The following is a 56,019-nucleotide window of genomic DNA, read 5'->3' on the forward strand; positions in this document are numbered from 1 at the left end:
AAACGAATAGCGCCGCGGTGCCTTCGGACTGCTGACAGCGGAAATGTCATCCAAGAAATTGATGGAAAGGGCCGCTCCCACAGCGGCCCCTTCTCTCACCAAGTGCCAAAGCTGAAACCGACGCTCGGGCCACCGCCGTAATAGCCGCGATCATAATAACCCGGCCCCCGGTAATAGCCGTAGCTGCGGCGCACTGCGTACCCGTCATCACCGCCATAATAGCGCTGAACGTAGCGGGGGCCGCGGGTCCGGTAGCAACGTCCGTACTCGTTACAGACCAAGCGAACCTGGTCGATGGCGGGGGCCTCCCAATATCCGACGGCGGCCGGACTGAGCGGTGCCGCGACTGCTGCCGATCCCAGCAGCGCTGCGGCTACGGCGCCAAGTGCGATTGTCTTCATGTCTTCCTCCTTGATGTGAACTAGTCGATCTCTTCAATAACGCGACGCTCATGGGGTTCGACGACGTAGGTGCGGCTGTCCCGGTGGATGTACCGGTACTCGCGAAGCGTTGGCGCGTCCCGATAGACTTCCTCAGGGAATGCCTCGATCTCCACGTCCGCCGGCACGCGTTCGCCGGTGCGGATTACGGTCCGGACCGAGCTGCCGGTGGTCACCCGCTTCTCGCGTTCGACAGGACGGGCCTTGGCGTGCCGCCGAATGACTTCCCGATCGCGGTCGGTAAACGTAGTCTTGCGCTGCTCCGTGCGCACCGGCGCAGCAGCCGTCGAGCGGCCCGAGTATGGCAAGACCGTCACAATCTTGTATGTAGACGGTTCGATGATCACGATCTCGTCCTTCACCAGCACGAAGTTATATCCGCGGTACTGGGGCACGATCTCGACCACGTCGGCCGGCAGCGGCTGCAGGCGGACGTCGCGCGGGACTACCGTACCCACCGACAGGGAGAAGTTCACGTTGGTCAGCGGTTGCACATTCAGGTGCGAAATCGAGGCACTGATTCGGGTCCGCTGCTGGTCGTTGATGTTCACCGCCGCGTTCACGCTGGTGTTCGACGAACGATCTGCGGTGCTCTGCTGATTGTTCGGTTGCTGGGCCGTGTTAGTGGAATTGTTACCCGACGGTGACTGTGCCTGATTCGTGTTGGAGGATGCGGGGTTGGTGCTCGGCGTCTGGTTGTTCGTGTTCGAATTGGTCTGAGCCTGGTTGGCCGAATTGTTCGATGCCGGCGCTTGGGTGGTGCTGGTGCCCGTACCGGAATTTGACGACTGTCCTGCAGCTGTCTGCCCCGTCGACGACGGCGTCTGGGCAGAATTCGTGGACGGCCTAGTCTGCGCGGATTCGGTCGAGTCGTTCGCCGGTGTCGACGTAGAAGTCGACGGCACCGCGGAATCCTGCTGACGCTGGGTAGAAGTCGGACTAGAGCTCGACGAATTCGGGGAAGATTGCGCCAAAGCCGAAGTCGCGATTGCAACGGCAGCCGCCGTAGCCAAAAATAAATGCTTATTCATCGCTGAAACCTCCTAGGTGCGAACGCCTATCAACCCGCACCGCCGGTCCCTGTTCCCGGGAAAATGTGGCAACTCGGGCTCGATTTTTTGCCGGAAGCTTAGGATTGCTGCTGCACCGAAATAACAGGATGGTTTGAAGCGGGAAAAACTGGAACTTAGGCGGCATGTTCTCGTTTGACGGGAGGACTAACCCTTAGGAGGACATTATGAAGAAGTTGATCGTGTGCAGCGCGTTGGCCGCTTTCGCCCTCGGCACCCAGGGCGCCAGCGCGGCTGAGTTCTACATCGTCCGCGACGCAACCACCAAGAAGTGCACGGTGGTTGACACCAAGCCTACCACCACGACGACCGTCGTCGGCAACGGCGTCTACAAGACCAAAACCGAAGCTGACTCCGCCGTGAAGACCATTAAGGTCTGCACCGAGCAGTAATTGTTCGGCGCTGAATAATTTTAATCAACCACGGGAGGCGCAAATGCCTGTCTTAATTCTCTGGGCCGTTCCTGCCGTTCTGTTCGTTGGTGGTGTCGGCTATTTCCTAATTCACATGCACTAGTTAGAAGCATCCTCCAACGGCCCGTTCGGCATTCCGCTGACGGGCCGTTTTTTTTGCGCGCATCACTGCGTCAGCGCCGCCGATCGCATGTTCGGGAGCTTCTTCATGCGATGTGTCGGTTGCGTGTTGTTGCTTGCCACTGGCTTTGTTGGCCCGGTTACGTTCCCGGAACTCCGAAGCTCTCGGTCCTACCTGCCCGTGGCGTTCCTTTGAAGCGACTCATCTCATCACCGGAACCAGCACCGACGCGACCCGTTTGGTGTTCATGCGATATTCGTTAGGAAGAAAGACAAAGGCTGGATGGTCTGGGACACACTGACCGGCACTTCTGCCCAGCTGCACGGCATCGCTATGGACGAACTTTCTGAGTCCCTGGCCGAACGTTTCGCTGAACGTCTGAACGAAAAAATCTCACGAACGGGCATGGGCGAGAGGACTAAGCGCACATGATCGGCGTCACGAGCGCTCACATGGAAGGGCTCATTCGGCTAGAAATGAAGCCTTTCGAGATTTGCCTTGATCTGACAGACATCAGCATCGAAGGCAGAGGTAAGGACTGGCGCGCTTGCATTGATCGGGAAGTCGCGCGAGATCACCCGGATTGCCTGGCCGCGCTTACGCGGGCGGTCTTGACGCTGAAAAGCAAGTTCTACTTGGACGAGTGATACCGATGCAAACATCGTCCGGAGCATCGAAGGCTGCAAAACACGCTCTGATCGCCGATTCAACGAGTTAGTCGCAAAATCCGTCGCGTCTCAGAAGGGACTTGTTAATCGCAACTCCCGCCTTCGCGCCTTCTCCAATGGCGATACTGACAAGTAAAACGTCACGGGACATACCTACGTCTACTCCGGCCGGGCTTAGCCAGTCGGTAGTCGGGCACGGTCAGCCTTCCGATTTGTTGCAGCCAGCGCTAGGAACCTTCCCGCGCCTCGTTCGTTCGCCCAAGAAATCCATGCAACGGAGGAAATAGAATGTGGAATAAGAACGGTTCTCATAACGAGCCGTACGTTTTGGACCAGAAGAACGATCCGTCCCCAACAAAAGGCACCGACAAGCCGTGGGAGCGTCCGGGACAGAAATCACAAAACCCTGGCGAGCCAGACGCGCCCAAGCCGGACCTAGACCGGTGGAATAAGAGTATCCAAGGCAAATAGAGAAGGGGCTCGTCGCAAGGAAGCGTTGAGCAACGGCTACCCGCATAGTGCAGCCTGCCATGCCATCACAGCCTTCCCCGATCACGGATATGGCGAACACACGTTTGATATCGAGAAGTCATCCAACCCCAGATTTAAGCGAGGTGCCTTCGAGGCAAGGTCAGGCGTCCGCGGCGTGCCAATAACAGAAACGCCCGCTTAGGAGTTTCCCGGCTTCTTTCGAGGATTTCGACGATCCGATCACTTCCAAGCATTCGACCACAAGTCGAACGTAACCAAAATTGTAACTGAGTGGATGGGAGATATTTTTGAGCACCTTCATTTTCATGCTGACTCCGGAAACAGCAACTGCGATCGGCGAGCGCATGCTAACGGAACTGTCTAGCAGGTTTCCGGAGCACGAGTTCGAATTTGCCGAGTCCGAAATGGATGATTTGGAAAACGCGATCTCGCCGATCCTAGACGACGAAGACCGTCCCGGTTGCTACACATGTCCGGAAGATTCCGAAGTTGAACGTGTTCAGGAAGCCTTTGGCCGCTTACTAGCGGACTCGATCGAGTGGAAAGCGTCGTAAAACGGGTGTCGCAAAGGCTTTAGACCTCGGCATGAGCCTCTCAGGCCCTGCTCGGGTAAGGCGGGTAACCGCATTGAACTGAAGCGCTTGCCCTGGCCAAACACAAAAACGCTGAACTCATCATCGCTCGGCTCGACCGTTTCTCGCGTCGCGTTAGCTTCATCGCCCAGATCATGGAGCAAGGGACGAGGGCACATTGTTATCCGGCCCAACGACTGTACTAGTACGCATCCGGCTGGGCGGTTTCGAAACACGGGCACCTTAAAGGCACGCTGAATGATGTCTCTGATCGCCGAGGTGACACCGTCGATTCGCCACAGTAAATGGAAGCCATTCCGCCTACGATTGCCACTCTAGCGATGGTTTCTCTCGACCCCCGACCGGTCAGGGCGCGCTCAATTCACTTACGCACAGCTCGCCGCCGGTTGTCTTTTGCCGCTGTTCGGCTTTGTCACAACAGGTTTAGCCGGGTGGCTAGCAAAGCGCGGTAGGTAGTTTTTCTTCGTGCGTGCAGCGAACATTTCACGATGCGGCTTCCAGCTTTGTCCGAACGGAAAGAGCTAGAGATGATAATACGTAGGCTGCTGATTGTTATTCTTGTTTTCATATGCACAGCTAGTCTTGCGGCGGAAGTAACGGGCATCCCTCGTATCGTTGACGGCGATACCGTGCAGGTTGCGAATACTCGGATCCGGCTTCAAGGCCTGGATGCGCCTGAGACCGACAAGTGTGCCTGAATCAACAGGGTGAACGTTGGAGCTGCGAAGGATTCGCGCGAGATGAACTGACCCGACACGTAGGGGCCGGCAACCTGATCGCGGCTAGGAGGGGCAACGGAGTTGGTGCGAGCGGGGGATCCAAAATTTCGGATCCAAAACGTTAAATACCGTTTGCCGCACAGGCAGCTTGCCGTGCTGATGCGATGGGAAAATGCTCTGCGCACGGATTCCGGAATAAGTGAAAAATGCCTCTGACACCGTCGGCATGTCAACAAGCGGTCAATCGAGGTGTTTCTCCGACGAACCCATGAGATTGGCTCATGCCCGGACAACTAGTTGTCGCCTACTTGCGGTCTCCGCAGCCAACCGGGTAAATCCCTTTGAGTGATGAACGAGAAGAACGTAATGCCCCCCGGGCCGACACAAAGGCTAGCCTGCTCTGAGCGTACATTCTACCCAAGAGCCGCGGATGCCGAATTCTCGAAAAGGGTTTTGTTCGATCGAACACGCTTGTAATCCTGCGAAGTACTGAGCGTCAGCAGGGCTTCGCAAGTGAAATCTCAAGTGTGATGCTGGCAATTGACTTCGCGCGAGCCATATAACGCCAGAGAAAATCTGCACTAAGACATTGGCGTATTCCTCTAAGCCCGCAACTCCGAAGTCAAATTTAGGTGACACCGTAACGAAGCGAGCGCGCAGCATCGGACTCGTATATTTCTTCACGAGCAATCGGCTGACCTGGCAAAAGGCCAGGAATGAATCTTCCTGCCTAAGGCCGAAAAGGCCGCTTTCTCTTGCATCTTTGAAAGCCAGCGGATCTAGGGCGGAAAATGTGCCTACGGCGAACGTTGAAAAATCCTCTCGCAGAGAGGCACTCTCGGTCTCCCATTGGGATTTTAGCTTCGACCATGACCGATCGATTTCTGTGATTGGGACCAGTTGCATGAGACACCTTCAAACCAGCACCCCATGTAGCCATATTTTAGTTACTGGATGGCAAAGCTCAGTTTGTATGGCTCTAAACTTCCCGATTTTGAACCCAGACCAACTCGAATCTGCCGGCATTGGATCGGCTGATCCTGGGCGAAAGAGGGACCACCCGCGCGGTTAGCGTTTACTACAACGGGAACTGCGAACACGCCAGTTCGTTGAATTGTCGATCATGCATCTCGTCGAATTGCTCTTACCTCTTCAGGACAACCGCGGGACGCCCTTTCCGAGAGGCCTCTTTAGGGCTGTTCAGGAACACCTGACCGACGCCTTTGGGGGCGCGACTGCCTTTATCCGCGCTCCGGCCGAAGGGACAGCGCGGGCGGAGGAGGAGCTCGAGAGAGACGAGATCGTGGTATTCGAGGTAATGGCGAAAGAATTGGATCGTGATTGGTGGCGCGAATATCGCGCGCAGCTTGAAAGCACGTTCAAGCAGCGGAAAATCGTTATCCGGACCCACCAAGTGGAGTTGCTCTGAGCTAGGTGCTCACCGGGATCAAGAACGCGCGGACGCCTCGTAAGCTCGCGTATTTGAGCGGGTGGAGCGCGGAAATATGATTTCCTCTTATGAGCTTACGGCGCCGGGGTCTGACCGGTATTTATCAATTGCGAAACAGCTGTGATGAGCTGCGCTGTGGCGAAGGGCTTCGTAAGCACTATGCTATTTGGCACGCCCCTAGAAGCCCAATCGGCGCCCCCGTGGCCGGTTATGTAGACTACTGGAATATCTGCGTTGATCTCGCGAGCTCGACGCGCGACATCCCAACCATCGACCTTTCGGCCAAGATTTACGTCAGTGATCAGAGCCCGATATTTCGGCTCATCCGCGTCAAACAGTTTGATCGCTTCTTCGCCGGTCGAAACAACTTTTCCATCGTATCCACCGTCTTTCAGGGCTTCTTCCAACAACGCCTGAAGTAGCATCTCGTCTTCGACGACAAGGATGAATATTTCACCGGTCACGATGCAGCCTTTCGGCTGCAGCGCAGCCCGTCACCAGCAGAAGAGCCGATGGACATTTTCATACCTTATATGCAGATGGGGTCCGCTCGTTCTCGAGCACTTGGCTAGATCGCGTATGGGCTTTCGAAAACTAAATTTACTCATCGATCAACGAACAAAAAACGCGCCGTGGACCTGGTTTTATAGATAAATCGTCAGCGTCAACGCGGTCGCAAGTCTAAGGAACCAATTTTTGTCGCACTTAAACGAGTTGTTTAATTGCGTTGACGTTGAGCGGTCAGAACGGACTCCATCCGCTTGTGCCGAGTTCCGGCGTCACGGTCTATATTGTCTCTAGTCGACTTGGCGCGATTCGCGGTGAAGCGGTAATGGCTGCACCATTCTCACCTGCGCCCTGAACCATTGCCGATATCCACCACGGAATGCCCCTGATCCTGGGCGAGCACGATTAGGCGAGCGGCTATCGCTGCGCGGTCACGGTATCCATGCCGATTGCGATAGTGGCGTGCCGGTGGCCTTATCTGCGCTCAGGGGGCTGACCGCTTTCAGCAAGTTTTTCACCTGAGGGGACTTGATTGGGTCTGGCCGGTCACAGTGGAGACATTGGTACGTCCGTTGTCCTTTACCACCCGGCGGCAGCATCAACTTCACGGGCCGCCCGCACTTCGGACAAACGCGCTCGTTTATAGGCATCGAGGTCACCCTGCCAAGGATCGCTCCATCCTAGTTCCTGCGCTGAATGAGAATCCAGTCCAATTTGTGGATTAGGCCGCGCCAAAAAAAGCCCGCGCCGGGAAGCGGAGGCAAACCAGCGCGGGGAGATGGGGGATATTCGTCCTACAGAACAATTTTAAAACCCCGGATTGGCAAAGACGTTCCAGCTCAAATTTCGAACTAAGGGTCAAGACAGAGCCAGGCAGAAGAGAGAACCGACCAAGCAGGAACTTGGCGGCGCGGAAGGACTTGAGTCCCAATTCTGTTCAGTTGAGTAACCGGAGTATTGCGTATGGCTCCCCGCGCCAATTGGAGTGGTTCCTTCGTCTGTCCTTGGTGACCTGTCCCGTCGCCTTGTATCCCGCCACTTCCGACGCGGAAAAGGTCAGCTTCAACCAGATCAATCAGAACACGGGGCACCGCATCAAGTACAAAAAAGTGGATGCCGAAACCGGCGATGGAGCTCGGAGCGGGTTCGAAATTTGATTGCTCGCTATTTCTATTTCCATAACGGGTTTTGCAGCTGAAGTGGGTGGCATCGCCCGAATTTGAGGTTTGTTGAGTTGTGGAACTCACTCTGTGGCGGAAAACACAACTGACGGGGCTTCGCGTAATGAGTGGTGGAATTCTGCCGGCGAGCCTGCGGTCGGCATCATCGCCGCCGACGGCAAGGTCAGCGTCGATCCCACTGCGCGCACCCGATGCGCCCGCCGCTCGTAGAGGGTCTTGTGAAAAGCCAAATCAGACTTACACGCAACCGCACTCTGCGGGAAGATATTCACAAGCCTAACAGATCCCAATCGGATGAATGCGTGACGAGCGCCGGCGTCGAACGCCTCTGAGAAGGCGGGGTCTCGGTGACCGGAACGTGTTCCGATTACTCACCCCATTGGGCTGTTGACAGAGGTATTCTTCGTAATGTGAATGATGTATTGACGTGAGACGATTGTCTCATTAATAAAAAAATGTCTCGTTTAGTGGGGGCGCATTTTTCAATTGTCATGTGTCTGACGGATGGCCGGGGCAGGCACGCGTCGATTTTTCAGGGGAAAGTCATGGAAACCAAAATCACCGAAATTGCCGATGGTATTTATCGTCTCTCAACATTCGTGCCGGACATCGCGCCACCGGCAGGTTTCACCTTCAACCAGTTTCTCGTCCTCGGGGATGAGCCTCTGATGTTCCACACCGGCTTGCGAAAGATGTTCACGCTCAATAGCGAGGCGCTTGCTCGGATCGTTTCGCCTGAAAAGCTGCGCTGGATTGCTTACGGCCATTTCGAGGCGGACGAATGTGGAGCCATGAATGAATGGCTTGCGATTGCACCGCACGCGACCGCCGCCCATGGGAACATCGGCTGTATGGTGTCCCTCAACGATTTCGCCGATCGTCTACCTCGCGTCCTCAATGATGGCGACGTAGTTGATATTGGCGGTGGCAAGCGGGTGCGCTTTATTGACACCCCTCATACGCCACATGGCTGGGATGCCGGTGTCATCTATGAGGAATCGACCGGCACGCTTCTGTGTGGGGATCTGTTCACACAGCTTGGCAACAGTTCGGCGCTAACGGATGGTGATATCGTCGGCCCCGCCATCGAAGCCGAAGACTTATTTAAGTATTCAGGACTCAATCCCGAGATGGGGACGACGATACGCGCGTTGTCGAAGCTGATGCCAAAAACGCTTGCGCTCATGCACGGTCCTTCGTTTTCCGGCGACGGCGCCGCAGCGTTGTGCGCGCTGGCAGATGACTACGATCGACGCATGCGGATCGCCGCGCTTTCGAACGTCAAGGCAGCTTGAATTTCGTATCCATAGCCAGAAAGGGTGACTTCTATGGTGCTGACTCCGAAGCAGATGGACGACAAGATGGACCAGCATTTCGCGTTCGAAGGGAATGACGACGTTGACGGCGTGCTTGCCACTCTGACCGATGATGTGGATCATGACATTGTAGGCTGGCCGTTCGGTCCTTCGCGCGGTCGTGAAGGGGCGCGCCGTTTCTATGAAACAATGTTTGTTGACCTTGCCGACAGCACGGTGCGGTGTGTGAAACGACTCTATGGGCCGAATTTTATGGTCGATGAATCGATCTGGTCTGGGAAGGCACCAGGAAGGCCGTTCGGGCTGGAAGGGCGAAACCGGCCACTTGAGTTCAGGTTGCTTCACGTCCTGGAGTTTGCCGAGAGTGGCGATATCAAGCGTGAGAATGTCTGGATCGATCTGGCCGCCATCATGCAGCAATTGCCACAGGATTGAAGTGACACAATCAGAAACATTGGGTCGTCCGAACCAGAAAGCCCGCACACGGAAGGATCTCCTTCAGGCTGCGGCCCGCTTGATTAAGCAGGGCCGCACGCCAACCTTGGAGGAGATCGCCGAGGCTGCCATGGTATCGCGCGCAACAGCATACAGATACTTTCCAAGTGTTGAAGCTCTTATGGTGGAAGCGGCAGTTGACGTGGCCGTGCCTGAGCCTGGGGAGTTCTTCCGAAATGAGACGTCGCGTGATCCTGTGGCGCGGTTGCAGCGTGTTGAAACCACGCTCTACGATATGATCTTGGCGAACGAGTCGTTGCTGCGCAACATGCTCGCTTACACCATCCAGAGGGACTCCCTCACCGATGGCGATGCCAAGTTGCCGAAGCGCCAGGATCGCCGCACGCCGTTGATTGAAGCGGCCCTGGAGCCGGCGCGCGATCAGTTCAAGCTGGCCGATCTACGCATGCTCACGAAGGCGCTTGCGCTGGTCATGGGCCCGGAAGCAACCATCGTTATCAAGGACGTTCTGCGTCTTCCCGATGGGGATGCGCGAAAGGTCAAGCGCTGGGTCATTCGCTCACTTGTCGAAGCGGCAAAAAAGTAAATACTTCTGGTGGGAAAGTTTTCCAGCGTTCCGAACTCACGATCTGTTTTTCATAAATTGGTGGATTAGCCATGATTGACATTATTCATACGTCGTACCGAACCGTCTCCAAGATCGCTGTTCGTCTTACAGCATTGGCTGCGGCGTTGACATTCGTCATGTCCTGTGCGGCCTCTGCCCAAAACGCCCAGATCAAGCGCGGCCAGTATCTGGTTTCCTTCGGAGGCTGCAACGATTGCCACACACCGGGATACTTCTTAGGTAAACCCGACACGGCACGCTATCTCGGCGGTTCGGAAGTTGGATTTGAAATTCCAGGCCTGGGCGTGTTTCACGGTCCCAATCTCACGCCGGATCGCGAGACCGGGCTGGGCCAATGGTCATCGGAGGATATTGCGGCAGCAATCACCAAAGGCCGACGGCCCGATGGCCGGGTGCTGGCGCCGATCATGCCCTGGCATGCATTCGCCAATCTCACGCGCCAGGATACTTTGGCTATTGTCGCCTTTCTCAAGAGTCTGCCACCCGTGAAGAACAAGGTCCCTGGTCCCTTTGGACCCGACGATAAGCCAGTGTCATTTGTGATGAAGATCGTGCCGCCCGCTAGTACTGCAGGCGCGGCAGAACAAAAATAGTATACATATAGTAGGTGAACAGAGCGGCCATGAGCAACCCGGTGGCGAAGTACGCCGCGTACCGAAGCATGAGCTCCTATACTCCGAAAAGGGCTGCGACAACCGCGCCAGCACAATCTTGAAGCGTAGCGGAGCGTCAGTCACTGCGAGGCAAACGCAGTTTGCACCGGTGTCTGCATAGGATGGAGAGTTCCCGCGGGCGCTTCGTTGCGACGGTTTCGACGATCCGATCACTGTCAATGATCTGACCGCAAATCAAGCGCTCATCAGAATGTTACTCATTCCTGTGGAAGTGTATCTTCTGACCTTCGACTTGTGGGTCGGCGCCGAAGTTTGACCATCTCGCCAACAAAGATGCCGCAATGATCATTAGTCGTCCCACTTCACGGCAAACGAACTGGTCGCTACTCCGAAACCTGTCTATCGGCTTGTCAGTTTCGTCCCGCCGTTATGACAGGGGGACTTCAATGTCAAACGCGCGGCGCTTCGGTAATGAGCATCGAAAAAATCCGTCGGTCATTGTCGGCTAAAAGACGGCGGCTTAGCTGAACATCTTGATCGCGACCACGACGATAATAGTTGCCGCGGCCATGTACCCATAAACGATGAGTCTGCGATTGATCTGCATGGTTCAGCGCAGCATAAACAGAAGCAGGCTTGCCCCGAGAAGCGCAACTCCGGAATAGCAGGCACAGAGAAAGCCGTTACAGACGCGCTTAAGCTGGATCGACGACATCGCGCACTCGTGAATATACTGAGGCTATGATGCCCCGGACTAATTAAAAATTTCCGAATCTTGCGAGTTCCATTGCCGGGCTCCGCCCGGCGTTTTCCCGAACAGCTCACACCTTGCAGCGAATGAAATTGGTGGGTCCGGATCACGACTTCCAGCTGGTTGGCGTGCAATGAATGCGTTCAGTGGTTACGCAAGTTCGCGTAATGAGCCGTTATGGAACGTTGGTCATCGCTTGGAGATGCGATCCTGATCCAAACTGAAGTGGAAAGCAGTCTTCTTGCTCGCCGAAGAGTGGACGCCCGGAAGCTAGGATCAGTCGGGACGGTTACGTCGCCTCAAGAACATTTTTCGCTGGACAACTAAGTCGCCAGATCAGCCCTGTTGATGCATAGCTAAGCTCAACTTTTCCGCCCAGACTCATCTCGGTCATTTTCGTGATAACAGTTGTGCCAAAGCCACGGTTGGCTGGGCGCGCAACAGGTGGACCGCCTTTCTCAACCCAGCTCATTGTGAAATTCTCCCTGCCGGCGTCTCCATCAAGGCGCCATGAGATTTCAACGCGACCATTCTCAACTGACAAAGCACCGTGCTTGACCGCGTTTGTCGAGAGCTCGTGGACCACCATACCAACAGACTGAGCAGCTGAAGGCGCCAGGCGAAGCCTGGGGCCTTCAACCGTGATCCTTTGCCCGACCAACTCGGCAAAATGCGCGAGTTGTCCGCGAACGAGATCCGACGCATCGACGCATTTCCACTGACCGACCACCAGCAAGTCGTGGTTCACCGCCAGAGCCTGAATCCGGCTGGAGAAGCGAAGAAGAAAATCACTAGAGTTTGAGGCGACCGTCTGCTGGGCGACGGCCATCACGACGCTGAGGATGTTCTTTGAACGATGATTAACTTCATTCATCAGCAAGCGAACTTGTTCCTCGGAACGCTTGTGAGCCTCGGTGCGCTCCAGCACCCTTTGCTCAAGTGTATTGTTAAGTTCGTAAAGTTGCTGCTGGGCGAGACGCCGCTCGGCGACCTCAGCCATGAGCGCGCGGTTCGCGTTTTCGAGCTCACGCTGTTTCAGATAAAGCTCGACCAGCACCGCAACTTTTGACCGAAGGATAGCCGGGTTGATTGGCTTGTGCAGATAGTCGACGGCTCCGCTATCGTAGCCTTCGATCACATGCTGGTCTTCATTATAATAGGCCGTGAGAAATATGATGGGTATCTCTGCGTTTTTCTTGCGCTCCCTGATCATCTGGGCCAGTTCGAAGCCGGTCAGGCCGGGCAGGCGGACATCGAGAATCAGGACCGCAAATTCGTCGGCCAGCAGCGACAGAAGAGCCTGCTCGGCGGACTCCGCTCGAACCAGCCGATAACGCGGCGCGTCCAATACGCTTTCCAGGACCGTGAGATTTCTCGGTTCGTCGTCGACGATCAATATATTGATGAGGTCACTGGTCTCCGGGCTCGTCGAGGCTGGACGGGCCGTCGTATCGCTGTCAGTCAGCGTTGCTTCTTCCACGTAACCGCTGGTAGCCGATGGCAGGTTCATCTGCGTTTGCTCATGCTTCAACGGTGCAGCCATACACGCATCAACGAAAGAAGCTGATCTGTATTTACTGGTTTTGAAATGTAGTCGCTGGCGCCGGCTTCAAGGCACTTCTCGCGATCGCCTTTCATCGCCTTCGCTGTGAGCGCGAGTATCGGAAGCGTATGAAAGTCAGGAATTTTGCGAATCTCGCGAATCGTCTCGTAGCCGTCCATTTCCGGCATCATGATATCCATCAGGACGAGACTGATGTCGGGAGTCTTCTGTACGATCTCAATGGCGGTTTTACCGTTGGTCGTACTCACGACATCCACGTCGTGATTTTCGAGCAGGGATGTGAGTGCGAAGATGTTTCGGGCATCGTCGTCGACAATGAGCACTTTGCGTTTCTGCAGGATTTCGTTCGACCCGTGAAGCCGGCTGAGCATCGCCTGTTTCTCTGGCGGTAGGTCGGTTATCACCCGATGAAGAAACAACGCGGTTTCATCCAGCAGGCGCTCCGGTGACTGCACATCTTTCAGAACGACGCTCTTTGCCATAGTCTTGAGTTCAAGCTGCTCGTCAATCGTCAAATTCTTGCCGGTGAAAACGACGATCGGCACGGTTGCCAATGCTGGATCGGCATGCAGCTTCTTTAGCAGCTCAAAGCCGGTCATGTCGGGCAGTCGCAGATCGAGCACGACGCAATCGAAGTGCTGCTCCCGCATGGCTTGCAGCGCCTTTTCTCCGCTCGCCGCGGTTACAAGCTCGATGTCGTTATAACCCAGCAGTTCTACAATGGACTGCCGTTCGATGTCGTTGTCTTCAATCACCAGAAGGCGCTTTGTGCGCGTGACCGTGAAGTTCTTGAGGCGGTCGAGCGCCGTCTCCAGTGAGGACGTGGTGGGCTCCTTGATGAGATAGGAAAATGCGCCATGGGAAAGACCATGCTGGCGTTCCTCGTCCAGCGTGACGATCTGCACCGGTATGTGCCGCGTCGTCGGGTCGAGCTTGAGTTGATTGAGCAGCGTCCAGCCCAGCATGTCTGGCAGAAATATATCGAGAGAAATGGCTGCCGGGCGGAATTGCCGGGCCAGGGAAAGCCCGGTCGCGCCTCTGGTCGCAACGATGCCTTTAAAGCCTTTGTCGTGAGCCAGTCCAAGGAGAATGCGAGCGTAGTGAGGGTCGTCCTCGATGATGAGCAGTACGGTATCATCTCTTTCGATGATGTCGCGATCATCGTCGATATGCTCTTCCCGCCCGACCGGCATGACGATGAGTTCGCGGGAAACCGGCGCGCGGACCGCGGATCCGTCAGCAACCACATTTTGGGAGCTGTCGCGGCCCGGGAACTGGACGGGCAGGAACAGCGTAAAGGTGCTTCCCTGGCCGTAGATGCTGGTGAGCTTAATTTCTCCCCCCAGCAGGGTCGCTAGCTCGCGGCTGATCGCGAGGCCAAGTCCGGTGCCACCGTATCTGCGCGAGGTGCCAGCGTCTGCCTGCTGGAACGCTTCAAAGATGAGTCGCTGCTTGTCGGGAGCGATACCGATACCTGTGTCTTCCACGGAAAAGGAGACAACTTTCTCGGCCTTGCTCAGGACGGGATGGTCTGTACTCCAGCCCTGGGTCACGAGTTCAGCACGAACATGGACATGCCCGCGTGCGGTAAATTTCACGGCGTTGGAGAGTAGGTTCTTGAGAATTTGCTGGAGGCGCTTGTCGTCGCTTTCTATCAAACGGGGAAGATCGGCTGCGAAATCAATCTTGAAGGGCAGGCTCTTCGCTTCTGCGACATGACGGAAGTTGCGTTCGATGTTGTCGCGCAGGCGAGCAAACGGAATTTCCTCAACTTCGACGGTAACCGTACCCGATTCGATTTTCGACAGATCGAGAATGTCGTTGATCAGGTTCAGAAGGTCGGAGCCGGACGAATTAATGTTGCGGGAGAACTCGATCTGCTTGTCCGATAGGTTGCCCGGCACGTTCTCAGCAAGCTGTTGACTGAGTATCAGGATCGAATTGAGCGGTGTCCGCAGTTCGTGAGACATATTGGCCAGGAATTCGGACTTGTACTTCGAGGTAAGCGCAAGTTCGATGGCTTTCTCTTCCAGTGCAAAGCGCGCCTGCTCGACCTCCGCGTTCTTTCGCTCGACCTCCGCATTTTGATCTGCGAGCAGCTTTGCCTTCGTCCCCAGTTCCTCGTTGGTCTGCTGCAGCTCGATCTGGCGCGACTGCAGTTCGGCGGTCAGTTGTTGCGATTGGGTCAGTAGCCTTTCGGTGCGCATGGTCGCTTCGATAGTGTTGAAGACTGCGCCAAGGCTTAGGGTCAGTTGTTCCAGGAATGCGAGGTCGACTTCGGTGAACGGCTGCAGCGTTGCCAGTTCGATCACAGCCTTGGTCTGTCCCTCGAACAGAACCGGCAGCACCACCACGCTCACGCGTGTAGCCTTGCCAAGGCTGGACGAGATCGTGAGATAATCCGGTGACACGTCTCCCAGCAGGATCGTCTTCTTTTCGATTGCGGATTGGCCCACCAGGCCCTCGCCGAGGTCGATGGTTTCGCGTGGCCGGACGCCGCCGCGCGCATAACTCGAAAGCAGCTTGAGCTTGGTGTTTTCTTCATCGCTGTCGAGGTGATAGATCGTGCCTTGATAGGCTTTGACCAGCGGACCCAGCTCGCTCAAAAGGATATCTCCCACCGTGCTGAGTTGTCGCTGGCCCTGAAGCATATTGGTAAATTTGGCAAGGTTGGTCTTCAGCCAGTCTTGTTGCCGATTACTTTCGGTCGTATCGCGCAGGTTGGCGATCATCGTGTTGAGGTTGTCTTTCAGCTCGGCGACTTCGCCGCGAGCCTCGACCTGAATCGTGCGCGTGAGATCGCCCTTGGTGACAGCGGTGGCGACCTCGGCAATTGCGCGAACCTGAGTAGTCAGATTTGCCGCGAGCAAGTTGACGTTGCTGGTGAGATCCTTCCATGTGCCTGCGGCGCCAGGGACGTTAGCCTGGCCGCCTAATCTTCCTTCTACGCCGACCTCCCGCGCCACGTTCGTCACCTGGTCTGCAAACGTCGCGAGTGTGTCGGTCATATTGTTGATGGTTTCGCCGAGGGCCGCGACCTCGCCCTTCGCCTGCACGGTGAGCCGCTGGCTCAGGTTGCCGTTGGCGACAGCGGTCACCACCTTCACGATGCCGCGAACCTGGTCCGTCAGGTTGGAGGCCATGAAGTTGACACTGTCGGTCAGATCCTTCCAGGTACCGGCCACGCCGCGGACCTGGGCCTGACCTCCGAGCTTGCCTTCGGTGCCGACCTCACGCGCCACGCGTGTGACCTCGCCGGCGAACAGGTTGAGCTGATCGACCATCGTGTTGATGGTGTTCTTCAGTTCCAGAACCTCGCCCTTCACATCTACCGTGATCTTGCGGTTGAGATCGCCGCGCGCCACTGCCGTAGTGACTTCCGCGATATTGCGCACCTGTGTTGTCAGATTGTTGGCGAGACCGTTGACCGTGTCGGTCAGGTCCTTCCAGGTGCCGGCTACTCCCGGAACGGCGGCCTGACCTCCGAGCCGGCCTTCGGTGCCGACCTCACGGGCCACGCGTGTCACTTCCGATGCAAAAGAACGAAGCTGCTCAACCATCGTGTTGATGGTTTCCTTGAGCTGGAGAATTTCACCGCGCACGTCGACCGTAATCTTCTTCGACAGGTCGCCGCTGGCGACCGCAATGGTGACCTCGGCGATGTTACGGACCTGACCGGTGAGGTTTGAGGCCATGTAGTTGACGTTATCGGTGAGGTCCTTCCAAGTGCCCGCGACGCCGGGCACCGCGGCTTGGCCGCCAAGTTTGCCTTCGGTGCCCACTTCGCGTGCGACGCGGGTAACTTCGGACGCGAAGGCTGAGAGCTGATCAACCATCGTGTTCATGGTTTCCTTCAGCTGCAGAATCTCGCCTTTCACGTCCACCGTGATCTTGCGGCTCAGATCGCCGCGCGCGATGGCGGTGGCGACGTCCGCGATGTTGCGAACTTGACCTGTCAGGTTGTTGGCCATCGAGTTGACGTTGTCGGTGAGATCCTTCCAGGTGCCGGCCACGCCGGGTACCTGCGCCTGACCGCCGAGCTTGCCTTCAGTGCCGACTTCGCGTGCGACGCGGCTCACCTCAGCGGCGAACGAGCGAAGTTGATCGACCATCGTGTTGATCGTTTCCTTCACTTCCAGGATCTCGCCGCGGACGTCGGCGGTGATCTTTTTTGAAAGGTCGCCGTTCGCAACAGCAATGGTGACCTCGGCGATGTTGCGGACCTGACCTGTCAGGTTATTGGCCATCGAGTTGACGTTGTCGGTGAGATCCTTCCAGGTGCCGGCGACGCCAGGCACCACAGCCTGACCGCCGAGTTTGCCTTCGGTGCCAACTTCGCGCGCCACACGGGTGACTTCGGACGCAAAGCCATTGAGCTGATCCACCATCGTGTTGATGGTATTCTTCACTTCCAGAATTTCGCCCCGCACGTCGGCGGTGATCTTTTTGGACAGATCGCCGCGCGCCACGGCGGTGGTGACTTCGGCGATGTTGCGGACTTGACCGGTGAGATTCGACGCCATGAAGTTGACGCTGTCGGTGAGGTCCTTCCAGGTTCCGGCGACGCCTGGCACCACAGCCTGACCGCCGAGTTTGCCTTCGGTGCCGACTTCACGCGCCACGCGCGTGACTTCCGCCGCGAAGCTATTGAGCTGATCCACCATCGTGTTCATGGTGTTCTTGAGTGCGAGAATTTCGCCCTTCACTTCGACGGTAATCTTCGAGGAAAGGTCACCTTCGGCGATAGCTGTCGCCACTTCGGCGATGTTGCGAACCTGACCGGTCAGGTTGTTGGCCATCGAGTTGACGTTGTCGGTGAGGTCCTTCCAGGTGCCGGCCACGCCTTCGACCGCCGCTTGTCCGCCAAGCTTGCCTTCGGTGCCGACCTCGCGCGCTACGCGGCTGACTTCGCCCGCGAAAGCGTTAAGCTGATCGACCATCGTATTGAGAGTAATTTTCAGCTCAAGAATCTCGCCCTTCACATCGACGGTGATCTTGCGCGACAGATCGCCGTTGGCCACGGCGGTTGCCACATCCGCGATATTGCGGACCTGGCCGGTCAGGTTCGACGCCATCGAGTTGACGTTGTCGGTGAGATCCTTCCAGGTGCCGGCGACGCCAGGCACCACAGCCTGACCGCCGAGTTTGCCTTCGGTGCCAACTTCGCGCGCCACACGGGTGACTTCGGACGCAAAGCCATTGAGCTGATCCACCATCGTGTTGATGGTATTCTTCACTTCCAGAATTTCGCCCCGCACGTCGGCGGTGATCTTTTTGGACAGATCGCCGCGCGCCACGGCGGTGGTGACTTCGGCGATGTTGCGGACTTGACCGGTGAGATTCGACGCCATGAAGTTGACATTGTCGGTGAGGTCCTTCCAGGTACCTGCAACGCCGGGCACGGCAGCCTGGCCGCCGAGTTTGCCCTCGGTGCCGACTTCGCGCGCCACGCGCGTGACTTCCGCCGCGAAACCATTGAGCTGATCCACCATCGTGTTGATGGTGTTCTTAAGCGCGAGGATTTCGCCTTTTACATCGACCGTGATTTTACGCGACAGATCGCCTCGCGCGACGGCGGTTGTCACATCGGCAATATTGCGGACCTGTGCGGTTAGGTTTCCGGCCATGTGGTTGACCGACTCGGTGAGTTCCTTCCAAACACCGGACACACCCTTGACCTGGGCTTGGCCTCCAAGCTTGCCCTCGGTACCCACTTCGCGCGCCACCCGTGTCACCTCGGAGGTGAACACAGAAAGCTGCTCGATCATGGTGTTGACGAGATTAGCCGACCGCAAGAATTCGCCTTTAAGCGGCCGCCCGTCTACCTCCAGTTCCATGGACTGCCCAAGGTCACCCTTTGCCACGGCCCCAATGGTGCGCGCCACCTCGGTGGTAGGCCGCACCAGATCGTCCAGGAGGGTGTTGATAGAGTCGGCCTGCTCAGCCCATCCGCCGATCGCACCGGGCAGGGTCATGCGCTGCCTGAGGCGCCCCTCTTTGCCGACCGTCCCGCTTAGCCGCGCCACCTCTCCAGTGATCCGGCCCTGGTGTGCGAGGGTTTGGTTGAAAGCCTCGGCTATTCGTCCATCCGTGCCGGGCCAATCTCTCGGTAAGCGCACCGAGAAGTCGCCATCCCGAAATGCCACCATCGCCGCGAGAAGCTGCCGCGAACGCATTGCCGCGGCATCGTCAATTAGGTCTCTGGCCTCCCCGTTCCCTCTTGCGATGGCCAAGGGTTTCTTGCGATTTCTCGGGATCGTCGTTTCGCTCATGGGTCACCGGTAAATGCGATCGCGACATAACATGCAGCGATCCGTGGCTGACGGCAATCGTCCTTCATTCCGGCACTTCCCATTCATTGCGAGAGACACCGATCAACGTGGAGCATTACAATTCTGTAGGAATAAATGCTGCAGACGAGGTGGGCAACATCACCGCGGCCCGACTCACAATCTGAACGATTCCGGAAACTTTCGTTCCAGGATATGGTTCCATGGCCGGAACAAGAAGCGCGCTTAAATTTTGTTCGCGCAAAATATGAGAATTGTCCGACGGCACCCGGGCCTAAGTACTTTCCCGCACGCTTGCTCGGCGCCCTTCGCCATCATTGCCGGGTGGTATAAGCCAACCCTCTCTGGAGGGGCCGTGCAGCCGTCGTGCGTTTGGATCTCTCAAAGAGAAATGGCCTTGCCCAATCACCGGTAAGGCCATTCAAGCGTTAGCGAAGCAGGATGATCAGCAAAATCAGCAACGATGGAATTACAAGTAGGTGCGCCTTTCAGGCTTTTGCGCACCACGTCCATCAATAGATCACATTGCCGCTGGTACGTGAACCAGCCGATGCATTGATTGTCTCGCTATTGCGCTTGCGTTGGTCAATTTGTTTGGGGAGCTTCAGGACACCCGGCGCTATTACACCACGGCAAATCTGCTGAGATGGCAAGGGGACCCTACTGCTGATTATTTTGGTTGTTGAGGACGAAGCGCGCAGCGGCTGATTGCCAAACATTGAAACCCATCATTCCCGAAAGGTAGAGCCGCTCCGAGGCGTTCGCTTTATCGTTCAGAATCGCGGCGGCGGAGCTGAACTTTCTTACCACAGTCGATTTGTCTCCTTTAGGAAGGAGACGGAGCAGTGCCTCGTTATCATTTTAACATATTCCACGATCGTGTTTATTGGGACGACGTGGGGGAGGAACTGCCGGACCAGGATGCGGCTTGGGTCGAGGCGACCCGTACCGCCGGCGAGATGATCAAAAACCTCGATGGCAAGCTGAAACCGGGCCGGGACTGGCGCATGGAAGTAACCGATGAGTTTCAAAACCCTCTTTGGGAGATTCGCGTCAACGCCGAAAAAAGGTAGATGTGAGGGGCAGCTAAAGGGATTAAATAACGCCACAGCTGCCGGTGATTAAGGGATTCGCGTTCTCTCCGGCAAGGCGCAAATTGGAACATTACCGCTCGCCCTGGTAGGTGTCGGTGACTGAGAGCATTGAGCTCTTTATTGCGGTGAGGCCGCATGCTAACCGACGACCGGGCGTATGGCGCGCCTGTTACTTGTCCCAAGTACAAGCCTCCGCGCGCAATGGTCATAAAGACCATTCATCTAGGTTTTTTATTCTTCGAGGACCGGATCGATTATCAGTGCCCGAAGTGCGGCGCTGAAAAAAACCGAAATCGCAAAATAAGGCAGCGTCAGGCCGATGCTTGCTCGCGATCATTAGCTCGTCACTGGTAGGATCAGTTCAGGCCCCTTATTCCTGACATTTCCCACCTTCTTATCGACCGGGAATATCTCGAGCCATTCGTCGGGGCAGGGCGCCAGCAGCGCCAGCAGTTCGTCGTTGCTCGCGGACTCTTCGCCCAGCCACTTTGCCCAGTCGCTTTCGCCCAGGATGCAGGGCATGCGATTGTGGATCTCGGCCATGGCGTTATTCGGCCCGCAGGTGAGGATCGTGCAACTCAGCACCTCTTCACCGTTCAGCGGATCGCGCCAGGTTGACCAGAGGCCGGCCATGACCATCGGCTTTCGGCCGGCCATGAAGATGGCGTAGGGCTGTTTCTCCTTGCCCTTCCCGTCGAGTTTCTTCCATTCGTAGAAATTGGTCGTCACGCACAGGCAGCGCTGCCCGCGCTTCCATGCGTCCTTAAACGCTGGTTTCGTCGTGAACTCTTCCGAGCGGGCATTGATCGTCGAGTACTGAAGCTTCGTATCCTTCGCCCACGAGGGGATAAGTCCCCACTTCATCATCCGCGGCGTCCGCTTCCCGTCTTCCGATCGGATCGCGGTCATCATGCGCTCCGTCGGCGCGAGATTATGGTTGTACTCGTAGTTCGGCGCCGGGGCGTCTGAATCGAACTTCAGCCGGATTTTGATTTCCGACCAGTCGTCAGCGAGGCGAGCGCGGCCGCACATCAGCGTTCTCCGGGATAGCCATGTGACGGCGGGTCATGGGCTGAAATCTTGGTGGGACGGAGTGCCACAAGATGGCTTCGCTTATATGGGTAACCTCGAACCTTCGAGCAATCCTGGCAGCGCATCCACCGCTCAAGCTCGTGGATCGGAGTTTCCTTCGGCTGCCGGACGATTGTCAGGTCCACCGTGCTGTGCATCTCGCAGCCCAGGCACTTCACTTCAAGATACCGATAGCCCGCGTTCAGGGCGTCACCGAGCGTCGGGGAGGGTTGGGCCGGCCCGTGATAGCCCAGCATCCGAAGTGTCCAGGCCTCACAGGCGAGCCGATCAGCCTTCAGGCGCGCTTCTGCTGCGCGCTCCGCGGCCGCGCGTATGGAACTGCCGAATAAATATTCCCGCGACTTCGATCCCATTACGGACCACCAAGCAGTTTGCCAAGGCGATCGACGTCTTCGGACGTCGGCGCGCTGTCCTTACCGATGATCGCCGCTGCCTCGTCGATGCGCTGTTGAGCCCTCAGAATGCCTGTCTCGTCGACTACGCGGGCGAAGTCGTCCACAGCCTTGTCGTCGGCGCAGCGGGACTTGGTGCGTCGGAAGAACGAGATTTTCATGAAGGACATTCAAGCGCACGCGAGGGCGCAGGTAAATAGTCCTAGATGTGGTTGTGGAAGCGTGAGGTCGTACAGCTGGTCGGGGGATGGAACGCGATCGATCTGCTTGAGCTTGTCCTACTGGCATCCTTCGGCGCCGCGCCGCCAGGGGCGAGGGCCGCAGGATGAATCCCAAATGTGGAACGCGGGGGCGACTAAACTCGTTGCCGTGCATTATCTAGGAGATTCGCATGGCGCTGCGTGCTTATTGGAAGGGCTCTCTGAAGCTCTCGCTCGTAACTTGTCCAATCGCTCTATATCCTGCTTCAACGCAATCCGAAAAAACCCACTTTCACCAAATCAACACCAAGACCGGCCATCGGCTTAGACAGCAGATGGTCGATGAGCGCACGGGGCGGGTGGTTGATAAGGAACACAAGGGAAAGGGGTACGAGCTTTCAAAGGGCCGCTACGTCGAGATAGACGATGATGAGCTCGACGCGATCAAGCTTGAGAGCACTCACACCATAGAGATTGACGACTTTGTGCCTGCCGAAGATATCGATGAGCGGTATCTGGACAAACCGTATTACATCGTCCCGAGCGGAAAAGAAGGCGCGGATGCGTTTGTTGTGATCCGTGATGCGATGAAGCAGAAAGAAAGAGTTGCGCTGGCGCGGGTCGTCCTTTCCAATCGAGAGCACATCATTGCGCTAAAGCCATTGGGAAAAGGTCTATTAGGCACAACACTACGCTATCCGTATGAACTGCGAGATGAGGAAGATTATTTCGACGACATTCCCAGTCCGCGGGTATCTAAAGATATGGTCAAACTGGCTTCTCACATCCTCGATACCAAAGCCTCTAAATTTAACCCGGGCAAGTTCAAGGACAAGTACGAGGCGGCGTTAAAGGCCCTGGTAAAGCGGAAGGCGGCGGGGAAGACAATAGAGGTGCCTGAAGAGAAGGAAGATCGTGGCAACGTGATCGACCTAATGGAGGCCCTTAAACAGAGTTTGAAGGGCAGGAAGAGTGCCGCACCGCGCGCAAAACGGAGGCGTTCCGGCGGACGGAAACGAAAGGCGGCTTAGCAAGCTTGGCGTTCACTTCCGCGCGTGTTTCAATTCGTTCTGAAACTTCTCCATCTGCCTTTTCCAGCGAAGCTCCTCAGCCTCGAAACGTCGATCAAGCGCCGCGCGCTCGGTTTCCATCTCGCGAAGCCGGTTCTCATGATCTCGCTTTGCTTTTTCTCTTTGGGCCTCGACTTTGGAGATGGCTCGCTCGCGACGCGCACGTTCAGCTTCAAGTTTGGCCCGTTCCCGATCTCGCTTCCGTTCTTCCCGTTCGTATTCCTTTGCGGCCTCTCGGGCTGCCTTGTCATCCAGAGCGCGCCCGCGCTTAATTGGCGTCGAAGGGGGCTTTCGCGAGCCCCGCTTGTGGGCTGGAAGCGATGCCGGGAGGTCCGCCTGCTCTAAGAAGGGCCCATCAGATCCAACAGGGCGCTTCAGCACTACGCCGGGCCTTTTCATTGTTGCGGCGACGACGTCGATATCATCCACCTCTTGCGCAAAACCCTGGTGGAATAAGTTGTTCTTGGATCCCCAGGCCTCCAATGCTGCTTTCATCGAGGGGGCGGCTACGGCCAGATCGAAAAAGCCCATCGAGGTCTGGTAAGTTTTGAGCTTTCTAGGCATGCCAACGCTCCCGGCTCGGACTCCAAATCCACCAACAGATGATTACCTAAGAACTATCGCATGTGGAGTATCGTGATGCCCGGTCCAAGAACGCCGCGGGAATTGTCGAACCGGATGGCCGAGCAAAGGGCAGGCCGGAAGCTCGCCGGCCGGGACGACGGCTACGTCCGGGAGACGTTCACCCAGCCTCGAGAAAAAGCCCGCCAGACGGCGAGGGCATTCCTCGATGAATACCCCAAACAGGCATACATGTCGGAGGTTGAAACCTGGCGTGAGCTCCCCGGCGACGAGATCGAATTTACGATGCGAAGGTTGAAATCTGCGGATTAGGGAACGCAACGTCCGCGGTGGAATTAGCAGTCATGAGCAGAGCCTTTGTAAAAGAGTCCGACGCCGTTGATGAACTGCCCGACCGTATTGTGTCGGAGTATCCCAATTACGTTACAGCGGAAGGCCTTAGCTTAATTGAGATGAAGATCGCTGAACTTCAAAGCAGGCTGGCCCAAGCGCAGATCGAAGGTGATCGAGACGCGCTTTCAGCTATATCCCGAGACCTCCGTTACTGGAACAACAGACGGGGCACCGCGATGGTGGTCCAGATGCCGGACAGCGCTACGACAGTTCGGTTTGGCGCCGTGGTCACGATCGAGCGCGACGACGGCCGAAGGCAGGAGTACCGTATAGTCGGAGAAGACGAAGCCGATCCCACCAAAGGTCTGCTATCCCATGCGTCGCCACTCGCCCGAGCCCTGCTTGGGAAAGCCGTTGGTGACACCGTCGTGGCTGGTCAGGGGACGGCTGAAATTGTGTCAATTGGAGACGCTTCGACGACATCGGAGCGGTAGTCGATGCCCGCCTCGTTCGTGGCGAGCGAGATCGGGTTCACGATGAGGCGCAATATGATCGTTCGGCGATGCCCCTGAACACTCGTGGTTGGGCTCCCTATTGCGGGGAGGGCACTCGCGAATCCTTTCGGGCACGCAGTGGTGAGGAACTTATCCGGATAGCCGGATTTCTTTGCGATATTTGATCGCAATTTGAACTTTCGGCTTGCTTTATCGCCGCTCTGAGATTGTTGTTTAGGTCATGAAGGCTTACAATTCGGCGCTCCCCGCTACCGCGCGGTTATCTTTTAGCAGCGTCCTCAGAAAACTGCCCCTTATCGATCAGCCGCTGCAGTTCTGCTGCCATTTTTCGATACGCTTCAGCAAGCCGCTCGAATGATTCTCGCTTTGTATTGTTGGTTGCGAGTTTTGCGATGATTTCGCAATCGACGGCATCGACCAGAAGTTTTTCTATCCTGGCTTTTACATCTTTCATCGCAGCTCACCACGCCTGCTGGTCCAATCCTGCGCGCCTTCGAGATTGCCGCGCACGCTGCATTTACGTATTGGACTTCTGTTCCGCGCGTTCTTGGTCCCGATAACCACCTAGCTCATAGCAAGTCCACTTGGTGGGGGCTTGGATAACGACTTCCCTCTGTCTAAACGCGCGTTCAAGCTGAGGGCGATTCTCGCGCCACCGTTAGCCATCCAATTCTTTCGCCATACCTCGAATACGACAATCTGGTCTTTTCATTCTCCCCTCCGCTTGGGCAACAAAGCCGGCAAATCAGCCGGCTTTGTCACTGGGTTGTCTAGCGCAGCAGTAGCACTAGTAGAATCAAAGGGAGAGGAATTCCAATCAACCAGAGCAAAATCGGCATATCGATGTTCCTTGTATTGGGGTTACCAAAAGCGGTGGCCCGCAAAGGTCGGAATTCGGTTTTCGTCGCGGTGACGCGCTCCCGCCCCCGCTGCAACGATAGCTGCAGCCAAGCTGACAAGCAGAGAAACGCCGGCTATAAACGCAGTGATAACCGTAGCTTTGCGAGCTTTGTCGACTTGTTGACGTGCCTTCAATTCAAGGTCGCGAGCTTCTGCTATGGCAGCGTCCACACGGCTTTGGGCTTCGGCTTCAGGCATGCCTGTTCGCGCGATGACGATCTGTCCAAGATACGTTCGGTCTCGCTCGGAAATTGCCTGATTCTTGATAGCGCTCGCAAAAATCCGGTTTGCTTCCGCGCGTGCTGCCTCTAGGTCGCCGCCGCCAGTTTTCAAGTCGACCGTTGTGCCAGGTTGCGAAGGCTGCGGTCGGAGAAGCAAGTCGACTGCGTAGTCGGCGGGCGTCGCTGAAAGCGCTCGTGGATTTGAGGTTGCCCCGGACGTCGCGCCGGCTGCAACAACAGCGGCGGACTGAGCGGAGGTTTTTGCAGAACTCAGTCCGACAATGGCGAGAACAACGGCGCCGAATAACACCCCCACTGCCCATACCATGAAGCCATGCGTACTGTCTCGAAAGCCGCTTTCTGGCTCAGAGTCGCTCCATCGCGACCGCATCCGTCCTGCAAGATAGCCGCCTGCTGCAAAGCTACCGATCTGCACCAGCACCATCCACCAAGCGACGGCGAGGCTCACTACCCATAAACGCGCGCCTGTGTCTGGCCATGGAGATGTGAGGGATAGCCCAATGGCTCCACCGAACGTCAAAAGAAGAAACGACAAAGATGCTGCGGCTACCGCGCCGCCAATAATGGGACCCCACTCCAGATAAGACCTGCCAGACTGAACATACCCCGGATCTGTTACCGCCATAGCGAATTCCTCTGTTGAATTATCGAAGGCCGATGAGTGAAAGTACCGCCATAACCACGACCACCAGGCCGACGAGATAAATTACGCCATTCATGTGAATCTCCTTACGGTTGAAGAGGTTTACTTGGCGCCTGGGACCTTGATCGTGAAGCTTGGTCCCGAGTTACCCATATTGCCGGTTGCCATCATCATGGCTGCTCCGACAAAAATAACGAGGACCACACCCACTACGACTCCAAGAATTCCACTTGCGCCATCACTGCCGTCAGCCATTTGAATCTCCTTAGTTGTTTAATCGCCCACCAAAACGCCAATGTGTCGTCCGTGTTCCCTTCGCTCCGAGACATTTAGCGGCGTCGACGGCAGTGCAGCGAACTGAAAAAACAACCCCATCGAGGTCCGCTTGCATTTTTGGCGACCGCCTCAATCGATGGAAAATCCCATGTTGAACGGCCGCTGCAGCTCGTCTTCGCGAAGCTCGGGTCGATCTCTCAACATTCGTCGGACGGCGTCTGCAGCCGCTGCGATCTCCTGCTTTCGCTTTGCAGCAAGCCGCTTTCTATCGTTTGCCGAATCACGCGCCTTTCTCAGTTCGAGCTCACGACTCCGCTTTGCAATCGCGATCTTATCTTGCACCGGCACCGGTTGGTCACTGACCGTAATCGTCGAGGACGGGATGTTCGCGCGGGACCGGAGTTCACGAACTGTTTGCGCGTCATCCGCTCGTCTGTTATCGCCGTTCTTAGTCGGCCTAAGATCTTCGGAAGGCCCGGCATGGTCTACTGGCTTAGGTGCCTGTAAGGTGCCCGCAGTGTGCAGAGGTACAGGCGCTGGCGTCGCTTTCACGGTTGCGATATTCGGCACTGCTTGAGCAGGAGAGTTGTTCTTCGCTTGCAAGGCTTCATCCTGCTTGATGACACGCTCAATCTTTGTTGGCGAGAGAGGCTTTTTGGTTGTGATCGTGTTGAAGAATGCTAACGATCCACCAAAGCCGATGACCAAAGCCATGCCGGCCGTTCCAACGCCAGCGAAGTAATAGGTAAGAGATGATCGCATCGCCGCCTCCTTTGTTTGGGGGCGAACGTTTATGAGAAGTTGGTGTTCCTCCGGAGAAAGAGAACTTAAAGGCTTCAGTAAATGGCTAAACGGGCTGCAAAAGCAAAGCACTTCCGGCACACTTGCCGGAAGTGCCCGCAAAAGCTTTGGAGGTCATTACTCGATGATCTGAACAATGCGTCGTGAGCTCGGATCAACCAACACGGTGCGATCGTTCACAACAGTATAGCGATAACGCGTTGCACCGTATTCATTTGGAATTTCGTAGTAAGTGACGCCGCTAGCTGGGAGTTCGACTCCGACTCGAATATCGCCTTGGTATCGATAAGAGGGATGGCTCCGCTCCGTTACATATGAGCGAAAACGAGGCCGTGCATCGTCGGCGATGCCACCCACGGCAGCACCGGTGGTAGCGCCGACCGCAGCGCCAACGGGTCCGCCGACTGCACCGCCTACGATAGCGCCACCAACCGCGCCGCCCACTGCGCCATCCTGTGCCAGGACTGGCGTCGTTACTGAAACCGCTGTCGCTAAGATTAATCCTGAAACGATCTTATGCATCTCGCTCTCCTCTGATTGATGCGCATGCCAAACGTGGGTCGGAAATTTCTGTTCCATCCGGTTGGTGTATCGGGAAGGGTAAAATGACGTGTTAGATATGCCGATAAATTACTCGGAAAAGCTGGGTTCATCTGCTGGGTTCATCTAAGGTTAATATGGAATGCCTCAGTTTTGCGATGTGGCATGTAGGTAGGACCAATGAATTCCTTTGACCCGATGGCCGTCGCGATTGATTGGCTTGAAGCGTATCGCGCGGAGGATCTAGAAGGTCTCCTTCATCTTTATGATGAAGGAGCTTCGCTCGAATGTGGCTGCGGGGGCGAGCAAGTCATCGTGGGTCGAGAGGCGATCTGCGCTTATTGGAAAGTACGATTCAGCGAAAAGCCAAGCGCGGAGTTTGAAGAATTTGCGCCCGTGCATCGGGGCGTTCATTTTTCATATAGAACTAAAACCGGTGTTGTAAACGTCATGCTCGATTACAACAACGAGGGCAAGATCGAGCGAAGTCGCTGCGGTCCGTTGCTTCCATTTGGTGAAAGTTGAGGGGAAACCGCCGAAAAGCGTTCCCCCTCCTCGATATCACCAGCTTCGGGCGCCGATGCTGAACCCCACGCTCGGACCGCCGTAGTAGCCGTCTCCTCGGTAATAATGAGGACGACCACCGTAGTAGCCGTAACTATGGCGTAGGTTGTAACTATCATACTCGCGCACAACGTATCGGGGCCCCCGGCTGTGCCAGCAGCGGCCGTATTGATTACAGACCAACCTGATTTGCTCTACCGTGGTCAGGTCTGAACCAACAGCACCGACATTCAGAGGCGCCGCGACCACCGCGGTGGAGGTTAGGACGACTGCGCCTGTTAGCGATATAAGAACCGACTTCATCGTTTTTCTCCTTATACCTGACCGTTAGTGCCAGTGGCGGTGATGGCCGCGATGCCATCCATAGTGATGGCCTCGACCGCGGTGCCACCCATAATGATGGCCTCGGCCACGGTGCCATCCATAATGGCGTCCTCGATTATGCCCCTTCCAGCCATGACCGCCATGGTGCTTTGCAAGCATAAGCTCGCTGTCACTGTGCGCGACGGTACTCGATTTGGCCGTGGGCATTGCCGCCGTGGGCACTGTCAGGCCGACAAGAGCAACTGCTGCTGCTGTGATGATCAGTTTCCTCATGAACTTCTCCTTTGGTTTAGCCGCTCCCAAACCAGCTTGAACAATTTCTGTTCCGGGGAACTAAAGCGGCTCATCGCCGTTCAGCGCGCGTTACCAACATTTGGAGGAAGTGATGAAGAAAATTCTGATCGGCGCTGCGTTCGCGATGATTGGTGCAGTAGGGGCATACGCCCAGACTGCCGTTGTCAGCGAATACTATGTCGTCCGAGACAGCAATACCAAGACCTGCACCGTGGTCGACAAAAAGCCCACTGGCACAACGACCACAATTGTCGATAACGGGGTTTTCAAGACCAGGACCGAAGCGGAAACCGGGATGAAGACCATCAAGGTTTGCACGGAGAAGTAACTCACTGAAAGAGGACGGTCGATCGACCGTCCTCTTTCATATGCCCGAGCCGCGAAGGCAGGGCACGTGCGAACATCGTGTATGGGGACGGATCGATGCCGCTTTTTCGGTATTTTATATGTGTGGGGAGCCTGCTGTTGACCGTTATCCTGCTTAGCGAGCATCTCGATAGTCGCCCTAGAGCAAAAGAGCGCCCAGATGTCGACCGGACGGTCATTAGAATTGCGTCTGCAATCCGCCGTCCTGATCTTGTGGTGATCGATACGTCGCTGCCGACGATATCCTCGCCTGTTGCAGAGATTGCCGACGCAAAGATACAAAGAGAGTTCGAAACTACGAAGTTGAATGCTTCTGAAGCATCTGTTCGTTCGCCGATACCAGGCGTTCGCAAGTCCAAGAGAAACGCCCCGCTTCGCAAGAAACTCGCGGTGCTCGCTCCAAGCTGAGTTCTAGCCCTGGTTTGGGGAATGGCAAGAGCGACCTAATTCTGAAGGTCCAGTTCGACCGCTTTCCGGATTAGGTCGGAGTGATTTTTTGCACCAAGCTTTTGTCGCAGCGAGGTGGTCGAATTTGCGATGGTTTTGTAGGAAAGTGCGAGCGCATCGGCCACTTCGGCGATGCTGTTGCCACGGGCCAATAATCGCAAAATTTCGATGTCTCGCCCGCCCAGTACATTGAGCGGATTCGCCCGGATAGAAGCAGCAGAGAAGGTTACATTCTTGGCGAGCCGTGGCGAAATGAAAGATCCGCCATTTCCGACCGTCACCACAGCTTCAATAAGATAACGGGGATCATCGGTCTTCGAAAGATACCCATTGGCGCCAAGTTCAAGGGAACGAAGTATGAAGATTGGATCGTCGTTCATGCTGAACATGATAGTTTTGGCGGATTGGTCATGCTGTCTGATTTTTCGCAACAACTCAAAGCCGGAAAGACCGGGCAGATTCAAGTCGATAATTGATACTTCGGGTCGAGCGTCCAAGAATTGCTGAAATCCAGTCCGTTCGTCCGGTGCGGATGTGATCGTGATTGAGGGAACCGATGCAAGGATTGCTTTGCATCCAGAAATGACCAGTGGATGATCGTCAACGATCAAGATATTCATTGGGGTTAATTACCATTCGGCTGCGGTTAGGCAATTTGTCTGGGAGCAACCATAGTACAGGCTAGGGGTTCCTCGAAGCTTCCTAAGGCATCAACCAGTAGAATCCAAAACAATGTGGTCTGTGCTTTCGCTTCGCGTTCGCCTCGCGCTGTTGCTAAGTTCAATGCTGATCTTGGCCTTGGGAACTATTGTGGCTCTTCAGGTGATGTTCGCCTCGCTTACGCTGAAACATGAGAAGGTGCTCGCGGACGACGTCGCTAATCAACTTGTTCGATCGCTTGGGGCAACGCTGTCAGTTTCAGACAACGCTGATAGCGTGATGCACAAATTTTTGGATTCATCTCGAGAAAATAAGACAGGCATCGTTGGCTTTGAGACCACCGATACAACGCAAGTGGTCGCCTCCACGCCCTTTCGAGCCGACGGAGTGCCGGCTTGGTTCATAAGACTTCTAGGCGAACATTCAGATCCAAGTCGATTACCTGTCATCAAAGACGGACGAAAATTCGGAGATCTGATCTACTTCTCGGATCTGTCCGCCGACATTCGGGAAAAGTGGATTACATTTGTTGCCTTGCTGATAGCTGCAATACTACTTTCTTCTCTCACGTTCCTAATTGCCTATTTCTTGTTGGGCTCAATGTTAAAGCCGCTCGCCCGTGTTGAGAAGGCTCTGACGATGTTGCGACGCGGGCAGTATGAATTTCAGATTGAGTGTGAGGGATCGCCAGAGCTGGTTCGAAGTTGCAACGAGGTGAACCAGCTCGCCCAAAGTTTAAAGCGCTTCAGCAGCGATCGCAGCGACCTGCTTCGACAAATGGTGAATCTCCAAGATCGCGACCGCTCAGACATCGCCAAGGAGTTGCATGACGAACTCGGTCCCATATTGTTCGCAATCCGTGCTCATGCCACGTCGATATCCGATGGCCTGTCAACAATGGACACTAACAGCGCTATCGCATCATCACGGTTGCTCGAGGCCGTCGAGATTTTTCAGCAAGCCAATCGCCGCATCCTCGACCGGTTGCAGCCGTTTCAGCTGCAAGAGTTCGGCATTATATCGAGTATCGACAGTATACTATCGGGACCTGGCCCAAAGGCTGCGGCCATAGATATTAGTAAGGACATTGATCCCTCCATTGCCGGTGTCAAAGGAGTCACCGCCGAAACGATTTTTCGCGTAATACAAGAAGGCGTGACTAACACTTTGCGCCATTCAGCTGCGACTAGACTAGTAATTTCAGCCCAGTTGGTAACTGACGGTGAGGAAACCTCTCGGAGAAGGCAAGTCCTCGTTGACGTGTTCGACGACGGGAAGGGAGTGCCCACGAATGTGGTATTCGGTCGTGGACTGCGGGGTATGAGCGAACGCCTCCGCGCTCTCGGGGGCACCTTGTCCATTTCCAGCACGCGGCAAGGCACGCGTCTGAGCTGTGTGATACCGTGTTTAAGCGACGATGACCTTCCTGCGGTCTAGCGCTATCCCGCGCGGGGCTCGCAGCAGAAGTCGAGCGGGTGTTGCCTCATATCAGCTCTAATATGCCAAAGCGTCCTTGAATCTCCCTGACGTGCTCTGTGCGGTCAAGGATAAACTCTAATTTTTCAATGGTTTGATTGGCCGATCTGGGTCTATTGCCACGTTTTCCTGAGAAATAAGGAACTTGTCACCCGGTTTCCTATTATTCTCCAACGCTGCGTAGGGCTGAATGAGGAGGGTGGGTTGGTCACATCGCGGAGTTGGACGCCAGCACAGATAGAACGTCTCGAAGAACTGCTTGCTGCTAAAGCATCTCCTGCAAGAGCAGCGGTCGTTTTGAAGCGCTCTATAGTATCGGTTCAAGTCAAGGCGCGCGCGCTCGGCAAGCCGTTTCCTAATATGAGAAAACTGCGGCTCGCCAGAAATGCGGCGGCTGCAGCTTTTTCAGAAAACAGAACCGTATAGATGTTTGGCTGATTACTGGAAACGGCAACGGGACTTTGCGAGCCGAGCCGTCACTTCTTGCCTCGAAGTGCGCGATGCGCACGGCAAGAGTTTGCTTCGGTCCTATCCCGTAGCCCCTCAGCCTCTCTCTACGTCGGTTCATCACCAAAATATTCGGAGCAGGTCGCACCCTAAGCGAGAGGCGGGATACTCGTCCGAAAGCCGTTCCTCCCAAAGCCGGGCATCGGTTGGCGCCCGCCGCCGTACCATCGGATCGACCCCTAAACGAAAGCAGGACGTATGCGGCATTCATCGCGCCAACCTAGGCTCCCAGCGGCTTCCAAGCAGGAAAAATTCGCCCGACGCTGTCGGCCAGCCCCCAGTCGGTTCTTGGACTGACGTTTGGAACCAATCCCAATCCCTGCCGTTAAGGAAGCTTTTGTTGTCTGCGACTTGGACTCAGATATTTTAGAGCCGTCTTCTTATCAAAACGCGGCCGATAGGGGGTGAAGGATGTCCAGTGGGGCTAACCAACCAGTTTCCGCCTTAACGCCCAAATCCTATCGGCCCATGGCGGCAGAACCCGGACCGATGGTGCTTTCGGCAATCCTTGCCGGCTCGCCCGACGCGATCTGGTGCTGGCGGACCGACGGTATCATCACACAGTGGAATCCCGCGGCAGAACGCCTGTTGGGGTTTGAGACTTCGGAAATCGCTGGTCAGTCCCTTCTGGAGTTGGTCACGCAGGCGGAGCGCTCAGTGGCCGAGAGCATGATCGAACGCGTGAGCGCCGGCCAGTCCTATGGCTCCTTCGAAACGGTCAGTGTGGGCAAGGATGGGAGAACGCTTGCCGTGGAGCTTACTGTCGTCCCGCTGCGTGACGAGAAGGGATTGATCGTGGGCGGAGCAACGTTTTGCCGGGACATCAGCGAACGCAAGAGCGCTGCGGAATCACTTTCGCGGACCGTCCGTGAGCTGGGAACGCTTTTTCACCTGACTGAGCGCCTGCAGGCTGCGAGATCCGCCCAAGAGGTCTATGAGGCGGCGCTAGAGGCGATCACCGATGCGCTGGAGTGCGAGCGCGCGTCGATTCTGCTGTTCGATTCGGCTTCCGTAATGCGCTTTGTCGCTTGGAAAGGACTCAGCGAGCAGTATCGTAAAGCCGTCGATGGTCACTCTCCGTGGACACCCGAGACAACTGACGCGGTCCCGATCTTCGTTACCGACATTCGGAATACGAACAACCCCGATACCCTGAAGAGGGTAATCGAGGGCGAAGGGATTCGCGGCCTTGCCTTCATTCCGCTCGTCCGCCACGGACAACTCATCGGCAAATTCATGACCTACTATAGGTGCCCACATCAATTCAGCGAGCGAGAGACCCGTCTAGCAAGCACCATTGCTCGACAGTTGAGCTTATCTCTGGACAGAATAATCACAGAAGAGCGGTTGAGGGAATCCGAATTGCGCTTCCGTCTCATGTCGGAGCACGCTCCTGTCATGATCTGGATGAGCGACGCCGCGGGCAAATGCCTTCACCTTAACCGTTTGCTCCGTAGTTTTTGGGGGGTGGAAGAAGCAGCCATTCCTTATTTCGACTGGTCGTCGACGATACACCCCAAAGACGCCCAAATGGTCGGCGACCAGGTTGCGGCCGCATTTGCAAAAAGGGTCCCCGTAAAGTTGAAAGGGCGATACCGCAGCGCCAAAGGAGAGTACCGGGTGCTTGAAACCGTCGCGCATCCTCGCTTCGGAGCTTCCGGTGAATTTCTCGGGATGATTGGCGTCAACGTCGATATTACCCAGCGAGAGGCAGCAGAGGCTGAACGTCGCCGGGCTGAAGAGGAATTGCAAGCAACGAATATTGCCCTACGAGAAAACGAGGAACGTTTGCGACTCGCTACCGCTAACGCGGACATCGGATTCTGGGATGTGGATGAGATCAACCAGGTCCTGCACTGGCCACCATTGGTCAAGGCAATGTTCGGGATATCGCCGGACAGGCCCGTGTCGATGATGGACTTCTATTCGGGTCTTCACCCCGAGGATCGCGAGTTCGTCAGCGCCGCTTACGCGGCGGCGGCAGATCCCGACAAGCGAGCTCTCTATGATGTTGAGTATCGTACCGTTGGGAAAGAGGACGGGCGTGTCCGATGGGTGGCTGCGAAGGGACGCGGCTTGTTCAATAGCGATGGGTACTGTGTGCGAGTTACCGGCACCGCTATCGACATCACTGCTCGCAAGGCCGATGAAGCAAAGCTTAAGGAGTTGAACGAAACATTGGAGCGCCGAATCTCCGAGGTTTTGGCTGAGAGGAAAGTGTTGGCGGACATCGTCGAAGGCACGGACGCTTTCGTCCAGGTAGTGGACCTCGAATTTCGCTGGCTCGCCATCAACAAGGCCGCAGCTAATGAATTCGAGAGGCTATTCGGGGTTCGTCCCCAGGCCCAGCAATGCATGCTTGACCTGTTGGCGCATCTGCCTGCCGAGCGCGAAGTCGTGCGCGCTGTTTGGGCCCGCGCATTGTCCGGAGAGGAATTTACGGAAATCGCGGCGTTCGGCGACCGCGCTGGCGAACGTCGCCACTATGAGATGAAGTACAATACCTTGCGGAACAGTGATGGAGAACGGATCGGCGCGTATCAGTTCGTATACGATGTGACGGAACGTATCCGGGAGCAGGAGCGTCTGGCCAGGGCGGAGGAGCAACTCCGTCAGGCGCAGAAAATGGAGGCAATGGGCCAGCTTACCGGCGGCGTCGCCCACGACTTCAACAATCTGTTAACGCCAATCGTCGGCGCGCTCGATGCTTTGCAACGGCGGGGCTTGGGTGGCGACCGCGAGCAGCGCTTGATCGCCGGAGCGATGCAGTCCGCAGAAAGAGCCAAGACCCTTGTGCAGCGGCTACTCGCATTCGCACGACGCCAACCACTCCAGGCCAAGCCGGTTCACGTGGGAGACCTGATTCACGGAATGGGCGAGCTGATTGTCAGTACGTGCGGTCCGCAGGTGAAGGTTTCCATAGAGATCGAGCAGAACTTACCGGCCGCGAGGATCGACGAGATTCAGTTGGAAATGGCTCTCCTCAATCTCGCGGTCAATGCGCGTGACGCTATGCCTGACGGCGGTACGTTGCGCATTATTGCGGACGCCCAACAGGTTGATGCGGGAAATCGCGCCAACCTTAATGCAGGTCGCTACGTCAGGATATCCGTGGCCGACAGCGGCGTCGGCATGGATGAATCCGTGAAGACGCGGGCGGTCGAGCCGTTCTTCTCGACCAAAGGAATCGGAAAAGGCACGGGTCTCGGTTTATCGATGGCTCACGGCTTGGCATCACAGTTGGGCGGTGCGCTGACCATTCAAAGCCGTTTGGGGCTGGGCACGAACATAGAGATCTGGCTTCCTTCGACCGATCAGCCCGTGCAATCGGACAGCCAGTATCAGGTCTCGAGGGTCAGCGGCGGCCCCATTGGAACCGCGCTCCTTGTCGATGACGAGCCCCTAGTTCGTGCGGCAGCAGCTGACATGCTCGCGGACATCGGTTACACGGTTATCGAAGCTGCTTCGGCGGAAGAGGCAATCCGGCTGATTGGCGGCGGCCTTAAACCCCAACTTCTTGTTACTGATCACCTTATGACCGGCATGAACGGCACGGATTTGGCGCGGCGTGTCCTTTCGGAGTTGCCGGGCACGCAGGTATTGCTCGTGTCGGGCTATGCCGAGAGCGAGGGCGTCGCTCCTGATCTTCCCCGGATGGTCAAGCCATTCAGCACTCGAGACCTCGCTGCGAAACTTGCTAACCTAAGTGCAGGCTAGAGCAGCGCGCTTGTTTCAACGGTCCGAGACGTACTGCGTTTCCGGGCGCGGACCTTTCTGCCGATTTCGTTCGTCGGAGCTGCACCTCTAGAAAATCATAGCCACGATCGGTGCCTCGGCAGGCCCCGGCTCATAAGCGTGCTGCTGAAGCTGGCGGCGATGAAAAGATCACCACGGTGCCATCCTCGAAGCTGACACGGCGCTAAACCAAGGTGCGAAACTTAAAGAATCTTCCGAGATCACGCCGGAGCAAATCCAGCACTTCTTCGATCGCGAAAAAGATCTCGAGCCTAACAAGTGAGTGAAGGTGCTGCGCTGGGGCAGGGCCGAGGACGTTCACTAGCTGATCCTCGACGGAATTAAGTACGCCCGGGCGCATAAGTTGCGATACGTCGCGATCAAGAATGCACGTCTCTGCAGGGAGCGATGCGCACGCGCAGTGCATAACATCTGATATGCGAGGCCTCACAGCCGCAACGCCACGGCGACAGCCAGAGTGAGCGCCAGGGTCACGAGTGCGAAGGCAAGAGGCCACCGCAACGCCGCGACGGCGCGTTCCCCGCGCGCCATGACCCGCAACGGCCAAAAGCGGATGTCTATACGGTCTGGATCCATAGCAAATCTCCATTCATAATATAGGTTTATATTCCTAAATCACGAATGTCAACGGGGATGTCTGTTCACAGGTTTCGTTCGGATGCGCGATCGTTTCCAGTTGAGTTAGTTACGCCGCAGTGTAGCGCTTAATTCTATCAAGCTTTTTGGCTGGGCTTTCACTCTTTATTGCTTCGATCGCACATGCTCTCACCCGAAAATAGCGCTGCGCAGTACGTCCGCATGTCAACTGACATGCAATCCTATTCGATCGCAAACCAGTCCGATGCCATTCTGATTTATGCTGCACGCAGAGGATTGACGATTGTGCGCAGCTACGAGGATGTCGGACGAAGCGGAGTACGCCTTGACGGCCGCGCAGGGCTCCAGGCTCTGCTGTCCGATGTGTGTTCTGGAAGAGCAGACTACAAGACTGTCCTTGTCTACGATGTCAGCCGCTGGGGGCGCTTCCAGGACAGCGATGAGAGCGCACATTATGAATACTTATGCAGGCAAGCAGGGGTCAACGTCGAGTACTGCGCTGAACAGTTCGAAAATGACGGCAGTTTGACCGCCGCACTCTTGAAGAACATCAAGCGTGCGATGGCTGGAGAATATAGCCGAGAACTGTCCGTCAAAGTGCAAACTGCGAAGATCCGTTTGGCCGTGAAAGGCTTTCATCTCGGGGCACCTCCAGGTTACGGCCTTCGCCGCATGCTCGTCGATGAACACCGGACGCTCAAGGGTGAGCTTCGCCGAGGTCAATGGAAAAACATTCAATCCGACCATGTTATTTTGATCCCAGGTCCGCCAAACGAGTTAGCAACGATCGAGCGCATCTACGAAATGTTTCTCGATCAGGAATTGGACGTACGCAAAATCGCGGAACAATTGACGACCGAGGGAATCCCTGCTGCATCAGGAGGTCCGTGGACTTACAATACAGTGCGCGCAGTCCTGTCGCATGAAAAATACATCGGGACTGCTGTATATAGCGTGACGTCGAAACCAATCGGTAAAAAATGGCAACGAAATCCGAAGAAGGATTGGGTTCGCTATGAGGACGCGTTCGAGGCCGTTGTACCTAAGGATCGATTCAAGAAGGCGTCTGAGCGGCTAGAGCAACTGGCCCAACCTCTGACAACGAACTGGATGCTTGATTGCCTAACGGCGCTTTGGTGCCAGCGCGAACATCTCAGCTCAGAGATAATTAACGAATCAAAAATAGCGCCCAGTTGCCACACATATCAGGCCTATTTCGGGAGTTTGTCTAAGGCGTATCACTTGATCTGCTTCAGGAACCGGGAGAGCCTTGGATACAACGCAGACCTCCGCAAGCAAATTATCTCCGAAATGAAAGCGGAGATAATCCGCCGAGGGGGAACGGTTGAGGTCTTCCCTTGGAACAAGCATGTCATCGTAAACGCAGAGCTCAGAGTCAGCATATTCATTAGCCGACTAAAGAACACGGGTCCGCGTATCTGGCAGTTTGGCTATAGATCTGGGACGAAACCCGACATCGTCGTGGGCGCGAGGATCATGAGGCGAGGCGGGCGGGTTGAGGACTATTTCATTCTACCCTTTATGTTATTGCCGCACGGAGCGTGGATCACGACGAGCGCATCTAGTGGGGCAAGGCTCGATAGGTTCCGAACGAATAATCTGGAGCCGCTTTATCAGCTCTGTGCGCGCACAAAAGCCGTTGCGCCGCAATGGTAGACCTACGAGATCAGAGAAGGGCGGAAACTCGTAAGCGCAGGGTGCTGGAGAAGCTTGGAGGTGACCAAAGAGAAGTTATCAAGCACGGTCGGATCGGCCGGTTGTTGGAGCAACTAAGAGATGTCGTTGCAGATGAGACATTTAACAGATTTATACATACGCGTGGAATTCAATCAATTCCAAACATTCTAGGCCCTCAATCTTTGCTCCCTCCAGACCTTGATCGTAGTCTGGCGTTTGTTGTTTCGTGGAGGTTCTTTGCGCCATTTGTGTACGACCCTGTGACTGCAACCTATCTGGAAATGCGCTGGCCAGGATTGATCATTGAAATGAAGGATGTCTTTATTGACCTAGTGGCAGATGGACCATTTCCTCATGAGCCGCGGGGGCGGGATCGGCGGTCATTCTGAGGTTGACAGCCGAGGCGTTATGCGTTCGACAGAGCAATGCAAACTTTCCTGTCTTTTCTTTTTTGTCTTTGCGCAACTGCAGCATTTGCGATAACCGGTAGCCGCTCCGCGCCGAGCAGCGATGTTGCGCGATCTATCGTCACCGTCGTCGCAGCCGGCGGCGGCGTCTGCACCGGCACGATGATTGCGCCGAACATCATTCTGACCGCCGCGCATTGCATCGCGCCCGGCCCGGCCAATCGCGTGATCGACTATTCATCGAAGCCGCCGACGCTGATCGCACCGCAGCAGGTCGCGGTGCATCCGCAATACAATGCACAATCCATTGCAGCGCACCGGGCGACGGCGGATGTCGCGCTGCTGCGCTTGTCCGCGCCGATGCCCGGCAAGTCCGCTGCGCCTGTCGGCGTGCCGCGCATTCCCTTTACGCTCGTCTCGCGCTTCACCGTCGTCGGCATCGGATCGACAGTCGCCGGCAGCGATTCCGGCGTGGGCACGCCGCGCGCCGCGCCGCTCGCCGTGACTGGCCAGCCGGGCACGTTGCAGGTGCGCCTGGTCGATCCGCAAACCCAGAACAGGAGCGCGGGCATGGGTGCCTGCACCGGAGATTCGGGCGCGCCCGCGTTCGAGGATCAGGATGGCCGAAGCGTCATCACCGGCGTGGTGAGCTGGTCGACCGGCGCCAACAACGCCGCAGGCTGCGGCGGCCTCACCGGCGTGACCCCGCTCACATTATATAGAGACTGGATCGTAAAGACCGCGCGAAGCTGGGGCGCGGGGTCGTGATTTGACGAACCGTCAACGCGAGAGACTATCCTCCGACGGAAGGGACCCGACAATGCGACATGCCCGCCACTTCATCTTGGGTTTTCTCGCGGCAGGCGTATTGCTTGTTCCTGTCACGGCTCCCTCGGCGCTCGCCCAGCAGCTCGACTTGAAGACTCAACAGCCGCGTCTCGACAATTCAAAGCTAAAGTCGGTTGCACGTCCTCGCCCGGCAACGTCCTGTGCGGAATACGGTGCCGGCTATGTGCGCGTGGAAGGCACAGGCAGTTGCGTGCGGCTCGGTGGCGGCATCAACGCCGGCGTCGGGGGATCGCGTTGAGGGCCATGCAAGAATGTTCCATGTTTTACGAACCATGTCCTGTCTGCTCGCTGTCACCATTTGCGCGACGATGACTTCTGCATCCGCGGCACAGGAGAAGCGGCCCGGCATCAACAAAACGCACACGCGCAGTCATGCACCGGCGCCACGAAAAGCAGCGGGCCCGCGGTCTTGCTCCGAATTCGGCGCGGGCTTCGTGCGAATGCCTGGCTCGGATAGCTGCATTCGCTTTGGCGGCGGCGTCGGGATGGGCTATTCCATGCCGTGAATTTCGTCAGGCCGGATGACGTCGCCCACCGCGAGAAGATCGTGCCGTTGCAGGACTTTTCGCGCGGCGGCCTGGTGACGCTCTGGCATCGGCCGGTATTAATGACCCTGCCCGCGATGCCGCCACTTCTTGCGCGGATACACCGCCGGCTTCTTCACGTATGGCTCAGCCTGCCGCTTGCGCGATTCCTCCAGCGCCCGCTGATACCCTGGTGAGCTCATGATGTTCGCCGCTGCGCCGCCGCGAGCGGAAGCCGGGACGGCGAGAAGCGGAACAGCGCACATTGCAAGAAGCAGTATGGCGGCAAGATGCAGATTGCGTTTCATCTCGATCCTTGGTTGGCCGTTGCCCGAAATCCAAGCATCTCCGGCTCGAATACCTGTGCTGTCAAACTGGTGAACCGGCTCACGCCGTCGAACGCCTGCTGCGTTTCTGGCATGTGAGGCGGACCGCCTGGTCTGCAGCTCTGGTATCGCATGACCTTCCCTGTAATTTTCCCGAATTTCGCTGTTCTTGGAAATAACTTCCCTGTTAGTTGTTTTAGTCAATTTTAAAAAGAAGGCGGTTTTCGACGTGGTTTTCGCCTTCCGTTAATTCCTGAATGCGTCTAATTCGCCGATTTCCCTGTAAAATTCCCTGTTAACAGGGAAATCAAGCTGAGACGGGTGCGATTACCACTGGGTCGCCAGCCATCCAATTTTCAGGTTTAAGTTTTGGGAGATTTGATGAGAAGCTCGCCAGTGCTGGGCTTTTCTTAGTTTACGGAAACGTCTGCTGCTTTGGTGCCGGCGATGTTTCGTTCAAAAATCTTACTGAGGTGACGCGAGATGATAGGACGCTGACGCGTCGATCGCCAGCCGGGCCCTGAACCGTGACAGGTATGGCGCGGTGCGGCTGATGGACAATCCAGCGACCTCGGCGGGCGTGCCAAACCCCACCACATGACCGCCTTCGTTACCTGCACCAGGGCCAATATCCATGACCCAGTCGCTGCCGGCCGCGACGCGCATGTCATGCTCCACCACGATGACGGTATTGCCGGATTCGACCAACCCGTCGAGTTGCGCGATGAGCTTCTCGACGTCAGCCGGGTGCAGTCCGGTGGTGGGTTCGTCAAGGATGTAGAGCGTGTGGCCGCGCTGCGTCCGCTGCAGTTCGGTGGCAAGCTTGATGCGCTGGGCCTCGCCGCCGGAAAGCTCCGTTGCCGGCTGGCCAAGCCGCAGATAGCCGAGGCCAACTTGCCGCAGCGCATCGAGGGACCGGCGCACCTGCGCCTCTTCCGCAAAGAACGCGAAGGCGGCGTCGACCGTCATTCCCAGTACGTCGGCGATATTCTTGTCGCGGTATTTTACTTCAAGGGTTTTGGCGTTGTAGCGAGCGCCATGACAGCTTGGGCACGGAGCATATACACTGGGCAGGAATAGCAATTCGACGCAAACAAAGCCTTCGCCCTCGCAGGTCTCGCAACGGCCTTTGGCAACATTGAAGGAAAAGCGTCCGGCGTCGTAGTGACGGGCGCGCGCCGACTTGGTGGCCGCGAAGATCCTGCGAACGTAATCGAAGAGCCCTGTGTACGTTGCCAGGTTGGACCGCGGTGTGCGTCCGATCGCCTTCTGGTCGACGACCACCAATCGCTTGACGCCCTCCATTCCGCTCGCGATGCGGCCGCCGAGTGTGGTCACGACCGTCCGCTCGAGTTCGTCGCCTTCATCGTCGATGGAGGGGGTGGGATGGCCGAGCTGTTTTGCAACCAATTCCACCAGAACCTGGCTCACCAGACTCGACTTGCCCGAGCCGGAAACGCCAGTCACGGTGGCGAATACTCCCAACGGAAAATCGACATCGAGCTCATGGAGATTGTTGCGACTGACGCCACGCAGCCGCAACCAGCCCTTGGGCGAGCGCGGGGTTCGGTTTGGTACGGTGTAGTCGCCGAACAGGTAGCGGCGGGTTTGCGATTGCTCTACCTGTTCAAACCCTTGCAGCGGACCGCTGTAGAGCACGTGGCCACCGAGTTCGCCGGCGCCTGGCCCGACGTCGACAACCCAATCCGCATGCCGGATCACATCGATCTCATGTTCGACCACGAACAGCGAATTGCCAGAGGCTTTCAATCGGTCGAGCGCCGCCAACAGCGCCTCGGTGTCCGCGGGATGAAGTCCGGCGGAGGGTTCGTCGAGCACGTAGACGACGCCAAACAGATTGGAACGCACCTGGGTTGCCAGTCGCAGGCGCTGCAGTTCGCCCGGAGAAAGCGTCGGAGTACTCCGCTCCAGGGAAAGATAACCTAGCCCTAGGTCAATCAGAACCGTGAGCCGGCCGCCGAGGTCGTCGGCGATTCTCTGCACCACCAGCGCCTTTTCCGGATGCTGCGCCTTAAGCCTGGTGAGGGTAGGAGCAGTGGCCTCCGCATGGGGACGCAAGAGGTCGGCGAGCCTGGCCAGCGGAATTCTGGAGATGTCGGCGATATCGAAGCCAGCAAACTTGACCGACAGCGCTTCGCGGCCAAGCCGCTTGCCGTGGCAGAGTGGGCATTCGGTACTCACCATGTAGCGCGATACCCGCTTCTTGATCGAGGCGCTTTCTGTGGTGGCAAAGGTGTTCAGCACATATCTCCTGGCGCTGGAGAAATTGCCGCGGTAACTGGGCTCCTCCTTGCGTCTGATCGCCTTTTGCACCTCATTTGCGTCATACCCGATGTAAACCGGGACCACCGGTTGCTCGTCGGTGTACAAGATCCAGTCGCGGGCTTTTTTCGGCAATTCGCGCCACGGACGATCGACGTCGTAGCCGAGCGTAATCAGCATGTCGCGCAGGTTGCCGCCATGCCAGGCGGGCGGCCAGGCTGCAATCGCGCGTTCGCGAATGCTTTTGGAATCATCCGGCACCATCGAGCGTTCGGTCACCTCGTAGACCCGACCGAGTCCATGGCATCGGGGACAGGCTCCCGCCGGCGTGTTGGGCGAAAAGGCCTCGGCATCGAGATGCGCCTGGTGCCTTGGATAGTCGCCGGCGCGCGAGTACAGCATTCGAAGCAGGTTGGAAAGCGTCGTGACGCTGCCGACGGAAGAGCGCGTGGTGGGCGCCCCGCGCTGCTGCTGCAACGCCACGGCCGGCGGCAGGCCGTCGATTTCGTCAACCTCGGGAACCGCCATCTGATGAAACAACCGCCGCGCATAGGGCGAGACGGATTCGAGATACCGCCGCTGCGCCTCCGCATAGAGCGTGCCGAACGCCAGCGACGATTTGCCCGAGCCGGACACGCCCGTAAACACCACCAAGGCGTCGCGGGGAATGGCGAGATCGATACTCTTCAAATTGTGTTCGCGTGCTCCACGCACGCGGACGAAACCCCGCAGATCCTCGCCCGCAACGTCTTGAGAACGAGGTTTGTTGATTTTTAGCATAGCTGTCGAAATATTCCGCAATCCGGTCTGGTGGTGACGAGGCGCGTATTGTCGGCCCGCGGGCCGTCCAGGCGTCCCATCACGTTCTTGATCATCATCGCCTCCTTGTGCCGCCAGGAATGCAAAGAGAGTTGATCCGGCGAGCCCTTTTGTCATTGACGATGGTCAAGAAGCGCCGGCAGGTCTGCGACAAACATGGTTTTGACGGCTTCGTCCGGCTATGCCCGATAAGATTGGCTTGGTCCGGTTCGCGACCGCACCTCGCGGATAAAGTCCTGCGGGCTCGTGAAGAACGAGTTCTCGATCAAGACGCCGCCGATGATGACCATAGGATGCGTTCGCAAAATATCGACGGCATGCGGCGCCGTCAGCAGATTGACGTCGAAGGTGCAAATCACCGGGTCGTCGTAATTCGGCAGTACGCTATTGAGTCGCATCTCGTATTCGGCCCATTCGATGCCGCTCTTCCAGTCGTCCACGGCCATCTCGGCGTGCGCGATCATCCGCGTCAACGGGAAGCCGAGCCCGGCGCCGGCCTTCAAGGCATCCCGGATCAGGACGAGCATGGCGTCCTTGTCGAAGCGTCCGGTCTTGAGGTAGGTGTCCTCCGGCAGCGCGACTTCGAGCTGGCGGCTTTTCATCGTCTTCTCCACGTCGACGCCGGCGTTGCGCAACCAATTGAGGTGATCCTCCCGGTGCTGAGAAGGGAGTACATGATACGCGCGCTGGCCGCAGTTGATCCCGTCGCAAATGAACGGCAGCAACGCGTCGTATTCCTCCACTGCCGAACTGAAGAACGCGCAGACATGCCGGTGCTCGCGCAGCATGGATCGTCCAAAAGGAATGGGCTCGGCAGTTGAATTCATGTCAGCCTCGCGGTTGAGAGTCCTCTGCGATCTGCTTGCCGTGAAAGTGCTGGCTCGGCACCGGACCCTCTCGTTGCTCCAGGCCGTCCGCGACCTGGAGGGCGAACCGATCCAGCTGAGCAGGATCGAACTCGCTCTCTATCTGCGGTTCGCGAAAGTGTGTTGAGAGCACGCCCCAGAGGCGGCCGTTGCTGCTGATAAGCGGCGTCGATTGTACGGCAGAAATGCCGCCGGCACGCAGCATATCGAGCTCGCGCGTGCCCACAAACAGGTAGCTCGTCGACACGTTCTCGACAAACACGCGCATGCGCAGCGTCAGCGCTGCAGCGCATGTGGTGTTAGTGTCGCGGCGTACGGCGCCAAAAAAGGAAAGGGCTTCGCTCGATAATCCGCGGCTGGCAACAATTGTCAGGCAGTCGGCTCTCTCGTCGAAGCGCTGGAGCGTGCCCATGTCGGCGCCCGTTATGCCGATCGCTATGTCGAGGACCCGCAGCAGGTCCGCACCGACATCGTTGGAATTGCTCAGCCGCTTGAGGACGGCGTCGATTTGTTGCTCAGTTGCCGCCTCGAGCGGCTCCGTGAGTTTGGCCATTGGCTTGCCTCTGCGGCCGTGACGCGCGAACATTGCCGCGGCCGCGCGATGCCGGAAATGTAATGGAGGATCACTGCCAGGCGGATTAAGCAATTTTGCGTAATTGCCATTTTCGTCATGCCAGCCAGCGAAATCTGGCAATAGTCAATCCGCGGTTGCGCGACCTTGGCTGTGCTGTGCCTTCCGCAAGGAGCCAAACCGACGAAGGTGTTGATTCCGCACTATTCTTTCCATGGCCACGTCGAAACCATGGCATGGGAAGAAGAAGCCGAAGGTGTCCAGACCGCGGTGGAGAAGCGGTCGTCAAAGGCTGCCCGAGTTGGTCCTCGCCGTCAGAATACATCCGCGATGTCCGCTCGAGATCGCCAGGCAATCCGGATTCAGGCTCGACCAGCTCGCGTCGATCGGGTCAGGTGTGAAATTTCCTGACCAGGCCGACGGGCTTCGGCGCTGGACAAATTGGCGGCGAACTCGGTTCGGCTTTCACATCGACCGCCACGCAGATGGCGACCAGTCGATGATCCTGACGTTTAAACCGACACAATGCACTTTGGCATGTTCGCGGCTGAAACGGGACTCAAGCGAAGTGCTCAATGTAAGGTCGTGATATCTCCAACCAGCAACGTGTCCGGTGCCTGATATCCTCCGCGGCGCCGGACCAACACTAGGCAATTGGCTTGGATGGTGTATGGTCCGTCCAAGACGCGGATGCAACTCTGGCCGGTGCGAACCCATAAAGCATCGCGACCGCGGATGGTCCATCGCCAGCCGACAATCCAAAGGTGAATTTCTGCCGTTTTGCTTCGGCTTAGTGACAGTCGCCGAAGTTCCGATTTGCGTTGTGGATTGGATCAGGCGACATGCCTTGGGTCGATGAGCTTTCCCAGCCGCAGGAGCTCAGGCGCTGCATCCGCGATCTCGTTGCGCTTTCGACGCTGCCGGCCATCTGGAAAGACTACAATTCGCGGCAGATCGCCGACAGCGCGGCGGCCGCATTGCTTTCGATGCTCAATGCCGACGTCATTTACGTGTCTGTGCCGGGGCTGCGCGACGAACCTGCGGCCGACGTGATGCGCACGAGCCAAGCGGTATCCGTCGGATCGTCCGGTCACATTGAACGCATCCTCCGCGGTGCGTGGCGCGGAAGGCGCGAGCAGATATCCGCGATCGACAACCCACTCGGGAAGGGAACGTTACGGATCGCGGCGGCGCCGATGGGCTTTGGCGGCGACGACTTGATCGTCGCAGGTTCCGTTAATCCGCAATTTCCGAGCGAGAGGCACCGGCTCCTTCTCGGAATTGCGGCGAACCACGCAACGCTCGCTATCCAACGCTGGCGCGCGGAGGCGGAGCAACGGCGTCTGACGACCGTAATCGAGCGGTCGTCCGAGTTCATTGGTTTCGCCGATCTAGACGGCACACCGCAATATCTCAATAAGGCGGCCTTCGACCTCCTCGGGCTTTCCGGCACTGAGGAAGTGCAGCAGCGTAACATCTTCGATCTCATGGCTCCCGATGAGCGAGCTCGGGCGCATCGCGAGTTGCTTCCGATGGTGATGGGAACCGGACGCTGGCTCGGCGAGCTCAACCTCCGCCACTTCAAAACTGGAGAAATCATCCCCTTTTTGGTGGATTGGTTCCGCATCGACGACCCGCGCACGGGCCGTCCTACGAACATGGCGACCGTCGGCCGCGATCTGAGGCATCAGAAAAAGCTCGAGGGTGATCTTCGAGGCCTCAACGAGTCGTTGGAGCAGCGGGTGGCGGAACGGACATCGGAATTGGCGGAAGCGCTCGAGCGACTGACGCGCGAAGCTGAGGAGCGGGAGCGCGCGGATGTCCGCGCGCAGCAGCTACAATTCGAGCTCCTTCATGCGGCGCGGCTGAGCGCAGCGGGTCAGATGGCCGGCGCGTTGGCGCATGAATTGAACCAACCGCTGACCGCGTTCACCAATTCGGTCAACGCTGCGCGCCGGATGATGGTAAACGGCGCGCACGACAGAGTCGTCGCTACACGCGATGTCCTTGGCGAAGCCGCCGATCAGGCGCTCCGCGCCGGCGAGATCATTCGGCGGCTGCGAGAGTTTGTTACACGTGGCGAGACGGAAATGCGGATCGAAAACCTGCCTGACCTGATCCGTGAAGCAAGCGATCTTGCCTCGGCGGGAGCCGGAGCGCACGGCGTGCAGGTCCGGCTGAGCTTCGATCCGGGTGCCGAGGGGGTCTTGGCAAACCGAATTCAACTGCAGCAGGTCATGCTTAACCTGATACGCAATGCGTACGAGGCGATGGCGCAGAGTGAGTGGCGCGAGTTGGAAGTGGCCACGGCGCGTCTTGATGACGAGTCGATTGAGATCGCTATAGCGGATCGTGGCTCGGGCCTGCCGGACGATATTGTCGAACACCTCTTCGAACCATTCCACACGACAAAAATCGGTGGCATGGGACTCGGCCTTTCGATCTGCCGCACGATCGTCGAGGCCCATCGCGGAAAGCTGGGGTATGAACCCAATAGCGGCGGTGGAACAATCTTTCGCGTTACGCTGCCCCTCCCGCTGGAACGATGAGTCTATCGATGGCTGCCGAACGGATCATTTACGTTATTGACGACGACCCGGCGATCCGCCGATCGTTGGAGCGGCTGCTGGATGCGGTAGGTTTCCAGGTGGCGTCGTATGCAACGCCAAAAGGATTCCTCGACGTCGCGGGCAGCTTACCCGGGGGCTGCGCCCTGCTGGATCTTCGTATGCCGGAGATGGACGGCTTTGAGGTTCATGCTCGCCTTCGGCTGATAAACCCGGACTTGCCGGTCATTGTGGTGACGGCTCAAGGCGACGTGCAGACCGCAGTCCGTGCGATGAAGGCGGGAGCTGTGGACTTCATTGAAAAGCCCTACAGCGACGACACCTTGATAGCGGCGATTGAGTCCGCGCTGAAGACCGGCGCGGCGAAGGGCCGGACCGATGAAATTGCTGCGGCGGCGGCGCTGATCGATACGCTCAGTCCACGCGAGCGGCAGGTTCTTGAGGCGCTCGTGGCCGGGCAGCCCAACAAGGTCATTGCCTTCGAGCTTGGCATCAGTGTGCGCACGGTCGAGGTTCACCGCGCACGTATGATGGATCGGTTGGGCGTGCATCAGTTCGCCGAGGCTGTCCGTCTTTTGGTCTTCGCGAGCTTTGCAGAGCGGGGGTGAGCGGATATTTGCTGTGCTGGAGATGCCCTCTCCAGCACATCGTCCTGCTCGCCATCCTCAAGCGTTTCCCGGCCAAAAGCACTTATGAAATGGTTCCAACCCGCGCCGACATTACGCCGCATGACGTCGCCCCCGTGCTTCGCTGAACAGCTTGATCGTTTCCCGGTTGAATGCCGGGATATCATCGGGGCTGCGGCTCGTGACCAAGCCCTTGTCCACGACCGCTTCCTGGTCCACCCAGTCCGCGCCGGCGTTCTTGAGATCGGTTTTGAGAGAGGGCCATGAAGTCATGCGTCGGCCGCGCGCCGAGCCGGTCTCGATCACGGTCCAGGGACCATGGCAGATCGCTGCAACCGGTTTACCGGCATCGAAGAATGCCTTCACGAAAGCAACCGCATCTGGCTGAATGCGGAGCGAGTCCGGATTGATGACGCCGCCCGGCAACAGCAGCGCGTCGAAATCTTCCGGCTTGGCCTGACCGAGCTCCACGTCGACCGGCAACTCCATGCTCCAGTCCGTGAAATTCCACGCCCGTACGCGTCGATGTTTGGGCGATACGATCCTGGTCGTGGCGCCGGCTTCGTCCAGAGCTTGACGTGGCCCGGTGAGTTCGACCTGCTCGAAACCGTCGGTGACCAGAATGGCCACATTGAGTCCTTTAAGGGTGTCTTTTGCCATGATCCGGCTCCTTTCCAATCCCTGTATAGTGAGCGCCGTTTGAGGGTGCACTGGCGCGAGCTGCCGCTGTCGCGGCTCATCGCCAGCGCTGATCGACACAGGCCTTCGGTTGTTCGCCGCGATCCTGTGCCAGAGACGGATAGTCTGTGTATCCCTTCTCGCCGCCGCCGTAATATGTCGTCGGATCGTCGGCATTGAATGGCGAGCCGATGCGCAAGCGCTCGGGCAGATCGGGATTGGCGATGAACTTGCGGCCGAAAGCGATCAGGTCCGCCTTTCCCTCGCGAATCCACCGCGCCGCCGTGTCGGCCTCGAAGCCGCCCGCGACTATCAGGGTTCCCTTGAATTTCTTCCGGATCGTCTCGACCATGCGGAGTGCCCGCGGATCTGGCTCTTTTCCGCTTTGCATCTGCTCTATCGCGGGGTTGACGATATGAAGATAGGCAAAGTGGTAGTCGCTGAGACGCTCGGCGATATAGCCAAAGGTCGTTTCCGGTTGGTCGTCGTGGATGTCGTTCATCTTGCCCATCGGCGACAACCGCACGCCGATGCGATCCGGCCCCCAGATGCGTATCAAGGCCTCGGCGACCTCGAATAATAATCGCGTGCGGTTCTCGACCGAACCGCCATAGGTGTCGGTGCGCCGGTTGGTGCCGGTCTCGATGAACTGATCGAGCAGATAGCCGTTGGCGGCGTGGATCTCGACGCCGTCGAAATCGGCGGCCCGGGCGTTTATCGCCGCCCGTTCATATTGCGCCACGATGTAGGGCATCTCTTCAATGTTGAGCGCACGCGGCCGTACGAACGGCACGAGCTCGCCTTCGCCGCGCTCGTTCTCGATGAAGGCTTTGCCCTCCGGAATGATGGCGGAGGGGGCGACCGGGAGCATATTGTCGGGCTGCAGGGCCGGGTGCGAAATGCGCCCGACATGCCAAAGCTGATTGAAGATCAATCCGTCGGCCTGATGCACCGCTTGGATGATCCGCTGCCATGCTTCGACCTGCTCACGGCTGTGGATGCCCGGCGTCCAGGCGTAACCCTGGCCCTGCATCGAAACCTGCGTCGCTTCGCTCACGATCAATGCTGCAGATGCGCGCTGCGCGTAGTAGCAGGCGGCAAGTGAGCTCGGCACGTTGCCCGGCTGGCGTGCCCGCGAGCGCGTCAGCGGCGCCATGACGATGCGATGCCGCAGGGTGTAGGGGCCGAGTCGGTACGGCGCGAACAGCACGTCCGTGTCCGTCGCCTGAGCGGCACGGGCTGTCCGCGAAATCGTCGTTGTCTCGTTCATGTTCGCTCCTGCAGCGGAGGACATCGGCGGCTTTCTTGGTCCGTCCACGTGAAAATAGTAGGAGCAAAGCGCCCCGCTTCAATTGACTGCCGTCAATGCGGAGCAGGATTAGAATTTCCCTAATAGGCGACACTCGTAAGGTTCGTTTGCGCGGGCAGGTGTGAGCGAAGATGTGACCAAAATGAACGCGATCGACTCCATCACCCTGATTGAGGGCTACGACGCGATGCGAATCTTTCTCGAAATGGCTTTGCGGCGGCTTGGCAAGGCGGACGAGGAGATCGCTCTTATTATGGCGGGCTTGAAATGGGCCGATGGAGCGCCGATCGATCCGACGATGTGGGAAGGATGGCTGGCGGCCGTGCAAATCGTTTGCGTCGGTCGGACCCATCAGTTTTCCAGCAAATGATAGACTGTCTCCAGACCAGCTTTTGAAGCTGCCGTCCCGGTTATGGATCGCGCCATCCAGTGCACAACAGGCGTCATCGGCCAATTCGCACGCGCGCAATCAGGCGTCCGCGGGCGTCCGTCACGACAACCCATGATCCATGCCAGCTGCCGTCTTGCGCCAGTTCCTGGGCGATCGCAAGCGCATGTGCCGCGGCTTGATCCGGCGTTGAATGGAGAGATCCTGTTTCGTCCGCATACCGCATGCCATTGTCGACATGGAAATAAAACCGGCTGCTATCGGGCAGAGGCTCGGTGACGGATTGTTGGCGTGCATCAATTGTCGGCCGCAAAAGCTCGACATTGCGCTCGGCTGCTCGCCGCAAGGGATCCGTCACCAACTCGATGAGGGAATCGAGCCTCGCGGAAAAGCTCCGGCCGATCTGCTGATGAATACCGAAGATGACGTGATAGTCGGGCGTCTCGACAAGCCGCGCGCCAAGAATGTCGCGCACGCCGCATGCCAGTACAAAATCGTTGTACCATTCGCTTCTGCGCAAGACAGGATCCGAAAAGCATTCGGAGAGCTTTTTCCAGCTTCCATCGAGCAACGGCGAGTATGGGTCGAGGGCGGCGTAGTGCTTGATATAATCGGATTTGAATTCGGCGCTCAGGCCGACAAAACAGGCATCTTCCACGGTGCCCGTGTTCTTGTTCGAAATAATGAGGGCGGCGCCTGCGACGTCGGCCGCCTCCATTAGCGCCTTGAGCGCATCGGGCCACGCCTCCGGCGAAGCCGCGGCATCCTGGAGCATTGAAACAAGAGTGGGCATGCGAATCATATCCTCATGATCCGGCTGGAGTCAGCGAATTCGTAACCTCCTTGCGCGATGCGCAGACAATCGCCCGCCGTGATTGGCAAAAGACTGTCCTGACATCACGGCGAAATCTTCGACGTGGCCTTGATACCCGTCAAGGTAATGGAACCGGACGAGGAAGAAAATCAACATTTCAATTTGCTGCTCCGGTCCCGGCTAACTCCATGAGAACGCATCATGTTGATCACTATCTGTCGTCTCTACGATTCATATACCGACGCGAACAGTGTTGTTATCGGGCTCCAGGCCGCAGGCATAGCGCCTACCGAAACCAGCGTCGTCTCGAATAATTCCGACAGCTGGTACCGGACCGGGCATGCCGCCAACATGGTGACTCTGCGGAAGCAGGGTACGAGCGAAGATACTGCGGCCATCGGCAAATTCGAGGGCGCAGCGGTCGGGGTCGCGATTGGCGCGACAGCGGCGACCGCCGCCAGCCTTGTCACCATGCTGGTGCTTCCGGGCGTCGGCGCGGTCGTCGGCGCAGGATGGCTTGCGGCGCTGTTGGGCAGCATGGCGATCGGCGGCGCAACTGGCGGGCTGCTTGGTGCGCTGACTAATGCCGGCATCAGCGAGGAAGATGCACATGTGTTTGTCGAGGGCGTGCGTCGCGGCGGAACTTTGGTTGCCGCTCGAGTATCGCCGACCGACGTGCCGCGAATAGAAGCCATGATGAACCAATCCGCGGTGAAGCTTGGGGAGCGCTGCGATCTCTACCGCAAATCCGGATGGCACGCGTTCGATCCGTCGGCCAAGGCCTATACCGCCGATCAGGTTCGCAGCGAACGCGCGCTGCATGCTCACTGACGGGCCCGCCGGGCGTTGACGTCTGACAAGGCCAAGCCATCGCGAAGCAGGAATGATCCTTGAGCAGTTGATAGTCGAACTCGGTGGTCGCGGTCGTGGTCCTGTCGCTGCCGTTCCTGCCAGTGACCGCCGGCGTCGCAGCGGCGACAGTGCGTTTCATCGAATAACGCACCGTATTCCCGCGCTATCGGTAGCCCCAGTCCTTGGACAGGCCGGTTTCGGTCGCGTGGATATCTCTCAACAGGGAACGCAGCCCGTGGAGTTGGTCGAGAAGATGCAGAATGATCGCTATGCCTTCGTCGTTGACGCCAAGATCCAGCTTGAGATCCCGGATCAGCCGGGCCCGCGCGAGATCGGCTTCAGAGAATTGAGGAGCGATGCCGCCGGCGAGAGGTATTAGCCATTCCTCATCAATCCAGACGTTCAATGTCGCGGCATCAAGATGCGATCGGGTGATGAATTCCTGGGTTTCCACGGTCACACTCCCATCGATTGCCGTGGACTCTCCGCGACCGGCTGCCACTGCGTGACGAACTTCTCGAGCTCGGAATCTGGCTTTTGCGGAAGGACCAGCTTCAGTGTGACGTATTGATCGCCTTTGCTGCCGTCGGCGCGCGGCACGCCGCGGCCCTTCAGCCGGAGAATCCGCCCGCTATTCGACCATTTCGGCACTGCCGCCGTGACCATCCCGCTCGCGGTCGGCACCTTGATTTTGGCGCCCAGCACCGCCTCCTTCAGGGAGATCGGCAAATCCAGATAGATGTCGTCTCCCTTGCGGGTGAAATAGGGATGCGGCAGCACGCTGATCTCGATCAGTGCGTCGCCGGGCGCGCCGTCTCCCACTCCCGAGCGACCTTTGCCCTTCAAACGCAGAACCTGACCGTTCCGCGTGCCCGGCGGGATGCTGACGTCAAGCGCGGAGCCATCGGGCAGCACGAGAGATTGCTTGCCACCATTGATGGCATCCAGGAACTCAAGATCGAGATGGTAGTGCACGTCCTGGCCGCGCCGGGGGCGGCCTGCGCGGTCGCCGCGGCCGAAGATTTTGGAGAGAATATCGTCGGCGCCGGCATAATCGCCGAAATCGGAAAAGCCGGCGTTGTTGGTGTAGGCCGACCAACCACCTTGATCGGCGAAATCGCGATAATATTGCTGGTGAGGCCGTTCCGTTCCCGAAGCGTCAATTTCGCCGCGGTCAAAGCGCGCGCGTTTTTCCGGATCGCTCAGCAGATCATAGGCGGCCGAAACTTCCTTGAACTTATCTTCCGCTGTCTTGTTCCCGGGGTTCAAATCGGGGTGCAGCTTCTTCGCCAGGCGACGATAGGCCTTCTGAATGTCGTCTGACTTAGCGTCCTTTTTCACGCCAAGCGTTATGTAGGGATCTGCGGCCAATGCCCACTCCTGTCTGCGCCTTTGTCATCGCGAGCGAATGCAGCGTCATGGTTGTTCCGCTTGCGACGATGGTTGCCGGGGCTTGGCCACCACCACACGCGCCGGCCGCAGCAGACGGTCGTGAAGCATGTAGCCCGTCTCCAAAACCTGGGCCACGCCGCCGGGCGGCTGGTCTGTTTCATCCGTCGCCATCACCGCTTCGTGCTTCTTGGGATCGAACGGTTGGTGGAGGGCCTTGATTTCCTCGACGCCGAAACGATTGAGAATCTGAGTCAGGATGCGGTCGGTGGCGGTAACGCCCTCGATCAGCCCGTCGATTCCGCTCCCCTCCCGGTCCGCCGCGCCGGCCTCGATGGCGCGGCGGAGGTTGTCGACAACCTGCAGCAACTCGCGGGCAAAGTTCGTGATTGCGTATTGCCCGGCGTCCTGCGCGCGCCGTTCGCCTTGCCGCCTGGTATTTTCGGTCTCGGCCAGCGCCCGCATCAACCGCTCGCGCAACGACGCGATTTCGGACGCGGTGTCGTTGTGTTGGGCTTCGCCGGCGACTGACGCGCCGGCGTCCTTATCCATTGTATTCGTCGTCATGCCGTTCTCCCGCGTCTCACCGCGTCGAGCAACTTGAAGTCTCAGGGGGCTCAGGAGGCCCTGCGGTCGCGTGGATCTACCTCTTCGAATTCGGCGTCGACGACGTCGTCGCCGGAAGAGCTGCTGCTGCCGCTCGCTTGCCCGCCTGCGCCGCCGGATCCCTGCGAGGCTGCTTGGCTAAGGGCTTCGCCGATCTTTGACGCCGCTTGCTGCAGGCGTTCCGCCGCCTGACGGATGGTTTGGGGATTGTCCGCCGTCAGGCTCTGCTTGGCGTCGGCGATCGCCTGCTCGACCTGCTTCTTGAGGTCGGCGGGAATCTTCGACTCCGATTCATTTAGCGCCTTTTCGGCGCTGTAGATCGCCGCATCGGTCTGGTTGCGCGCCTCGACCAGCTCCTTACGGCGCTTGTCCTCGTCGGCGTGGGCTTCGGCCTCCTTGACCATCTTCTGGATGTCAGCCTCGGTCAGCCCCCCGGACGCCTGGATCCGGATACTCTGCTCCTTGCCGCTTGCCCTGTCCTTGGCCGACACGTTGACGATTCCATTGGCATCGATATCGAACGTGACTTCGATTTGCGGTATGCCGCGCGGCGCCGGCGGGATCCCGACCAGATCGAACTGGCCAAGCAGCTTGTTGTCGGCCGCCATCTCCCGTTCGCCCTGGAAGACCCGGATGGTGACTGCGGTCTGGTTATCTTCTGCCGTCGAGAACACCTGGCTCTTCCTGGTCGGGATGGTGGTGTTGCGCTCGATCAATTTGGTCATGACGCCGCCGAGCGTCTCAAGGCCGAGCGACAGCGGGGTGACGTCGAGCAGCAGCACGTCCTTGACATCGCCTTGCAGCACACCGGCCTGGATCGCAGCGCCGATGGCCACAACTTCATCGGGGTTGACGCCCTTGTGCGGCTCGCGCCCGAACAGCTTCTGCACGGTCTCCTGGACCTTCGGCATGCGGGTTTGCCCGCCGACCAGCACGACCTCGCTGATATCCGACGCTTGCAAGCCAGCGTCCTTCAGCGCAGCCTTGCACGGTTCGATCGTCCGCTGGATCAGGTCGTCGACCAGTGCTTCCAGCTTCGCGCGCGACAGCTTGATGTTGAGGTGCTTCGGGCCGTTCTGATCTGCTGTAATAAACGGCAGATTGACGTCGGTCTGGGTGGCGCTGGAAAGTTCGATCTTGGCCTTTTCGGCGGCGTCCTTGAGCCGCTGCAGCGCCAAGCGGTCCTTGCGCAGGTCGATGCCTTGTTCCTTGCGAAATTCGTCGGCCAGATAATCCATGATCCGCTTGTCGAAATCCTCGCCGCCGAGGAAGGTGTCGCCGTTGGTCGCCTTGACCTCGAACACACCGTCGCCGATCTCGAGGATGGAGACGTCGAAGGTACCGCCGCCCAGATCGTAGACCGCGATCTTGCCGCTGCCTTTCTTGTCCAACCCGTAGGCGAGGGCGGCCGCAGTCGGCTCGTTGATGATGCGCAGCACTTCAAGTCCGGCGATGCGGCCGGCATCCTTCGTCGCCTGGCGCTGTGCGTCGTTGAAATAGGCC

General features: G+C 57.5%; 53 protein-coding genes and 1 pseudogene (1 of these 54 running past the window's edge). 26 read left to right on the forward strand and 28 right to left on the reverse strand.

Going from position 1 to position 56,019, the window contains the following annotated elements:
- Positions 1-95: 95 nt before the first annotated feature.
- The gene (locus HMPREF9695_RS02895) at positions 96-401 is read right to left on the reverse strand and encodes a hypothetical protein (protein WP_006019279.1); all 306 of its coding nucleotides are present in this window, start codon (positions 399-401) and stop codon (positions 96-98) included.
- A 20-nt stretch (positions 402-421) separates the two neighbouring features.
- A complete protein-coding gene (locus HMPREF9695_RS02900; RefSeq protein WP_006019280.1) occupies positions 422-1,471 on the reverse strand; it encodes a DUF1236 domain-containing protein in 1,050 nt (349 codons plus the stop codon).
- 206 nt (positions 1,472-1,677) lie between these two features.
- Between HMPREF9695_RS02900 and HMPREF9695_RS02905 the strand changes: the two genes are divergently transcribed.
- The 4 genes from HMPREF9695_RS02905 (at position 1,678) to HMPREF9695_RS02925 (ending at position 5,945) form a co-directional block, all read left to right on the forward strand.
- On the forward strand, positions 1,678-1,902 hold the full coding sequence (locus tag HMPREF9695_RS02905; RefSeq protein ID WP_006019281.1) for a hypothetical protein: 225 nt from the start codon (positions 1,678-1,680) through the stop codon (positions 1,900-1,902).
- A gap of 570 nt (positions 1,903-2,472) precedes the next feature.
- Positions 2,473-2,691: a hypothetical protein gene (locus tag HMPREF9695_RS02910; protein WP_006019282.1), complete on the forward strand. Its 219-nt coding sequence runs from the start codon at positions 2,473-2,475 to the stop codon at positions 2,689-2,691.
- Between the two features lie 800 nt (positions 2,692-3,491).
- Positions 3,492-3,758, forward strand: coding sequence for a hypothetical protein (locus HMPREF9695_RS02915; protein ID WP_006019284.1), 267 nt, complete (start codon positions 3,492-3,494; stop codon positions 3,756-3,758).
- A gap of 1,881 nt (positions 3,759-5,639) precedes the next feature.
- Positions 5,640-5,945: a hypothetical protein gene (locus HMPREF9695_RS02925; protein ID WP_006019285.1), complete on the forward strand. Its 306-nt coding sequence runs from the start codon at positions 5,640-5,642 to the stop codon at positions 5,943-5,945.
- A gap of 95 nt (positions 5,946-6,040) precedes the next feature.
- Here the strand turns inward: HMPREF9695_RS02925 and HMPREF9695_RS02930 are convergent, their stop codons facing one another.
- Positions 6,041-6,430, reverse strand: a complete 390-nt coding sequence (locus HMPREF9695_RS02930) for a response regulator (RefSeq protein ID WP_006019286.1) — start codon at positions 6,428-6,430, stop codon at positions 6,041-6,043.
- A 1,006-nt stretch (positions 6,431-7,436) separates the two neighbouring features.
- On the opposite strand from HMPREF9695_RS02930, the pseudogene HMPREF9695_RS25525 reads away from it, so the two are divergent.
- From HMPREF9695_RS25525 to HMPREF9695_RS02950, 6 genes and pseudogenes are all read left to right on the forward strand, one after another.
- Positions 7,437-7,615, forward strand: a pseudogene (locus HMPREF9695_RS25525) (Ku protein); the annotation flags it as partial.
- A gap of 108 nt (positions 7,616-7,723) precedes the next feature.
- Positions 7,724-7,864: a hypothetical protein gene (locus HMPREF9695_RS26235; protein WP_157223896.1), complete on the forward strand. Its 141-nt coding sequence runs from the start codon at positions 7,724-7,726 to the stop codon at positions 7,862-7,864.
- Between the two features lie 335 nt (positions 7,865-8,199).
- Complete coding sequence (locus tag HMPREF9695_RS02935) at positions 8,200-8,949, forward strand: oxygen-binding di-iron domain-containing protein (protein WP_006019288.1); 750 nt, start codon at positions 8,200-8,202, stop codon at positions 8,947-8,949.
- Between the two features lie 33 nt (positions 8,950-8,982).
- On the forward strand, positions 8,983-9,405 hold the full coding sequence (locus HMPREF9695_RS02940; RefSeq protein WP_006019289.1) for an ester cyclase: 423 nt from the start codon (positions 8,983-8,985) through the stop codon (positions 9,403-9,405).
- Position 9,406: 1 nt separating this feature from the next.
- Entirely contained in the window at positions 9,407-10,012 is a 606-nt protein-coding gene (locus tag HMPREF9695_RS02945) for a TetR/AcrR family transcriptional regulator (protein WP_006019290.1), read from the forward strand.
- Positions 10,013-10,170: 158 nt separating this feature from the next.
- Positions 10,171-10,647, forward strand: a complete 477-nt coding sequence (locus HMPREF9695_RS02950) for a c-type cytochrome (protein ID WP_245258754.1) — start codon at positions 10,171-10,173, stop codon at positions 10,645-10,647.
- 1,061 nt (positions 10,648-11,708) lie between these two features.
- Here the strand turns inward: HMPREF9695_RS02950 and HMPREF9695_RS25185 are convergent.
- Both HMPREF9695_RS25185 and HMPREF9695_RS02960 read right to left on the reverse strand, forming a co-directional pair.
- Entirely contained in the window at positions 11,709-12,962 is a 1,254-nt protein-coding gene (locus HMPREF9695_RS25185) for a response regulator (RefSeq protein WP_245258700.1), read from the reverse strand.
- Positions 12,947-19,159 (reverse strand): HAMP domain-containing protein, encoded by a 6,213-nt coding sequence (locus tag HMPREF9695_RS02960; protein ID WP_157223897.1) that lies wholly within the window; start codon positions 19,157-19,159, stop codon positions 12,947-12,949. Before HMPREF9695_RS02960 ends, HMPREF9695_RS25185 begins: the two co-directional genes overlap by 16 nt.
- Before the next feature lie 959 nt (positions 19,160-20,118).
- Here HMPREF9695_RS02960 and HMPREF9695_RS02965 point away from each other — a divergent pair.
- A complete protein-coding gene (locus tag HMPREF9695_RS02965) occupies positions 20,119-20,346 on the forward strand; it encodes a DUF6894 family protein (RefSeq protein WP_006019296.1) in 228 nt (75 codons plus the stop codon).
- 357 nt (positions 20,347-20,703) lie between these two features.
- Here HMPREF9695_RS02965 and HMPREF9695_RS02975 read toward each other — a convergent pair whose 3' ends face one another.
- The 3 genes from HMPREF9695_RS02975 to HMPREF9695_RS02985 are packed head-to-tail and all read right to left on the reverse strand — an operon-like array spanning position 20,704 to position 22,012.
- On the reverse strand, positions 20,704-21,399 hold the full coding sequence (locus HMPREF9695_RS02975) for an SOS response-associated peptidase (RefSeq protein ID WP_006019297.1): 696 nt from the start codon (positions 21,397-21,399) through the stop codon (positions 20,704-20,706).
- On the reverse strand, positions 21,399-21,812 hold the full coding sequence (locus tag HMPREF9695_RS02980) for a hypothetical protein (RefSeq protein WP_006019298.1): 414 nt from the start codon (positions 21,810-21,812) through the stop codon (positions 21,399-21,401). Before HMPREF9695_RS02980 ends, HMPREF9695_RS02975 begins: the two co-directional genes overlap by 1 nt.
- Positions 21,812-22,012: a hypothetical protein gene (locus HMPREF9695_RS02985; RefSeq protein WP_245258701.1), complete on the reverse strand. Its 201-nt coding sequence runs from the start codon at positions 22,010-22,012 to the stop codon at positions 21,812-21,814. Before HMPREF9695_RS02985 ends, HMPREF9695_RS02980 begins: the two co-directional genes overlap by 1 nt.
- A 230-nt stretch (positions 22,013-22,242) precedes the next feature.
- Between HMPREF9695_RS02985 and ku the strand changes: the two genes are divergently transcribed.
- Positions 22,243-23,082 (forward strand): non-homologous end joining protein Ku, encoded by an 840-nt coding sequence (gene ku / locus HMPREF9695_RS02990; protein WP_006019301.1) that lies wholly within the window; start codon positions 22,243-22,245, stop codon positions 23,080-23,082.
- A gap of 12 nt (positions 23,083-23,094) precedes the next feature.
- Here the strand turns inward: ku and HMPREF9695_RS02995 are convergent, their stop codons facing one another.
- Positions 23,095-23,685, reverse strand: a complete 591-nt coding sequence (locus HMPREF9695_RS02995; protein WP_006019302.1) for a hypothetical protein — start codon at positions 23,683-23,685, stop codon at positions 23,095-23,097.
- Positions 23,686-23,745: 60 nt separating this feature from the next.
- Here HMPREF9695_RS02995 and HMPREF9695_RS03000 point away from each other — a divergent pair, with 60 nt between their 5' ends.
- A complete protein-coding gene (locus tag HMPREF9695_RS03000; RefSeq protein ID WP_202966310.1) occupies positions 23,746-24,015 on the forward strand; it encodes a hypothetical protein in 270 nt (89 codons plus the stop codon).
- A 32-nt stretch (positions 24,016-24,047) separates the two neighbouring features.
- Positions 24,048-24,530: a transcription elongation factor GreA gene (gene greA / locus HMPREF9695_RS03005; protein WP_006019304.1), complete on the forward strand. Its 483-nt coding sequence runs from the start codon at positions 24,048-24,050 to the stop codon at positions 24,528-24,530.
- Between the two features lie 280 nt (positions 24,531-24,810).
- Here the strand turns inward: greA and HMPREF9695_RS03010 are convergent, their stop codons facing one another.
- The 5 genes from HMPREF9695_RS03010 to HMPREF9695_RS25530 all read right to left on the reverse strand — a co-directional run bounded on the left by HMPREF9695_RS03010 (position 24,811) and on the right by HMPREF9695_RS25530 (position 27,935).
- Positions 24,811-25,005: a hypothetical protein gene (locus tag HMPREF9695_RS03010; RefSeq protein ID WP_006019305.1), complete on the reverse strand. Its 195-nt coding sequence runs from the start codon at positions 25,003-25,005 to the stop codon at positions 24,811-24,813.
- Positions 25,006-25,412: 407 nt separating this feature from the next.
- Positions 25,413-26,318, reverse strand: a complete 906-nt coding sequence (locus HMPREF9695_RS03015; protein ID WP_006019306.1) for a hypothetical protein — start codon at positions 26,316-26,318, stop codon at positions 25,413-25,415.
- Positions 26,319-26,438: 120 nt separating this feature from the next.
- Positions 26,439-26,591: a hypothetical protein gene (locus tag HMPREF9695_RS26240; RefSeq protein WP_006019307.1), complete on the reverse strand. Its 153-nt coding sequence runs from the start codon at positions 26,589-26,591 to the stop codon at positions 26,439-26,441.
- A gap of 150 nt (positions 26,592-26,741) precedes the next feature.
- Positions 26,742-27,374, reverse strand: a complete 633-nt coding sequence (locus HMPREF9695_RS03020) for a hypothetical protein (protein ID WP_006019308.1) — start codon at positions 27,372-27,374, stop codon at positions 26,742-26,744.
- A gap of 156 nt (positions 27,375-27,530) precedes the next feature.
- Positions 27,531-27,935: a DUF1236 domain-containing protein gene (locus HMPREF9695_RS25530; protein ID WP_006019309.1), complete on the reverse strand. Its 405-nt coding sequence runs from the start codon at positions 27,933-27,935 to the stop codon at positions 27,531-27,533.
- Positions 27,936-28,133: 198 nt separating this feature from the next.
- Here HMPREF9695_RS25530 and HMPREF9695_RS26245 point away from each other — a divergent pair, with 198 nt between their 5' ends.
- Positions 28,134-28,478 carry a YybH family protein gene (locus tag HMPREF9695_RS26245; RefSeq protein WP_006019310.1) on the forward strand — a complete coding sequence of 115 codons (345 nt, stop codon included), beginning with the start codon at positions 28,134-28,136 and terminating at the stop codon, positions 28,476-28,478.
- A gap of 353 nt (positions 28,479-28,831) precedes the next feature.
- On the opposite strand, the gene HMPREF9695_RS26760 is transcribed toward HMPREF9695_RS26245, so the two are convergent.
- Complete coding sequence (locus tag HMPREF9695_RS26760; RefSeq protein ID WP_157223898.1) at positions 28,832-28,984, reverse strand: hypothetical protein; 153 nt, start codon at positions 28,982-28,984, stop codon at positions 28,832-28,834.
- A 242-nt stretch (positions 28,985-29,226) separates the two neighbouring features.
- Between HMPREF9695_RS26760 and HMPREF9695_RS03030 the strand changes: the two genes are divergently transcribed.
- Positions 29,227-29,463, forward strand: a complete 237-nt coding sequence (locus HMPREF9695_RS03030; protein WP_006019313.1) for a hypothetical protein — start codon at positions 29,227-29,229, stop codon at positions 29,461-29,463.
- A gap of 137 nt (positions 29,464-29,600) precedes the next feature.
- Positions 29,601-29,909 carry a hypothetical protein gene (locus tag HMPREF9695_RS26255; RefSeq protein WP_157223899.1) on the forward strand — a complete coding sequence of 103 codons (309 nt, stop codon included), beginning with the start codon at positions 29,601-29,603 and terminating at the stop codon, positions 29,907-29,909.
- A gap of 35 nt (positions 29,910-29,944) precedes the next feature.
- On the opposite strand, the gene HMPREF9695_RS03035 is transcribed toward HMPREF9695_RS26255, so the two are convergent.
- Positions 29,945-30,568: a response regulator transcription factor gene (locus HMPREF9695_RS03035; RefSeq protein ID WP_041711135.1), complete on the reverse strand. Its 624-nt coding sequence runs from the start codon at positions 30,566-30,568 to the stop codon at positions 29,945-29,947.
- A gap of 163 nt (positions 30,569-30,731) precedes the next feature.
- On the opposite strand from HMPREF9695_RS03035, the gene HMPREF9695_RS03040 reads away from it, so the two are divergent.
- Positions 30,732-32,045, forward strand: a complete 1,314-nt coding sequence (locus HMPREF9695_RS03040) for an ATP-binding protein (protein WP_051054949.1) — start codon at positions 30,732-30,734, stop codon at positions 32,043-32,045.
- Between the two features lie 1,035 nt (positions 32,046-33,080).
- Positions 33,081-36,308: a PAS domain S-box protein gene (locus HMPREF9695_RS25190; protein WP_051054950.1), complete on the forward strand. Its 3,228-nt coding sequence runs from the start codon at positions 33,081-33,083 to the stop codon at positions 36,306-36,308.
- A 465-nt stretch (positions 36,309-36,773) separates the two neighbouring features.
- Here the strand turns inward: HMPREF9695_RS25190 and HMPREF9695_RS26260 are convergent, their stop codons facing one another.
- Positions 36,774-36,923: a hypothetical protein gene (locus HMPREF9695_RS26260; RefSeq protein WP_006019317.1), complete on the reverse strand. Its 150-nt coding sequence runs from the start codon at positions 36,921-36,923 to the stop codon at positions 36,774-36,776.
- Between the two features lie 183 nt (positions 36,924-37,106).
- Between HMPREF9695_RS26260 and HMPREF9695_RS03050 the strand changes: the two genes are divergently transcribed.
- From HMPREF9695_RS03050 to HMPREF9695_RS03060, 3 genes are all read left to right on the forward strand, one after another.
- On the forward strand, positions 37,107-38,621 hold the full coding sequence (locus HMPREF9695_RS03050; protein WP_006019318.1) for a recombinase family protein: 1,515 nt from the start codon (positions 37,107-37,109) through the stop codon (positions 38,619-38,621).
- A gap of 446 nt (positions 38,622-39,067) precedes the next feature.
- Positions 39,068-39,817 carry a S1 family peptidase gene (locus HMPREF9695_RS03055; protein ID WP_006019319.1) on the forward strand — a complete coding sequence of 250 codons (750 nt, stop codon included), beginning with the start codon at positions 39,068-39,070 and terminating at the stop codon, positions 39,815-39,817.
- A gap of 52 nt (positions 39,818-39,869) precedes the next feature.
- On the forward strand, positions 39,870-40,136 hold the full coding sequence (locus HMPREF9695_RS03060) for a hypothetical protein (protein WP_006019320.1): 267 nt from the start codon (positions 39,870-39,872) through the stop codon (positions 40,134-40,136).
- Between the two features lie 366 nt (positions 40,137-40,502).
- Here the strand turns inward: HMPREF9695_RS03060 and HMPREF9695_RS03065 are convergent, their stop codons facing one another.
- The 4 genes from HMPREF9695_RS03065 to HMPREF9695_RS03080 all read right to left on the reverse strand — a co-directional run bounded on the left by HMPREF9695_RS03065 (position 40,503) and on the right by HMPREF9695_RS03080 (position 45,269).
- Positions 40,503-40,625, reverse strand: coding sequence for a hypothetical protein (locus HMPREF9695_RS03065; protein WP_347335787.1), 123 nt, complete (start codon positions 40,623-40,625; stop codon positions 40,503-40,505).
- Positions 40,626-41,213: 588 nt separating this feature from the next.
- On the reverse strand, positions 41,214-43,811 hold the full coding sequence (locus tag HMPREF9695_RS03070) for an excinuclease ABC subunit UvrA (RefSeq protein WP_006019322.1): 2,598 nt from the start codon (positions 43,809-43,811) through the stop codon (positions 41,214-41,216).
- Positions 43,812-44,029: 218 nt separating this feature from the next.
- Positions 44,030-44,638, reverse strand: a complete 609-nt coding sequence (locus HMPREF9695_RS03075) for an MEDS domain-containing protein (RefSeq protein ID WP_051054951.1) — start codon at positions 44,636-44,638, stop codon at positions 44,030-44,032.
- A gap of 40 nt (positions 44,639-44,678) precedes the next feature.
- Positions 44,679-45,269, reverse strand: a complete 591-nt coding sequence (locus HMPREF9695_RS03080; RefSeq protein ID WP_006019324.1) for a GAF domain-containing protein — start codon at positions 45,267-45,269, stop codon at positions 44,679-44,681.
- Positions 45,270-46,129: 860 nt separating this feature from the next.
- Between HMPREF9695_RS03080 and HMPREF9695_RS25195 the strand changes: the two genes are divergently transcribed.
- On the forward strand, positions 46,130-47,836 hold the full coding sequence (locus HMPREF9695_RS25195; RefSeq protein ID WP_006019325.1) for a PAS domain-containing sensor histidine kinase: 1,707 nt from the start codon (positions 46,130-46,132) through the stop codon (positions 47,834-47,836).
- 8 nt (positions 47,837-47,844) lie between these two features.
- Positions 47,845-48,462 carry a response regulator transcription factor gene (locus HMPREF9695_RS03090; RefSeq protein WP_006019326.1) on the forward strand — a complete coding sequence of 206 codons (618 nt, stop codon included), beginning with the start codon at positions 47,845-47,847 and terminating at the stop codon, positions 48,460-48,462.
- A gap of 111 nt (positions 48,463-48,573) precedes the next feature.
- On the opposite strand, the gene HMPREF9695_RS03095 is transcribed toward HMPREF9695_RS03090, so the two are convergent.
- Both HMPREF9695_RS03095 and HMPREF9695_RS03100 read right to left on the reverse strand, forming a co-directional pair.
- The gene (locus tag HMPREF9695_RS03095) at positions 48,574-49,140 is read right to left on the reverse strand and encodes a type 1 glutamine amidotransferase domain-containing protein (protein WP_006019327.1); all 567 of its coding nucleotides are present in this window, start codon (positions 49,138-49,140) and stop codon (positions 48,574-48,576) included.
- A 76-nt stretch (positions 49,141-49,216) separates the two neighbouring features.
- Complete coding sequence (locus tag HMPREF9695_RS03100; RefSeq protein WP_006019328.1) at positions 49,217-50,428, reverse strand: alkene reductase; 1,212 nt, start codon at positions 50,426-50,428, stop codon at positions 49,217-49,219.
- A 181-nt stretch (positions 50,429-50,609) separates the two neighbouring features.
- Here HMPREF9695_RS03100 and HMPREF9695_RS03105 point away from each other — a divergent pair, with 181 nt between their 5' ends.
- Entirely contained in the window at positions 50,610-50,837 is a 228-nt protein-coding gene (locus tag HMPREF9695_RS03105; protein WP_006019329.1) for a hypothetical protein, read from the forward strand.
- Between the two features lie 73 nt (positions 50,838-50,910).
- Here the strand turns inward: HMPREF9695_RS03105 and HMPREF9695_RS03110 are convergent, their stop codons facing one another.
- On the reverse strand, positions 50,911-51,573 hold the full coding sequence (locus HMPREF9695_RS03110; RefSeq protein WP_157223901.1) for a DUF6894 family protein: 663 nt from the start codon (positions 51,571-51,573) through the stop codon (positions 50,911-50,913).
- A 297-nt stretch (positions 51,574-51,870) separates the two neighbouring features.
- On the opposite strand from HMPREF9695_RS03110, the gene HMPREF9695_RS03115 reads away from it, so the two are divergent.
- Positions 51,871-52,500 carry a hypothetical protein gene (locus tag HMPREF9695_RS03115; protein WP_006019331.1) on the forward strand — a complete coding sequence of 210 codons (630 nt, stop codon included), beginning with the start codon at positions 51,871-51,873 and terminating at the stop codon, positions 52,498-52,500.
- 184 nt (positions 52,501-52,684) lie between these two features.
- Here HMPREF9695_RS03115 and HMPREF9695_RS03120 read toward each other — a convergent pair whose 3' ends face one another.
- The 4 genes in view from HMPREF9695_RS03120 to dnaK are tightly spaced (at most 50 nt apart) and all read right to left on the reverse strand, a layout consistent with a single transcriptional unit that may run on beyond the window.
- Positions 52,685-52,975 carry a chaperone modulator CbpM gene (locus tag HMPREF9695_RS03120; protein ID WP_006019332.1) on the reverse strand — a complete coding sequence of 97 codons (291 nt, stop codon included), beginning with the start codon at positions 52,973-52,975 and terminating at the stop codon, positions 52,685-52,687.
- 2 nt (positions 52,976-52,977) lie between these two features.
- A complete protein-coding gene (locus tag HMPREF9695_RS03125) occupies positions 52,978-53,892 on the reverse strand; it encodes a DnaJ C-terminal domain-containing protein (RefSeq protein ID WP_006019333.1) in 915 nt (304 codons plus the stop codon).
- A gap of 45 nt (positions 53,893-53,937) precedes the next feature.
- Positions 53,938-54,477, reverse strand: a complete 540-nt coding sequence (locus HMPREF9695_RS03130; RefSeq protein WP_006019334.1) for a nucleotide exchange factor GrpE — start codon at positions 54,475-54,477, stop codon at positions 53,938-53,940.
- Positions 54,478-54,527: 50 nt separating this feature from the next.
- On the reverse strand, positions 54,528-56,019 hold the 3' portion of the coding sequence (gene dnaK / locus HMPREF9695_RS03135) for a molecular chaperone DnaK (protein ID WP_006019335.1). 428 nt of this gene lie beyond the right edge of the window; the window shows 1,492 of its 1,920 coding nt (coding positions 429-1,920); its start codon lies off the right edge, out of view — the gene reads right to left on this strand; its stop codon occupies positions 54,528-54,530.

It is taken from the genome of Afipia broomeae ATCC 49717 (assembly GCF_000314675.2).
GTDB classification, from domain to species: domain Bacteria; phylum Pseudomonadota; class Alphaproteobacteria; order Rhizobiales; family Xanthobacteraceae; genus Afipia; species Afipia broomeae.

Excerpts from the sequence above, each read along its gene's own strand:
- HMPREF9695_RS03015 (WP_006019306.1), bottom strand. The coding sequence starts at position 26,318 with ATGGCGGTAACAGATCCGGGGTATGTTCAGTCTGGCAGGTCTTATCTG.
- HMPREF9695_RS25185 (WP_245258700.1), bottom strand. The coding sequence starts at position 12,962 with ATGGCTGCACCGTTGAAGCATGAGCAAACGCAGATGAACCTGCCATCG.
- HMPREF9695_RS03090 (WP_006019326.1), top strand. The coding sequence starts at position 47,845 with ATGGCTGCCGAACGGATCATTTACGTTATTGACGACGACCCGGCGATC.
- HMPREF9695_RS03060 (WP_006019320.1), top strand. The coding sequence starts at position 39,870 with ATGCGACATGCCCGCCACTTCATCTTGGGTTTTCTCGCGGCAGGCGTA.
- HMPREF9695_RS02950 (WP_245258754.1), top strand. The coding sequence starts at position 10,171 with ATGTCCTGTGCGGCCTCTGCCCAAAACGCCCAGATCAAGCGCGGCCAG.
- HMPREF9695_RS03070 (WP_006019322.1), bottom strand. The coding sequence starts at position 43,811 with ATGCTAAAAATCAACAAACCTCGTTCTCAAGACGTTGCGGGCGAGGAT.
- HMPREF9695_RS02935 (WP_006019288.1), top strand. The coding sequence starts at position 8,200 with ATGGAAACCAAAATCACCGAAATTGCCGATGGTATTTATCGTCTCTCA.
- HMPREF9695_RS26245 (WP_006019310.1), top strand. The coding sequence starts at position 28,134 with ATGAATTCCTTTGACCCGATGGCCGTCGCGATTGATTGGCTTGAAGCG.
- HMPREF9695_RS03000 (WP_202966310.1), top strand. The coding sequence starts at position 23,746 with ATGTGGAGTATCGTGATGCCCGGTCCAAGAACGCCGCGGGAATTGTCG.
- HMPREF9695_RS03115 (WP_006019331.1), top strand. The coding sequence starts at position 51,871 with ATGTTGATCACTATCTGTCGTCTCTACGATTCATATACCGACGCGAAC.
- HMPREF9695_RS02995 (WP_006019302.1), bottom strand. The coding sequence starts at position 23,685 with ATGCCTAGAAAGCTCAAAACTTACCAGACCTCGATGGGCTTTTTCGAT.
- greA (WP_006019304.1), top strand. The coding sequence starts at position 24,048 with ATGAGCAGAGCCTTTGTAAAAGAGTCCGACGCCGTTGATGAACTGCCC.
- HMPREF9695_RS03065 (WP_347335787.1), bottom strand. The coding sequence starts at position 40,625 with ATGAGCTCACCAGGGTATCAGCGGGCGCTGGAGGAATCGCGCAAGCGG.
- ku (WP_006019301.1), top strand. The coding sequence starts at position 22,243 with ATGGCGCTGCGTGCTTATTGGAAGGGCTCTCTGAAGCTCTCGCTCGTA.
- HMPREF9695_RS02960 (WP_157223897.1), bottom strand. The coding sequence starts at position 19,159 with ATGCGTTCGCGGCAGCTTCTCGCGGCGATGGTGGCATTTCGGGATGGC.
- HMPREF9695_RS03035 (WP_041711135.1), bottom strand. The coding sequence starts at position 30,568 with ATGAATATCTTGATCGTTGACGATCATCCACTGGTCATTTCTGGATGC.
- HMPREF9695_RS02940 (WP_006019289.1), top strand. The coding sequence starts at position 8,983 with ATGGTGCTGACTCCGAAGCAGATGGACGACAAGATGGACCAGCATTTC.
- HMPREF9695_RS03040 (WP_051054949.1), top strand. The coding sequence starts at position 30,732 with ATGCTGATCTTGGCCTTGGGAACTATTGTGGCTCTTCAGGTGATGTTC.
- HMPREF9695_RS26260 (WP_006019317.1), bottom strand. The coding sequence starts at position 36,923 with ATGGATCCAGACCGTATAGACATCCGCTTTTGGCCGTTGCGGGTCATG.
- HMPREF9695_RS02980 (WP_006019298.1), bottom strand. The coding sequence starts at position 21,812 with ATGGGATCGAAGTCGCGGGAATATTTATTCGGCAGTTCCATACGCGCG.
- HMPREF9695_RS02900 (WP_006019280.1), bottom strand. The coding sequence starts at position 1,471 with ATGAATAAGCATTTATTTTTGGCTACGGCGGCTGCCGTTGCAATCGCG.
- HMPREF9695_RS02985 (WP_245258701.1), bottom strand. The coding sequence starts at position 22,012 with ATGAAAATCTCGTTCTTCCGACGCACCAAGTCCCGCTGCGCCGACGAC.
- HMPREF9695_RS03110 (WP_157223901.1), bottom strand. The coding sequence starts at position 51,573 with ATGGAGGCGGCCGACGTCGCAGGCGCCGCCCTCATTATTTCGAACAAG.
- HMPREF9695_RS03020 (WP_006019308.1), bottom strand. The coding sequence starts at position 27,374 with ATGCGATCATCTCTTACCTATTACTTCGCTGGCGTTGGAACGGCCGGC.
- HMPREF9695_RS25530 (WP_006019309.1), bottom strand. The coding sequence starts at position 27,935 with ATGCATAAGATCGTTTCAGGATTAATCTTAGCGACAGCGGTTTCAGTA.
- HMPREF9695_RS03010 (WP_006019305.1), bottom strand. The coding sequence starts at position 25,005 with ATGAAAGATGTAAAAGCCAGGATAGAAAAACTTCTGGTCGATGCCGTC.
- HMPREF9695_RS03050 (WP_006019318.1), top strand. The coding sequence starts at position 37,107 with ATGCTCTCACCCGAAAATAGCGCTGCGCAGTACGTCCGCATGTCAACT.
- HMPREF9695_RS26760 (WP_157223898.1), bottom strand. The coding sequence starts at position 28,984 with ATGGCGGTCATGGCTGGAAGGGGCATAATCGAGGACGCCATTATGGAT.
- HMPREF9695_RS02895 (WP_006019279.1), bottom strand. The coding sequence starts at position 401 with ATGAAGACAATCGCACTTGGCGCCGTAGCCGCAGCGCTGCTGGGATCG.
- HMPREF9695_RS03105 (WP_006019329.1), top strand. The coding sequence starts at position 50,610 with ATGAACGCGATCGACTCCATCACCCTGATTGAGGGCTACGACGCGATG.
- HMPREF9695_RS02975 (WP_006019297.1), bottom strand. The coding sequence starts at position 21,399 with ATGTGCGGCCGCGCTCGCCTCGCTGACGACTGGTCGGAAATCAAAATC.
- HMPREF9695_RS03030 (WP_006019313.1), top strand. The coding sequence starts at position 29,227 with ATGAAGAAAATTCTGATCGGCGCTGCGTTCGCGATGATTGGTGCAGTA.
- HMPREF9695_RS25190 (WP_051054950.1), top strand. The coding sequence starts at position 33,081 with ATGGTGCTTTCGGCAATCCTTGCCGGCTCGCCCGACGCGATCTGGTGC.
- HMPREF9695_RS26240 (WP_006019307.1), bottom strand. The coding sequence starts at position 26,591 with ATGGCTGACGGCAGTGATGGCGCAAGTGGAATTCTTGGAGTCGTAGTG.
- HMPREF9695_RS02905 (WP_006019281.1), top strand. The coding sequence starts at position 1,678 with ATGAAGAAGTTGATCGTGTGCAGCGCGTTGGCCGCTTTCGCCCTCGGC.
- HMPREF9695_RS03100 (WP_006019328.1), bottom strand. The coding sequence starts at position 50,428 with ATGAACGAGACAACGACGATTTCGCGGACAGCCCGTGCCGCTCAGGCG.
- HMPREF9695_RS25195 (WP_006019325.1), top strand. The coding sequence starts at position 46,130 with ATGCCTTGGGTCGATGAGCTTTCCCAGCCGCAGGAGCTCAGGCGCTGC.
- HMPREF9695_RS03075 (WP_051054951.1), bottom strand. The coding sequence starts at position 44,638 with ATGCTGCGCGAGCACCGGCATGTCTGCGCGTTCTTCAGTTCGGCAGTG.
- HMPREF9695_RS02925 (WP_006019285.1), top strand. The coding sequence starts at position 5,640 with ATGCATCTCGTCGAATTGCTCTTACCTCTTCAGGACAACCGCGGGACG.
- HMPREF9695_RS03130 (WP_006019334.1), bottom strand. The coding sequence starts at position 54,477 with ATGACGACGAATACAATGGATAAGGACGCCGGCGCGTCAGTCGCCGGC.
- HMPREF9695_RS02910 (WP_006019282.1), top strand. The coding sequence starts at position 2,473 with ATGATCGGCGTCACGAGCGCTCACATGGAAGGGCTCATTCGGCTAGAA.
- HMPREF9695_RS03080 (WP_006019324.1), bottom strand. The coding sequence starts at position 45,269 with ATGGCCAAACTCACGGAGCCGCTCGAGGCGGCAACTGAGCAACAAATC.
- HMPREF9695_RS03055 (WP_006019319.1), top strand. The coding sequence starts at position 39,068 with ATGCAAACTTTCCTGTCTTTTCTTTTTTGTCTTTGCGCAACTGCAGCA.
- HMPREF9695_RS03095 (WP_006019327.1), bottom strand. The coding sequence starts at position 49,140 with ATGGCAAAAGACACCCTTAAAGGACTCAATGTGGCCATTCTGGTCACC.